Origin of the sequence: Paenibacillus catalpae, from assembly GCF_900112695.1 — a bacterium.
GTDB lineage: Bacteria > Bacillota > Bacilli > Paenibacillales > Paenibacillaceae > Pristimantibacillus > Pristimantibacillus catalpae.
In genome coordinates, this window is sequence record NZ_FOMT01000007.1 from 115,343 (window position 1) to 159,596 (window position 44,254).

Annotated in this window: 43 protein-coding genes, 9 tRNA genes, 1 rRNA gene and 1 other annotated feature (1 of these 54 only partly in view); of the genes, 10 read left to right on the forward strand and 43 right to left on the reverse strand. The window is 49.5% G+C overall.

Annotation, left to right across the window (positions count from 1 at the left end; translation table 11 throughout):
* The 14 genes from BM200_RS27790 to yyaC form a co-directional block, all read right to left on the reverse strand.
* Nucleotides 1-26 carry the start of a 2-isopropylmalate synthase gene (locus BM200_RS27790; protein ID WP_091190359.1) on the reverse strand. It extends 1,516 nt beyond the left edge of the window, so only the first 26 of its 1,542 coding nucleotides appear in the window; its start codon is at nt 24-26; its stop codon lies off the left edge, out of view.
* A 519-nt stretch (nt 27-545) separates the two neighbouring features.
* Nucleotides 546-845 (reverse strand) — a binding site (T-box leader).
* Between the two features lie 80 nt (nt 846-925).
* On the reverse strand, nt 926-1,972 hold the full coding sequence (gene tsaD / locus BM200_RS27800) for a tRNA (adenosine(37)-N6)-threonylcarbamoyltransferase complex transferase subunit TsaD (RefSeq protein WP_091190363.1): 1,047 nt from the start codon (nt 1,970-1,972) through the stop codon (nt 926-928).
* Nucleotides 1,966-2,460, reverse strand: a complete 495-nt coding sequence (gene rimI, locus BM200_RS27805) for a ribosomal protein S18-alanine N-acetyltransferase (protein WP_091190365.1) — start codon at nt 2,458-2,460, stop codon at nt 1,966-1,968. The genes tsaD and rimI overlap by 7 nt, the downstream gene beginning before the upstream one ends.
* Entirely contained in the window at nt 2,460-3,260 is an 801-nt protein-coding gene (tsaB, locus tag BM200_RS27810) for a tRNA (adenosine(37)-N6)-threonylcarbamoyltransferase complex dimerization subunit type 1 TsaB (RefSeq protein ID WP_245773180.1), read from the reverse strand. The genes rimI and tsaB overlap by 1 nt, the downstream gene beginning before the upstream one ends.
* Nucleotides 3,247-3,747 (reverse strand): tRNA (adenosine(37)-N6)-threonylcarbamoyltransferase complex ATPase subunit type 1 TsaE, encoded by a 501-nt coding sequence (gene tsaE / locus BM200_RS27815; protein WP_091190369.1) that lies wholly within the window; start codon nt 3,745-3,747, stop codon nt 3,247-3,249. The genes tsaB and tsaE overlap by 14 nt, the downstream gene beginning before the upstream one ends.
* Before the next feature lie 16 nt (nt 3,748-3,763).
* The gene (gene thiL, locus BM200_RS27820; protein WP_091190372.1) at nt 3,764-4,810 is read right to left on the reverse strand and encodes a thiamine-phosphate kinase; all 1,047 of its coding nucleotides are present in this window, start codon (nt 4,808-4,810) and stop codon (nt 3,764-3,766) included.
* Nucleotides 4,811-4,833: 23 nt separating this feature from the next.
* Nucleotides 4,834-5,706 carry a YitT family protein gene (locus tag BM200_RS27825; RefSeq protein WP_091190373.1) on the reverse strand — a complete coding sequence of 291 codons (873 nt, stop codon included), beginning with the start codon at nt 5,704-5,706 and terminating at the stop codon, nt 4,834-4,836.
* 179 nt (nt 5,707-5,885) lie between these two features.
* Entirely contained in the window at nt 5,886-6,245 is a 360-nt protein-coding gene (locus BM200_RS27830) for a hypothetical protein (protein ID WP_091190376.1), read from the reverse strand.
* A gap of 87 nt (nt 6,246-6,332) precedes the next feature.
* Complete coding sequence (locus BM200_RS27835) at nt 6,333-7,418, reverse strand: HD-GYP domain-containing protein (protein ID WP_091190377.1); 1,086 nt, start codon at nt 7,416-7,418, stop codon at nt 6,333-6,335.
* A gap of 143 nt (nt 7,419-7,561) precedes the next feature.
* Nucleotides 7,562-9,241 carry a histidine kinase N-terminal 7TM domain-containing diguanylate cyclase gene (locus tag BM200_RS27840; RefSeq protein ID WP_245773184.1) on the reverse strand — a complete coding sequence of 560 codons (1,680 nt, stop codon included), beginning with the start codon at nt 9,239-9,241 and terminating at the stop codon, nt 7,562-7,564.
* Nucleotides 9,242-9,341: 100 nt separating this feature from the next.
* Nucleotides 9,342-10,529, reverse strand: a complete 1,188-nt coding sequence (locus BM200_RS27845) for a class I SAM-dependent methyltransferase (protein ID WP_091190382.1) — start codon at nt 10,527-10,529, stop codon at nt 9,342-9,344.
* A 34-nt stretch (nt 10,530-10,563) separates the two neighbouring features.
* The gene (locus BM200_RS27850) at nt 10,564-11,208 is read right to left on the reverse strand and encodes a DUF6483 family protein (protein ID WP_091190384.1); all 645 of its coding nucleotides are present in this window, start codon (nt 11,206-11,208) and stop codon (nt 10,564-10,566) included.
* 20 nt (nt 11,209-11,228) lie between these two features.
* A complete protein-coding gene (locus BM200_RS27855; protein WP_091190386.1) occupies nt 11,229-12,056 on the reverse strand; it encodes an alpha/beta fold hydrolase in 828 nt (275 codons plus the stop codon).
* 67 nt (nt 12,057-12,123) lie between these two features.
* Entirely contained in the window at nt 12,124-12,645 is a 522-nt protein-coding gene (yyaC, locus tag BM200_RS27860; RefSeq protein ID WP_091190389.1) for a spore protease YyaC, read from the reverse strand.
* A gap of 154 nt (nt 12,646-12,799) precedes the next feature.
* Here yyaC and BM200_RS27865 point away from each other — a divergent pair, with 154 nt between their 5' ends.
* Nucleotides 12,800-13,027, forward strand: coding sequence for a DUF1128 domain-containing protein (locus BM200_RS27865; protein WP_091190390.1), 228 nt, complete (start codon nt 12,800-12,802; stop codon nt 13,025-13,027).
* Nucleotides 13,028-13,255: 228 nt separating this feature from the next.
* On the opposite strand, the gene BM200_RS27870 is transcribed toward BM200_RS27865, so the two are convergent.
* The 4 genes from BM200_RS27870 to BM200_RS27885 form a co-directional block, all read right to left on the reverse strand.
* Complete coding sequence (locus tag BM200_RS27870; protein WP_091190393.1) at nt 13,256-13,729, reverse strand: hypothetical protein; 474 nt, start codon at nt 13,727-13,729, stop codon at nt 13,256-13,258.
* A 252-nt stretch (nt 13,730-13,981) separates the two neighbouring features.
* The gene (locus BM200_RS27875) at nt 13,982-15,571 is read right to left on the reverse strand and encodes a UDP-glucose--hexose-1-phosphate uridylyltransferase (RefSeq protein WP_091190394.1); all 1,590 of its coding nucleotides are present in this window, start codon (nt 15,569-15,571) and stop codon (nt 13,982-13,984) included.
* 35 nt (nt 15,572-15,606) lie between these two features.
* Nucleotides 15,607-16,593, reverse strand: coding sequence for a UDP-glucose 4-epimerase GalE (gene galE, locus BM200_RS27880; protein ID WP_091190397.1), 987 nt, complete (start codon nt 16,591-16,593; stop codon nt 15,607-15,609).
* Nucleotides 16,594-16,627: 34 nt separating this feature from the next.
* Complete coding sequence (locus BM200_RS27885; RefSeq protein WP_091190398.1) at nt 16,628-17,800, reverse strand: galactokinase; 1,173 nt, start codon at nt 17,798-17,800, stop codon at nt 16,628-16,630.
* A 189-nt stretch (nt 17,801-17,989) separates the two neighbouring features.
* Between BM200_RS27885 and BM200_RS27890 the strand changes: the two genes are divergently transcribed.
* Nucleotides 17,990-18,853 (forward strand): AraC family transcriptional regulator, encoded by an 864-nt coding sequence (locus BM200_RS27890; RefSeq protein ID WP_091190401.1) that lies wholly within the window; start codon nt 17,990-17,992, stop codon nt 18,851-18,853.
* Between the two features lie 55 nt (nt 18,854-18,908).
* Nucleotides 18,909-20,141 carry an NAD(P)/FAD-dependent oxidoreductase gene (locus BM200_RS27895; protein ID WP_091190403.1) on the forward strand — a complete coding sequence of 411 codons (1,233 nt, stop codon included), beginning with the start codon at nt 18,909-18,911 and terminating at the stop codon, nt 20,139-20,141.
* Nucleotides 20,142-20,190: 49 nt separating this feature from the next.
* Here the strand turns inward: BM200_RS27895 and BM200_RS27900 are convergent, their stop codons facing one another.
* Complete coding sequence (locus tag BM200_RS27900) at nt 20,191-20,760, reverse strand: general stress protein (RefSeq protein ID WP_175533062.1); 570 nt, start codon at nt 20,758-20,760, stop codon at nt 20,191-20,193.
* A gap of 171 nt (nt 20,761-20,931) precedes the next feature.
* On the opposite strand from BM200_RS27900, the gene BM200_RS27905 reads away from it, so the two are divergent.
* Complete coding sequence (locus tag BM200_RS27905) at nt 20,932-22,083, forward strand: magnesium transporter CorA family protein (protein ID WP_175533063.1); 1,152 nt, start codon at nt 20,932-20,934, stop codon at nt 22,081-22,083.
* 31 nt (nt 22,084-22,114) lie between these two features.
* Here the strand turns inward: BM200_RS27905 and thrS are convergent, their stop codons facing one another.
* Nucleotides 22,115-24,028: a threonine--tRNA ligase gene (thrS, locus tag BM200_RS27910; protein WP_091190409.1), complete on the reverse strand. Its 1,914-nt coding sequence runs from the start codon at nt 24,026-24,028 to the stop codon at nt 22,115-22,117.
* Nucleotides 24,029-24,459: 431 nt separating this feature from the next.
* Here thrS and BM200_RS27915 point away from each other — a divergent pair, with 431 nt between their 5' ends.
* Nucleotides 24,460-25,302: a lipase family protein gene (locus BM200_RS27915; RefSeq protein ID WP_245773181.1), complete on the forward strand. Its 843-nt coding sequence runs from the start codon at nt 24,460-24,462 to the stop codon at nt 25,300-25,302.
* A gap of 71 nt (nt 25,303-25,373) precedes the next feature.
* Here BM200_RS27915 and BM200_RS27920 read toward each other — a convergent pair whose 3' ends face one another.
* From BM200_RS27920 to efeO, 6 genes are all read right to left on the reverse strand, one after another.
* Nucleotides 25,374-26,078: a hypothetical protein gene (locus BM200_RS27920; protein WP_091190413.1), complete on the reverse strand. Its 705-nt coding sequence runs from the start codon at nt 26,076-26,078 to the stop codon at nt 25,374-25,376.
* A gap of 69 nt (nt 26,079-26,147) precedes the next feature.
* Nucleotides 26,148-27,620 carry a glycoside hydrolase family 26 protein gene (locus BM200_RS27925; RefSeq protein WP_091190414.1) on the reverse strand — a complete coding sequence of 491 codons (1,473 nt, stop codon included), beginning with the start codon at nt 27,618-27,620 and terminating at the stop codon, nt 26,148-26,150.
* Nucleotides 27,621-27,723: 103 nt separating this feature from the next.
* Nucleotides 27,724-27,930, reverse strand: a complete 207-nt coding sequence (locus BM200_RS27930) for a hypothetical protein (protein ID WP_091190417.1) — start codon at nt 27,928-27,930, stop codon at nt 27,724-27,726.
* 43 nt (nt 27,931-27,973) lie between these two features.
* Nucleotides 27,974-29,794, reverse strand: a complete 1,821-nt coding sequence (locus BM200_RS27935; RefSeq protein WP_091190419.1) for an FTR1 family iron permease — start codon at nt 29,792-29,794, stop codon at nt 27,974-27,976.
* Nucleotides 29,795-29,815: 21 nt separating this feature from the next.
* Nucleotides 29,816-31,162 carry an iron uptake transporter deferrochelatase/peroxidase subunit gene (gene efeB / locus BM200_RS27940; protein WP_425434638.1) on the reverse strand — a complete coding sequence of 449 codons (1,347 nt, stop codon included), beginning with the start codon at nt 31,160-31,162 and terminating at the stop codon, nt 29,816-29,818.
* Nucleotides 31,113-31,967, reverse strand: coding sequence for an iron uptake system protein EfeO (gene efeO, locus BM200_RS27945; RefSeq protein ID WP_091190424.1), 855 nt, complete (start codon nt 31,965-31,967; stop codon nt 31,113-31,115). Before efeO ends, efeB begins: the two co-directional genes overlap by 50 nt.
* Before the next feature lie 243 nt (nt 31,968-32,210).
* Between efeO and BM200_RS27950 the strand changes: the two genes are divergently transcribed.
* The gene (locus BM200_RS27950; RefSeq protein ID WP_091190427.1) at nt 32,211-33,083 is read left to right on the forward strand and encodes an SDR family oxidoreductase; all 873 of its coding nucleotides are present in this window, start codon (nt 32,211-32,213) and stop codon (nt 33,081-33,083) included.
* A gap of 29 nt (nt 33,084-33,112) precedes the next feature.
* Here BM200_RS27950 and BM200_RS27955 read toward each other — a convergent pair whose 3' ends face one another.
* Nucleotides 33,113-33,679, reverse strand: coding sequence for a hypothetical protein (locus BM200_RS27955; protein ID WP_091190429.1), 567 nt, complete (start codon nt 33,677-33,679; stop codon nt 33,113-33,115).
* A gap of 331 nt (nt 33,680-34,010) precedes the next feature.
* Between BM200_RS27955 and BM200_RS27960 the strand changes: the two genes are divergently transcribed.
* From BM200_RS27960 to BM200_RS27970, 3 genes are all read left to right on the forward strand, one after another.
* Entirely contained in the window at nt 34,011-34,625 is a 615-nt protein-coding gene (locus tag BM200_RS27960; protein ID WP_091190432.1) for a hypothetical protein, read from the forward strand.
* Between the two features lie 15 nt (nt 34,626-34,640).
* On the forward strand, nt 34,641-35,576 hold the full coding sequence (locus BM200_RS27965; RefSeq protein ID WP_091190435.1) for a hypothetical protein: 936 nt from the start codon (nt 34,641-34,643) through the stop codon (nt 35,574-35,576).
* A gap of 75 nt (nt 35,577-35,651) precedes the next feature.
* Entirely contained in the window at nt 35,652-35,888 is a 237-nt protein-coding gene (locus BM200_RS27970; RefSeq protein WP_175533064.1) for an NHLP leader peptide family RiPP precursor, read from the forward strand.
* Nucleotides 35,889-35,936: 48 nt separating this feature from the next.
* Here the strand turns inward: BM200_RS27970 and BM200_RS27975 are convergent, their stop codons facing one another.
* The 5 genes from BM200_RS27975 to BM200_RS27995 all read right to left on the reverse strand — a co-directional run bounded on the left by BM200_RS27975 (nt 35,937) and on the right by BM200_RS27995 (nt 41,205).
* Nucleotides 35,937-37,814, reverse strand: coding sequence for an ATP-binding protein (locus tag BM200_RS27975; protein ID WP_091190440.1), 1,878 nt, complete (start codon nt 37,812-37,814; stop codon nt 35,937-35,939).
* Between the two features lie 136 nt (nt 37,815-37,950).
* Entirely contained in the window at nt 37,951-38,688 is a 738-nt protein-coding gene (locus BM200_RS27980) for a metallophosphoesterase (RefSeq protein WP_091190443.1), read from the reverse strand.
* Nucleotides 38,689-38,854: 166 nt separating this feature from the next.
* Nucleotides 38,855-39,478 (reverse strand): ribonuclease H-like YkuK family protein, encoded by a 624-nt coding sequence (locus BM200_RS27985; RefSeq protein WP_091190445.1) that lies wholly within the window; start codon nt 39,476-39,478, stop codon nt 38,855-38,857.
* Nucleotides 39,479-39,658: 180 nt separating this feature from the next.
* Nucleotides 39,659-39,934, reverse strand: coding sequence for a YqkE family protein (locus BM200_RS27990; protein WP_091190448.1), 276 nt, complete (start codon nt 39,932-39,934; stop codon nt 39,659-39,661).
* A gap of 32 nt (nt 39,935-39,966) precedes the next feature.
* Nucleotides 39,967-41,205, reverse strand: coding sequence for an aminopeptidase (locus BM200_RS27995; RefSeq protein ID WP_091190449.1), 1,239 nt, complete (start codon nt 41,203-41,205; stop codon nt 39,967-39,969).
* Nucleotides 41,206-41,391: 186 nt separating this feature from the next.
* Here BM200_RS27995 and BM200_RS28000 point away from each other — a divergent pair, with 186 nt between their 5' ends.
* The gene (locus BM200_RS28000; protein ID WP_175533065.1) at nt 41,392-41,889 is read left to right on the forward strand and encodes an SEC-C metal-binding domain-containing protein; all 498 of its coding nucleotides are present in this window, start codon (nt 41,392-41,394) and stop codon (nt 41,887-41,889) included.
* 55 nt (nt 41,890-41,944) lie between these two features.
* On the opposite strand, the gene BM200_RS28005 is transcribed toward BM200_RS28000, so the two are convergent.
* From BM200_RS28005 to BM200_RS28055, 11 genes are all read right to left on the reverse strand, one after another.
* Nucleotides 41,945-42,934 carry a Gfo/Idh/MocA family protein gene (locus BM200_RS28005; RefSeq protein WP_091190454.1) on the reverse strand — a complete coding sequence of 330 codons (990 nt, stop codon included), beginning with the start codon at nt 42,932-42,934 and terminating at the stop codon, nt 41,945-41,947.
* A 103-nt stretch (nt 42,935-43,037) separates the two neighbouring features.
* Nucleotides 43,038-43,114 (reverse strand) — tRNA-Pro (locus BM200_RS28010).
* A gap of 17 nt (nt 43,115-43,131) precedes the next feature.
* Nucleotides 43,132-43,208 (reverse strand) — tRNA-Arg (locus tag BM200_RS28015).
* Nucleotides 43,209-43,216: 8 nt separating this feature from the next.
* A tRNA-Gly gene (locus BM200_RS28020) sits at nt 43,217-43,291 on the reverse strand.
* Nucleotides 43,292-43,294: 3 nt separating this feature from the next.
* Nucleotides 43,295-43,381 (reverse strand) — tRNA-Leu (locus BM200_RS28025).
* Between the two features lie 20 nt (nt 43,382-43,401).
* Nucleotides 43,402-43,477, reverse strand: a tRNA-Thr gene (locus BM200_RS28030).
* Between the two features lie 17 nt (nt 43,478-43,494).
* A tRNA-Asp gene (locus BM200_RS28035) sits at nt 43,495-43,571 on the reverse strand.
* A 4-nt stretch (nt 43,572-43,575) separates the two neighbouring features.
* Nucleotides 43,576-43,652 (reverse strand) — tRNA-Met (locus BM200_RS28040).
* Nucleotides 43,653-43,669: 17 nt separating this feature from the next.
* Nucleotides 43,670-43,745 (reverse strand) — tRNA-Val (locus tag BM200_RS28045).
* 13 nt (nt 43,746-43,758) lie between these two features.
* Nucleotides 43,759-43,833, reverse strand: a tRNA-Glu gene (locus BM200_RS28050).
* A 97-nt stretch (nt 43,834-43,930) separates the two neighbouring features.
* A 23S ribosomal RNA gene (locus tag BM200_RS28055) occupies nt 43,931-44,254 on the reverse strand; the annotation flags it as partial.

Genomic DNA, 44,254 nt, shown 5'->3' on the forward strand with positions numbered 1-44,254 from the left:
GTATCAAAGATTTGAATTTTTTTCATGGGGAATACCTCCGTTTATTTGTGATTTGAGAAACAAGGGAACAAAAAAAGCCTGCCGTCTCTTTGTAAGAGACGACAGGCTCGCAAGTGAGCTGCCGTGGTACCACTCTAATTGGCCGGAACCTTTCATGAAGCAGCCGCAAGTTACTTCAGCGGTAAGCCGAGGCCTAAGCTTCATGCGGGTCCGACCCGCTTGAACACCCGATGACGGAGGTTTCCGTAACGATGTACACGCCGTAATCTGACTGCCTCAATTTTAGCAGTTAGCCGGCCTCCACCATTCCGCTCCCAGGTGAGTTCAAGCTTAAGCTTCGACTGCGTCGCACCAACCCGCAGCTCTCTGCAGCATCAATCGTTCAGGTTTAACCCTGATGATCTCGCGCTGTGTACCCGCTTTATGCTTTACTAATCCTGTTCCCAGCGTTTTGTATATGAATTTGCATGTGTGTAATCGTATGTGCATCATCTTTTCAAAAAACCTAGTCCAAAGACACCAAAAAGCCTGTCGTCTCTTATAAATCAAGAGACGACAGGCTATCATTAACCTGCGCGGTACCACCCTTGTTGACATCATCTGCTGCTGTTCAAGCAGCTTCGAATGTCCACCTTAGGCACATTGCCAACTCCGGATGTTGACGAATGCGCACCCTGTTACGGGGGTTAACCGTAGCAACGTACTTACGGGCTGTCCATGGTCAGCCTCATATTTCCGCCGCTCCGCTCCCAGGCGAGTTTCAGGTATCCTTCGACTGCGTTGCACCGTCCCGCAGCTCTCTAAACCCGGATATCATCCTTACTACTCCTGTTCATTGCGTTTGCACAGTATGGAGTTTGAACTATTGGTACCCATTATATTCCCCAATAAATATTCTGTCAATTCCAAGAAAAAATATACTTTCTTAAGATACGGTCGACTTGGCCCAGCCCTCCAGCGAGAAATTCGGCTCTGCCTTCATATCCAGCGATGTGAATTCCCCCTGCTGCCACTTCAAAAAGGCTGCGGCGCCAATCATCGCGGCATTGTCTGTACAAAGCTTGTGAGGCGGAACAAGCAGCGGCACGCCTTCCTTGTCACAACGTGCGGCAAGGGCAGTACGCAGACCCTTATTCGCTGCTACACCGCCGCATAGGAGCAGCTGCTTGGCGCCAAAGGCACGGACAGCGCGAAGCGCTTTTTCGACGAGAACCTCAATCACCGACTCCTGGAATCCCCGGGCTAGTGCTCCGGCATCGAGCGTTTCGCCTTTCATATTCGTCTGATTAATTACAGCAAGTACAGCCGATTTCAACCCGCTGAAGCTAAAGTCATAGGAATCCGGCTCCAGCCATGCACGGGGCAGCTCGATGACCGATTCTGCCTCCGAGGCAAGACGGTCGATATGAGGCCCTCCCGGATACGGGAATTTCAAAGCCCGGGCTACTTTGTCATACGCCTCGCCTACGGCGTCGTCACGGGTACGCCCGATCATGCGGAATTGACCTTCACTTTCCAGCCATACAAGCTCCGTATGACCACCGGATACGACAAGCGCCATGCACGGATACTCCAGCTCATGAACCAGCTGGTTCGCATAAATATGGCCGGCAATATGATGCGTCCCGATAAAAGGCACATCCAGCGCCATCGCAAGGCTTTTGGCCGCAACGATGCCGACGAGAAGCGCACCTACAAGCCCCGGCCCCTGCGTGACGGCAACGGCCGAAATGTCTTGCAGCGTAAGGCCGGACTCCTCCACGGCCTGCTCAATCATCAGAGTAATAACTTCGACATGCTTACGTGATGCAATCTCTGGGACTACCCCGCCAAATTGCTTATGAATCTCGATTTGACTCGAGATGACATTAGATAATATATGTTTGCCGCCGCGAACGACGGCGACCGATGTTTCATCACAGCTTGTTTCGATCGCCAGAATAACGGCATCCTGATTTGTTGTACTCACCATTCTTGCTCCTCTGCCGTGGGCTGGTACCGACTTAATTCCGCCCACATAATTAACGCGTCCTCGTTATTATCCGAATAATAAGCCGGCCGGATGCCGGAAGGCTTGAAGCCAAGCTTCCGGTACAGGCGCTGCGCCACCTCATTGGAGACACGCACCTCAAGCGTCATTTTGTTCGCGCCAAAAAAAGCCGCCGTCTGCTGCAGCTCGGTCAGCAAACGCTCGCCAAGCCCTTGGCCTCTATGATCAGCTTGTATCGCAATGTTGGTAACATGGGCTTCATCTACAATGACCCACATGCCGCCGTAACCGATGATTTGATCATCCTGCTCCATCACCATATAACGCGCGAACATATTGCTCGTCAGCTCATTCTTGAACGCTTCAGAAGTCCAAGGGGTTGCAAATGCTTCCTGCTCAATTGCCACAATCGAGCTGATATCCTCCATGGTCATCGAACGAAAGACGAGGTTAACCTGGTTGTTTATCATCAGGACTTCGCCTCCCCCTGCTGCCTCGCTCGAAGATTCACTTCCGCTTCTGCCAGCTGGGTATAGTTAGGCGTCAAGCCATGCGTATCCGCAATCTTGCCTTCAAGCAGGCGGTGCCGTCCAAGCCAGGCAACCGCACGGCCTTCCAGCTCATAAGACAGCAGATGCACTTCTACTTTCTCCTCGCATAAGGCTTTGAGCCGCTCCGCTTCAGCAGCATGAAGCGAGAGATCCCCAACTACCCAGATCCGCTTCAATTGCCCTTGCTGCGTTGCAGCCTCTCCGGCAATCCGCTCCACCCAGTCATGCATCAGCCGTACGCCGTCAGCAGCAAAACAGCTCCATTCGCCACTTAACGACATTGCATATCCGCCTGTATAGACTTGTCCGCGCCGGGCATCCATAATCGGGAGAATCCAGTCCCCGCCTGCCGACGACGTAGCTCCAAGCTCTACGCCTGCCGCATGATGCCAGCCTCCATAAGCAATGGCTTCGAGGCTGGATACGCTGACAAGAGGCTTTCGCCATACCCACGCGAGTGTCTTGGCTGCCGCAACTGCAATTCTCATCCCGGTATAAGACCCGGGGCCGCTGCCTACCGCGATCGCACCTACGTCATTTGCCGTTACGCCGCACTGCTCCATCAGCTGTTTCACATGGGTAATAATGTGCACGGAATGATTTCTTTCCGCCATCGACTGCATTTCACCCAGAATGCTGCCCTTGTCCAATATCGCTGCTGTAAAAGCAGCTGTTGAAGTATCAAAAGCCAATAATGGTCCTTCATTAAGCTCTGTCATCGTTATTCCCTGCTCCCATCTCATTCAAAGCCTCGCACCACGAGACAAACGGCTCGCCGACTCCGGTAATCCGGAACACCCGCTCCTCCGTGCCTTCATGAGCAATATACATCTCCAGTCTCTCCGGCGGCAGAAGCTCCTCAATCAAGCTTGCCCATTCCACAATCGTAACCCCGCTGCCGAAGAAATAATCATCTAGCCCCAGCTCATCCGCTTCTTCGAGAGACAGGCGGTACACATCCATATGATAAAAGGGCATGGAAGCCCCCTCGTATTCTTTAATAATCGTAAACGTCGGGCTGTTCACCACATCGGTTACGCCAATGGCTTTTGCAAATTTTTGCGAGAAGGTCGTCTTGCCGGCCCCCAGATCTCCGTCCAGCGCAAGAACCGCACCGGGCTTAACAAGCTCTGCGATACGTTGTGCAAGCAAGGCTGTTTCCTGTTCACTCTGAACGGTTAGGACAACTTGTCCTCTTATCGTCATCTTCTTCACCTGCTTATTACTCAAAATGATTATAGCCCCGCTTCGCCAGCGGCTGCCTTAAATCGCCTCTGTCGGTTGAACGGAGTAATTCTACAGCCGGGTCGCCGGCTGACGTTTCCCCAATGATGTAAAAGGGCAGCCCTTCCTTATGGAAGGCCGCCTGTGCCGCTTCTGCATCGTTTTGCTCTATCGTTCCAAGCAGCACGTAATCCTCGCCCCCGTACAGCATCCATTCGAGGGGATCAATCCCTGCCGCTCCGGCATAAGCCGCCATGCTGCCGCTGCGGGGAAGCTGCTGCTCCTTTAACGTTACGACTAGCCCTGAAGCCTCGGCGATTTCCCAGGCTTCACTGGCAAGGCCATCGCTTACATCATTAAGCGAATGGCAGGTTCCGCGGGCAAGCAGCAAGCGCCCAGCCCGCACCGAAGGCGACGGGCGGCGGTGCGCCTGCACAAGCTGTCCCACCCGCTCCCCTGCGAGCGCATCCGCGCCGCGTTCCCGCTGCGCGAGCAGGAAGTGCAGACCGGCCGCCGACATGCCAACGGGGCCGGTCAATACAACCGCGTCGCCGGGCCGGGCACCCGACCGGCGCAGCGCCTGTCCCGCTTCGACGGCACCCGTCACCGTCACCGCGACAACAAGATGCTGCGGCGATGAAGTTGTGTCGCCGCCAATAATCGCCACGCCATATTGCTCGGCGCAGGCGTACAGCCCGTCATAGAGCCGTCTCATCGGCTCCGGCCCTAACTGCCGCGGCACGCTCACCGAGATGAGCGCCTGCAGCGGCACACCGCCCATCGCGGCGATATCGCTGACATTCGCCGCCAAAGCTTTATATCCGATATCCTCATAGGACATCGTCACTTCATTGAAATGCACCGTCTCTACCATCGTATCCATCGCCATGATGTATTCATACGGTGATCCCACTCCGGCGATCGGAGCGGCAGGGTCAATAAGTGCTGCATCATCCCCTATGCCAAGGCGAACTCCGCGTTCCCGCTGCCAACTTTCGCTTTGCCGCCCCGAAGTCCAATGGCGGATGCTTGCAAATTCGTCCACTGCCTGATCTCCTTACTATGCTTTTAGTGAATATCCCGTTTCTTGAATCTGCCGCCCTTAACATCATGGATATTGCCAACAGCGAGGAAAGCAACCGGATCCAGCTCCTGCACAATCGACTTCATCTTCGCTTCTTCAAGACGCGTAATGACACAGAAGATAATACGCTTCTGGTCGCCCGAGAAGCCGCCTTCGCCATGCAAATACGTCACGCCCCGCCCGAGACGGTCCATGATGGCAGAGCCAATCTCTTTGGCTTCATCACTAATGATCCAGACTGCCTTCGATTCCTCGAAGCCTTCCATCGTAATATCAATCATCTTATAAGCAATGTAGTAGGCCACAAGAGAATACATGGCACGATCCCAGCCGAACACAAAGCCTGCACTGCCAAGAATAAATAAATTAAAGAACATGACAATCTCGCCAACCGAAAAAGGAAGACGTTTATTAAATAAAATCGCAATAATCTCTGTCCCGTCCAAAGATCCGCCGAAGCGAATAACGATTCCTACCCCAATGCCAAGAATAACTCCCCCGAAAATCGATGCGAGGAAATATTCCTCCGTCAAAGGCGGGACGGGATGCAGCAGAAAAGTACCAATTGACATAACACTGACCCCATACAGGGTCGACATTGCAAAGGTTTTGCCAATCTGCTTGTAGCCAAGCACAAGAAATGGCAGGTTTAAAAGGAATAAGAAAATACCGAGCGGCAATCCAATCAGATGAGATGCCATAATCGAAATCCCGACGATACCGCCGTCAATAATATGATTAGGAACCAAAAAAATCTCCAGTCCCACTGAAACGAGTGCCGCACCAAGAGTAATGAATAATACCCGGCGAAGCAACTCAAGCTTAGGCAGCTTTAAATGCTGTGAGTGGCTTGGCATATGTAAGCTTGTTCCTCCCCCCGAACACGCTAATTACAATTATTTTACCTTAATAAACAAGATATTCAAAGACCAGCCTATGCAGAATATATCATTCTGCCGCGAAACTTGTCCGATACAGCCAAAAAAAGTCCGGCACCATCCGTTCATAGAAAACGAAGGCGCCGGACAACGGCCAGTTAGCCGATTACAGCAAATGTCTCTACACCCGATGGAATCGTTCTTGTGCGGAATAAAGCTCCGTCTGCACTGCGGAAGATCCGGATTGTAAAAACAGCTGTCGTCAACGTTGTAATATTATTAAAACGAACGACGCCAAAACGGTCGAAGCTTGCGGTCGACACGATGGTATTCCCTCTGTATAGTCTGGCAAAAAATCCTGTCGTATTAAACGGGATGCCTTCATCCGTTACCCAAACTACCGTCAATCGGCTAAAGATCGGGCCTGATTGCTGCGGAGCTAATTGAGCAGCTCTTTTTACCACTTTCCCTTTACCTTTGGAAGGACTTTTTAAAGTCGGTTTTATTCTAGCAGCCATATCGTCACTCTCCCTCCTAACTCTTTATTAGGATATTCAGAGAGTGATAGCTTGGTATGGATAGACTCCTAAGGCAGAAGTACAAAGTTACAACTCTTTCACAATTGTCAGATGCAGCTCATCCTTTAATTCCAGATCATAGGGGGATGCAGGCTCCCTGCCGTCTGCCTCCCGGATAATCCGGATCCGCGGCCGGTGCAAAGCCAGTTCGCTGTTAAGGGATACAACACCAACCTGACCGGAGCTAAGCAATACGGTCGTCGACACCGGATAGATCGAGATATGCTTGCAGAACAGCTTGATCAGATCAAAATCAAAATACGTGTTGCCGGCAGCAAACAAGAACTCTATCGCCTCCGATGGCGAATACCGCTTGCGGTGCGGTCTTGGCGAAGTCAGCGCATCATAAACATCGGCAATCCCTACGATTTGGGCGTACATATGAATCTCATCCCGCTTCAGCCGGCGGGGGTAGCCCGAGCCGTCATAACGTTCGTGATGCTGGAGCGCGCAATGCGCCGATACGACAGAGATATCATGATATTTCCGTAAAATATCAAAGCCTTCCTTCGTATGGCTCTCCATAATGACCCGTTCATCGGCTGTGAGAGGACCTTCCTTCTCAATCAGCTTCTGCGGAATTTTAGTCATTCCGATATCAAACAAGAGAGCCCCGATGCCAAGCTCCTCCAGCTGATTACGATTGTAACCTTTTGCAATTCCCATCACTCCGGCAAGCATGGCCACATTCACGGAATGATGAAACAAGTAGGCGTCGGCAACATGAATATTCGTCAAATTAACCATCATGTTTGGTCTTGTCGTCAGATCCGTCATGATCTGACCAAATACATTGCGGAAGGTCCGCCCTAAATCCGGAGCAATCGCGCGGCCTTTCATGATAACCGACTGATCCTTAAAGGAATTCATCGTCTTGTAAATGACTTCTACCGCTTGCCTGCGAGTCTCATCCCGAAGCGTATCCTCCGGGATAAGATCCTCTGTCATGCCGTCTTCAATATAAACAATATCAACACCTAAATTTTGAAGACGATGTATATAACGTTCACTCAGCTCTACACCTTCACCAAGCAGAACCCGTCCATTATCTTGAAATATCGGTTTAGCAAGCTTGTCCCCAGGTTTGACCGATCCAATTTGCACTTTTCTCATCGCCCATACCTCTTTCAATCATACTAGTACGAAGCTATTTTATCAGATATATGGTGGACTGACTATCATGGGAGGATATCTATCATACTGGACAAAAAAACTCGGCATATCAGGTTAATTATCCCAAGATGCCGAGTCTATCATCATGCCAGCTTCCGCTTAACGATTCGGTTGCGCCCGCCAAATTTGGCCTCATACAATGCCGCATCCGCCTGGGCCAGCAGCTCTCTCAAAAAGGCTTTCGAATCATCCAGCGCCCGCTGTTCAAACTGCTCTACCGAAACAACTCCCATACTGATCGTCACGGTTACCGATTGATTGCCGTGACCCGTCTTGACTACATTCTGCTCAACCGATTCCTTGACCATATCGGCGATAATATCCGCCTGTTCACGATTCGTATGCGGCAGGTAGACCGTAAATTCCTCACCGCCATACCGGGCGAGGATATCGGCTGCACGCAATGTCCCTTTAACCGCCTCAACCGTCGCGCAAATCACCTCATCGCCTACGAGATGGCCGTATGTATCGTTAATCGCTTTGAATAGATCAATATCAAAAAGAAAGATCGAGAAAGGAATGCCGTATTGCACATTCACCGCAATCTCATGCTCCAGCTGCTGCAGCAAATAACGCCGGTTATAGCAGCCGGTTAATCCGTCCGTAATCGCCATATGCTCGAGCTTCTTGTTTGCCTGGAACAGTTCATCCTGCATAATAAGCAGCTCGCGGTTGCGGTCCTGCAGCAGCTCGTTTTGCGAATTCGTCTCATCCACCAGCAAACGCAGCTCGGTTACATCATGGAAAGTCAAAAGCCGCCCAAGCAGCTCCTTCCTCTTCTGGCTCAGAATAGGGGCGGACTGCACAATGATATAACGGTAATGACCGTCACTCTGCAGCGCAATCTCCAGCTCCTGCCGTTCCATCGGCTGCTCCTTCTGCAAATCCATAAATTCATTAAACTCTTGCCTGATCGGATCAGGAAGATGAACGGCAAGCGCGGCCGGAGTAAATACCTCTCCGATTCTAAGTTTTAAGATAGGCTTCATGGCTTTGTTGAACTCAAGTACGATCCCGCTTTCATCCAGCACAATAATGCCGGTTGAGATCGTGTTCATGACGTCACGCTGTACAATTTGAATGATGTCGAATACGCGGTGTCTGGTAATTGCGTGTACGAGGTAAACGGCAGATAAGGTAACGCCTACTGAGAAGATAGAGAAATAAGAGGGAAAATAATCGATAAAAATAATATTGACGAGAAAATCACCCAGTCCAAATAATACAAGAACGAATACTCCGTTTATCGCCGTCCTGACGAGCATTTGATGCCTGACTGATACCCCTCGGCGAATCGTATATCCCATTACAATAAGCGATACGAGAATATACGAGAACAGCTGGACGATCATATACCAGAACAAAGGCCCGCTTTGAAGCTGCTTGACTCCCAGTTGTTCATTAATGGAGAGAAACAAATGGTTCGGATTTGCTATAACAAAGGCAACAGAGAGGAGCGCCGGGACCGCCAGCATGACGATTCGCCGCGTGCGGATCACCTTGGCTTGTCCTGTCATAAATACGACAAAAATAAACCAGCTTACACCAACCAGTGACAATCCGACATAGGAGCCTGAAAGATAAAAAAGCCTGTATGAGGAACCAGGCATCGTCTGAGCTATAAATTGAGTAAGCGGCCAGACCATCAGCACAAGATGCAGGGCAAGATAAATCTTGTGCAGCACCGTAATGGACCCGACAGCAAACACGTAAAAAAATAAACCGAGCAATACGAGGAACATGCTAAAATCCAGCCACATCATCGATTCCAATACGGTTCACCCATCCATTGACATTCCATCTATTACCATTGTAACAAATGTTATTTCAATCGACAATTACTTCCATAGGACTTCTTGATTATTATTTTTTGATGGAGGTAGGCCAAAGGTCTGATAGCATCTGTTCCAAAGAAGGCGAAATATGCAGGAAGCTGCGGAACTGCTCATATTGCTCCCATTTCTCCTTCGATCCTCCCTGTCCGCTGCGAACAGCACGGATAAGCAGGTTTTTCGGCGTATGCTCCGGATCAACAAACTCCAGCATTTGGACTTTATAACCAAGCACCTCAAGCAAGGTACCGCGTGCAGCATCCGTAGCGAGCGCGGAGAAACGCTCTTTCAGAAGTCCCTGCGACAGAATCGGCGATAACACCTCGCTGTCCACCTGGCGGAACAATTCATGCTGGCAGCAAGGAACCGACATAATGACCGAAGCACCCCATTTGACGGCTTTGGCAAGGGCGGCATCCGTCGCTGTATCGCAGGCATGGAGCGTCACTACCATATCGGCTTCATTCAGCTCTTCGTAATCGGCAATATCCCCAACGAGAAATTTCAATTTGTCATAACCAAGCTTATCGGCAAGCTCCTGGCAAAAAGCGATCACATCCGCCTTCAAATCCAGTCCGATAATGGAGATCTCCCGCTTCTGTTCAACGGCAAGCAGATGATACAAGGCAAACGTCAAATACGATTTGCCGCAGCCGAAATCAACGATCGTAAGCGGCTTGTCCGCCGGAAGGCTTGGAAGCACGTCCGTTACCATCTCGAGGAAACGGTTGATCTGCCTGTACTTGTCCTGCTTCTTCGCGTGTACGGCGCCATCCTTGGTCATAATACCAAGCTCCACCAGGAAAGGGGCGGCCGTTCCTTCTGCCAGAATGCGGTTTTTCTGGCGGTTATGCTGCAAATCCGCTGCAGCCTTGGCGCTGCCGGTTGGCTGCTTGCTCAGAAGAGTAGCCTTCCCTTTCTTATTAAACAGCAGCTGAATATCTGCGTTTGTCGTTTTAAACAAAGCTTGCTTGTAGTCGCCTTCCAGCAGCTCGATCATTCTGGCGCCCGCCAATTCAGGCTTTACATTATCATGGGTTACTTTATTGCTGTAATGGTACTCAAACTGCAGATGAAGCCCGTTCTTCAGTTGAACAGGACGCACCACTGTCTTCGAAGCAGCCGCGCTGTCCTTGCGCCGCAGCTGGCTAAGCGTGCCCTGCAGCAGTTCTCCCGCTTCCACTATTTTTTGTATTTGGTCCTGCCATTCTTCTGTCATTTTGTTTTGTCACTCCTATAAATCTTGGCTTTTCTCATTTTGAAATCAGCGAGTCCAGTCCGTATTGGACTTCCTCACGAGGCAATCCGCCTGCTTCCAGCCTGTCATCCTCAAAGAACAATAAACGGCGGTAAAAGGCTTCCACTTCCTCATTCGTCACTGCCTCGTCCTCTAACAGCTCATAGAGAACATCCTCTGCCCGGGCAAATTGTCCTTCGTCCTCCAGCCATTCCGCCTGAAGCTGCTTGGCATGGGGCGGGAGTTCATAAGCCTTTAACTGCTCGAGAAGCTGCTCCGCTTCTTTGGACGGATTTGCAATCGTAGGCTCCGCTCCGACTAACGACAGCCTCATAAAGAGCTGCAGCGCCTTCAGACCCGACACAAAGCTTGCATCTTCATTGCCAAGCTCGGCGTGCAGTTCTGACTCCTGCTTAAGGGTAACCGCTATAGCCTGCAATTTGTCCGTTTCAATAACGCCATTCGTGGTCAGAACTGCCATCAAATCTTTGTCCGACAAGGAACGGATCAGGTTGCCGCTGATTCCAAACCGCTTATCCAGGAGCTCATCTATTACCAATAGGGCATCCTGATGCTTAAGCTCCTTTTTCAGCTGCAAAATTTGCCCGACGGCTTCCGTCATTTGCTCAATCATATTCATTAAATAATCGCGACGAAACATCCGGTTCCCCACCCCTCATATTAGACAAGCTTTGTAATAAAACGCAGTACCGCTTCGGCAAAAGGCTCCGGACGCTCCACCATTCCCATATGGCCGGCATCTGCGAGCTTCTCCCGAGATACATTTGGTCCCTCAATAACAAAGGTGCGTTCCACGGGAATTATCTGATCCTGCTCTCCTGCAAGGAGAAGCACAGGGAGATTCGCATTCTTCAGCACCTCCGAGCGGTCCGGGCGGATCTTCATGCCCTTGGCAGCGCCAATGGCACCGGCGGCACTTGTTCCTTTGCCAATGTCGATTGAACGCTCTACCTGATCCGGCATGGCGGATTTATTGTCCGGGGAATAAAGCTTGGGAACAAGGCCCTCCACAAAGGCAGCTACGCCATCCTTCCTAATCGCGGCCACCGCATTGTCCCTATTCTCCTTCGCGGCATCGCTGTCCGGCAATGGCGTTGAATGAACGAGACCAAAGGCGGACAACTTCTCTCCGTAACGCTGGGCAAAAGCTAGCGTAATGTAACCGCCGAGAGAATGGCCAAGGACGCATGCCTTGTTTATTTTCAACTGATCCAGCATGGCAGCCAGATCGTCTGCATACAATTCCATAGCGTTCGTCTCATCCGGTCCGGTCTCCCCGGAGGATAAGCCATGTCCACGCAAATCCAGTGCAAGAATGCGGGCCTTGGCGGATAGCGGCTCTACCACCTGTTCCCAATAAGCGGAGCTGCCGCAATAGCCGTGCAGAAGCACAACAACCGGCGTTGTATCCGCACCGGAATCGTAATAAGCAATGGATTGACCGCTTGGCAAAGTTACGGTTTGATTGGCAATGGAAAGTTTAGTCATTGTGTAGCCCTCCTAAAAAGAATTGTGAAGCAATTCTTGCTTCGTAAGCATTATCTTAAAATAATTGTCATGTTACTTGCTTCCAGGCTTGATCCACCAGCTCCGCAACCGTTTCAGCCATTTGCATCACGGCGTACAGAGAAGTGGTCTGAAGCGTCATGTACGGCTTATGGCTGCTTGCATTGACGACACCGGCGATGCTGTAATGACCAACAGCCGATAATCTTGCTCCCGTTGCCTGACCGGGTATAAGTGGTCCTTCTGCCGTAATATATCCTCCCACGGATTGCGGTTTACCAAGGCAGGCATCTACGGCAATAACAACCGCATGCTCCGCTGACTGCTCTAAGGCTTCTGCAAAACGTTCGGCATCACAAGGCCGCTTCAGTGTTCCGAAGACATGCGGCCAGCCTCGCTCCTCCAGTTTGGAGCCTACCAACGGGCCAAAGCTGTCCCCGGTAGACCGGTCCGTGCCGATACATACGAAGACAATCTGGCTGCGGTCAGGATGCCTCGATGCCACTTCTGTCAAAAAGGTCTGCAGGCTTTCCGTTCTGCTATTTGTTAATTCTCCTGACTTCCCCGACATGTAAACACCTGCTTTAAGTTGTTCGTACGAATGAATTTTCTTTCATTGTACCCGAATTAAGCCTTGCGGTTCAATTTACGGGCATGGGATGAGCGAAATATGTTACAATGGCGAGAATGAGGAAGACTAACTGAGTACGGAGAGGGGACTAATCATGGTCAATCTGGAAGAACCAACCCAGCAAAACGTGGAATTTATGATCGAAACCATTAAAACAAAGCTAAGAATGGCGACAGCAGCAGCGATGCAGGCTTCTCACTTCAACGTTGATCAATACGAGGATATCCGCGACTTGTACGAAGTTGTTGCTGCCAAGGATAAATTCAGCATCAGCGAAGTCGAAGCACTTGTGTCGGAGCTCGGCAAGCTGCGCGGCAAATAAGAAGGATGAAGAAGCACCGGCAGGCTCGCAGAGCTTGCCGGTGTTCGTTTGTGCTTATCAGACTTCAGGACGACGTCTACAGTCCTAGCATTATGCAAATCCTACACATAAAGCAACAGCCGTTATGACAATGTTTACCACTAAAAGACATTAACTAACATTTTTAGACAGCTGTTCATTAAACAAAAAAAGAGCTCCTATCCCAATCGGAGCTCCCCTTGTTTGTCTTTATTCGTTTGTTTCCCCAGATTCAGGCGAAGAACCCGCCTCTGCCGATTCGATGGTCAAGCTGATTTGCACCTGCTTCTGCTCGCCCTTCAGGAAGAACGCCAGACGCTCGAGCTTTTCCGCCAGTTCCGAGCCTGTAAGCGTCGTATTCAACTGATAGTTGAAACGGTCTGCCGGCTGTTCCTCTTGCGGCGCATACGTTGTACGGCCGCCTCTCCATGCACGTTCCTTGGATCCGCCCTGCTGTACCAGCAGCTGATCCTGCATCGGGTAAAACTTGTCCGATTTATTGACAACGCGCTCATAAATACGCAACTTCTTCAGCAGCATATAATATTGCGCCGAATGCTTGAAATTCCAAGCTTCCCGGATATCCTTCAGCGTATAATCCATCTTCCAACGCTTCAGCTTCTCGATCTGCTCTTCTGCATTCAACTGCAAGAAATCATCTAAAGGCATAATTGCTTCCGGCATCTTGACCCCTCCGTTAACCTGAAATAAATTGTTCCAGATAAGCGTTAACTTTCTCCTTTATCAAAAAGAACACATATCTTTCATTAAAAATATAACAATGCGAATAGTTTATATTTTCATATAAAAAATACCATAATTTTTTTCGATTTACAAATTAATTTCTTTACAGATTTCTATAATTGCACAATTCTCACATTCAAAAAGCCGTCGTATATGTCCAATGGGCAATACGACGGCTTTATACTTGAATTATTAAGCTGGTTTCAGGCCAAAAGCAGCCAGGAAACGCTGGAATGCGGCATGGCCTTCTTCCGTTTGTTTGAATACGCCGGCGTCCTTCAGCACGTCGGAGAACTTGGCGCCTGTCTCGCCTTCAACAATGGCTTGCGCCTGTTCGTCCGAGCAGGATGTGCCATAGCGGGCAACCAGCGATTCAATCCACTCGGCATGAAGACGAAGCGGATGATCCGGACTGTAAAGCTCGCCATGCAGGGCTGCAGTCTTGCCGGTCAAGTAATCGGCAATCTGCTCAAGCTCGGCTTTCAGTCGGCCCGGCAATACGGCCAGACCCATAACCTCAATCAGGCCGATATTTTCCTTCTTGATATGATGCAAGTGCTGATGCGGATGGAAGATCCCCATCGGATGCTCCTCGCTTGTCCGGTTGTTGCGGAGTACGAGATCAATCTCATAAGCCCCGTCGTCAAGCAGTCTCGCGATTGGAGTAATGGTATTATGCGGGGTAAGCGAACCGTCGCTGTTCGTTGTAAAAGCATGTACATCGACAGTCTCGTCGCTATATGCGCGCCAAGCGTCCAGCATCCGGCATGCTGCCTGCAATACATCGGCTTTGGAAGCGCCGTTCACCCGTACAACCGACATCGGCCAGTTCACAATGCTGAACCTTACTCCCGGCAGCGAAGAATCCGTGAACGAAGCAATCGCTTTAGCCTTCTCCATCGGGAAGGTATGGCGCCCGGCCTGGAAATGATCATGGCTTAAGATAGAGCCGCCCACGATTGGCAGATCGGCATTGGAGCCGATGAAATAATGCGGGAACTGCTCAACGAAGTCCAGCAGCCGCTTGAAGGTGCCATGCGAGATAACCATCGGCTCATGGGCGCCTTTGAACACGATGCTGTGTTCGTTATAGTACACATACGGCGAGTATTGGAAATACCATTGCTGGCCATCCAGCGTCAGCGGCAGTACGCGCAGGTTCTGGCGTGCCGGATGATCCGCGCGGCCGGCATAGCCCACGTTCTGCTCACATAGCAGACATTTCGGATAATGCGCCTGCGGCAAGGTTTTGAGCAGCGCAATTTCCTTCGGATCCTTCTCCGGCTTGGACAGATTGATTGTAATCTCCAGCTCGCCGTGTTCGGTTTCGTGAAGCCAGTATTTATTTTTGCGGATGCGGTCCATCCGGATATAGTTGGAGTCGATGCTCAGCTTGTAGAAAGCATCCGTAGCCGCTTTGATGCCAGCTTCAGCCGTTGTACGGCGGAAAGCCGCCGCTGCCTCGGAAGGGCGCGGCATGAGCAGACCCATAATGCGGGCGTCCAGCAAATCACGGTAAGTAAGAATATTGTCCTCAATCAGGCCAATCGAATAGCCGTAATCGAGCAGCGGTTCAAGCAGCGATACCGGGCTGTCCAGCTCTTCATCCGGAATCTCGCCTTCATTCGGCTCTGTGAACTTGAACAGATCCAGCAAGGCATTGCGGGAATAGTTCGCATCCAGAGGTTCAATCATCCCTTGACGAAGGGCAAACTGGACAAGCCTGTCGATCAGAACGAGTGCTTCTGCTGCGGTAACCGTAGTATTTTCTTTGACTGTCATGATGTAAAAACTCCTTTCCGCTCCTAATCGGCAGCTTAGCCGTTATAGCCGTTAGGATGATTGACATGCCAGTTCCATGCGCTGCGGATAATATCCTCAAGGTTGGCACGCGACGGATTCCAGCCAAGCTCTTTGCGGGCACGCGCCGAAGATGCGACCAAAGTAGCCGGGTCGCCTGCACGGCGGGGCTCGATAACCGCTTTAATCTCGCGCTCTGTCACCTTGCGGGCAATCTCGATCACTTCTTTGACGGAGAAGCCTTGACCGTTGCCGAGGTTGTAGATCGCGCTGTCTGCGCCTTCACGCAGCTTATCAACCGCAAGAACATGGGCATCTGCCAGATCGCTGACATGGATGTAATCGCGGATGCAAGTGCCGTCCGGTGTTGCATAATCATCGCCAAATACCGAGATATGCGGACGTTGGCCCAGTGCTGCCTGAAGCACGATTGGAATCAGATGAGTCTCCGGACTATGGTCTTCGCCGATTTTGCCGCCTGCATGAGCGCCCGCGGCGTTGAAGTAACGAAGCGATACGTATTTGAGGCCATGGGCCACATCGAACCACTTCATCATTTTTTCCATCGCCAGCTTCGTTTCGCCATAAGTGTTCGTTGGAAGCGTACGGTCGAATTCGTCAATCGGCACGTTCTCCGGCTCGCCGTAAGTTGCTGCCGTAGAAGAGAAGACGATCTTCTTCACATCATGCTCGATCATTTTCTCCAGCAGGCACAGCGTGCCGTAAACATTATTATGATAATATTTGGACGGGTTTGTCATACTCTCGCCAACCAGCGAGTTTGCAGCGAAGTGGATAACCGCATCGATGCTGTTTTCTTTAAATACCGTATCCATAAACGCTGCATCGCGAAGGTCGCCAACGTACAGCTTGCCTCCAACAACCGCTTCACGGTGACCTTGCTGCAGGTTATCGACTACAACGATTTCTTCTCCGCGCTCTGCAAGAGCAGCTACGGCATGCGAACCGATATAGCCAGCTCCTCCGGTTACTAATACTGCCATACTCCTCATCCCACTTTCTCTATTTTATTTATAATTATTGAAGCTGTTCTACGCCGTTGCCGATGCTGCACACGTAGAAGTCAGGAGTAAGCCCTGTTGCTTCTGTATATTGACGCCCTACTTCTTCCTTGAAGCGCTCGATGCTGTCCTCGTGAACAAGCGATACGGTACAGCCGCCAAAGCCTGCGCCCGTCATCCGCGAACCGAGTACGCCCGGAACCTGGCGTGCGGCCGCAACCATTGCGTCAAGCTCAGGACCCGTTACTTCATACAGATCACGGAGCGAATCATGCGAGCCGTTCATGTATTGACCAAATGTCGCCAGGTCGTTAGCCTTCAGGGCATCCATCGAACGAAGCACGCGGTCGATCTCTTCCACAACATGCTGTGCGCGGTTGCGGACAACTTCGTCTTTGATCAGATGTTTATTCGCGTTGAACTGCTCCAGGTTGATTTGACCCAGAAGCTTCAGCTCAGGGAATGCGGCTTGCAGATCTACAACAGCCTGCTCGCATTGCTGGCGGCGTTCGTTATATGCGGAATCGACAAGGCCGCGGCGTTTGTTCGTATTGCCGATTACCAGCTTGTAAGCGCCGGATTGGAAGGGAACAAGCTCATATTCAAGCGTATCGCACATCAGCAGAATCGCATGATCCTTCTTGCCGTTTGCAACAGCGAACTGGTCCATGATGCCGCATTGTACGCCGTTGAATTCATTCTCCGATTTCTGGGATAGAAGAGCGATTTCGACCGTATCCGTAGGTTTGCCTTCCATTGTAAGCAAAGCGTAAGCTGTTACAACCTCGATCGATGCCGAAGAGGACAAGCCTGCGCCGTTCGGAATTTCGCCGTGGAAGAGCAGGTCATAGCCGCTGCTGAATGTAATACCCTTTTGCTGCAGCTCGTAAACGATTCCTTTCGGATAGTTCATCCAGTCATCCGCTTCATCGTAAACAATCGTGTCGATTGCCAGCGACTTGGAGGAAGGGAAATTTGTTGTCGCGAGGCCAAGCTGGCGGTCATCGCGCTTGCGGATAAGCAATGTAGTACCAAAAGTAAGTGCTGCCGGGAATACATAACCGCCATTGTAGTCGGTGTGCTCGCCAATCAGGTTGACGCGTCCAGGTGCGTGAAAAGCTTTGATCTCAGCGGCTTCTCCGCCGAATTGTTGTATAAATTGTTGTGTAAGCTGTTGGATAGATGCCATATGCTTGCAACAGTCCTTTTTTGTATAATTTTTGAAGCCCTTTGTTCTATCTCAGTATAACGCAAGCGATCCATCCGGCAAAATGGCGCAAAGTGCTTTTCACATGGATTTATGTGACTTTTAGCAAAGCGGCTTAGCGTGATATGATGGGATTAACCAATCCAACACCTTAAGGCAGGTGCCGTCAGAATGAGGCAAGATACGTATAAAGTGGCTTCCAATCCCGTCATTACGTATAACGAGCACATGAATGTATTGTTTGCAGGCGAGAGCCAAACCAAACCATCTCATCAGCGGGGACCTAAAGTATATGATTTTTATCTCATGCATACGGTGCTTGAAGGCAAAGGAGAATTCTCCTGCGGCGGTTCGAGTTATCCGCTGCGTGCGGGACACACCTTCCTGATCGAGCCGGAGCAACTGGTCAGCTATATCTCGGATGCGGATGAACCCTGGCTGTACCGCTGGGTCGCCTTTAATGGTCCGCATGCCGCCGAACTTGTGCAGTCCGCAGGCTTCTCGGTAGCCAGCCCCGTCTCCGAAACATCTCAGATCAGACGAGTAGGTGTCCTGTATAACCAGATCTTCAGCGTTTTCCGGAAAGGCGATCCTGCAGCCCATTTGAAGGCATCCGGTTATTTGCAGCTGCTGCTCGCTGAGTTTTGCAGCGTTCATCAGCTGTCGGGGGATAACACTGCTCTGACGACTATGGATGAGACGGAAAAGCTGATGCAGCAAATGATCCATTATTTGTCCACCCAATACGCTCAGCCGGTCTCCATCGAGCAGATGGCCGAATCGTTTGGTTACAACCGTGCTTATCTTTCGCGTGTTTTCAAACGTTATACAGGTGAGTCTCCTATTACATTCCTGCTCAAGCTGCGAATAGACAAAGCCCGCCAAATGATCCGGGAACGCGAAGGACTTACAATTGAACAAATTGCCGCATCTGTCGGTCTGCAGGATTCCTTATATTTCTCCAAGCAATTCCGCCGTTTCTACGGCTTATCTCCATCCGCCTACCGTGAATCGATGCGTCAAATGAAGACTTAACGGGTATTCAAGGGTTAGTCCAAATTTGGGCATATTATCGGGTGAGGTGATCTTCATGAAGGAGCTGCACAGCGGCCATCTCTTCTGGCCAACAACATTGGAGCAGCAGAATACCTATCCTCCTCTCTCGGAGGAGTTACACGTTCAAGTTGCCATTATTGGCGGCGGGATGTCCGGCTCCATGTGCGCTTATGAATTTGCAAGAAAAGGAATGTCAGCCGCTGTATTCGAAAGGGACACCCTTGCCGGCGGAAGCACCTCCGCCAATACGGGACTGCTGCAGTTCTCCAATGATGTTATGCTATGCGATCTGATTGATCAGATCGGCCGTCAGGCCGCCGTTCAGTTCTACTCCGCTTGCGTGGATGCCGTCAGGCAAATCGGCATCATAGCCGGTGATCTGGCCACTAATCCCCATTACGTACCGCGGAGCAGTCTTTATTACGCCAGCTCGGAGCAAGACCTTCCCAAGCTCAGGAAAGAATATGAGACGCTGCGCCAGAACGGCTTCGATGTCAGCTTCTGGGAGCCGGATACGATTTTGAAGCATTTTCCTTTCCGCCGCTCCGGCGCCATTATAACAAATGGTGATGCTGAGGTGAACCCGCTCCGGTTTGTGCAAGGGGTAGCCCATGCTGCTGCTGCATACGGTGCCCGTCTTTATGAGCATACAGACGTGATATCCTATGAACGTGCAGCAAACGGGAAGCATCTATTAACGACCGCAGATAATCATGTCATTACAGCAGATCATGTTATTTACGCGATTGGCTATGAACCCGAGGAGCTTCGCGGACAATTAATCAAGCCGGTCATGAACCGTTCCTTCGCCGCCGTAACGGCCGTACAGGATAAGGACAAGCTCCTGCACTGGTATAATCAGATGTTTATTTGGGAAACCGCCCGACCTTATTTATATATGAGGACCACCTTGGATGGACGTATCGTTGTTGGAGGCCTCGACGAACCAAACGAGCATCCGATTGAAGGCGAACAGGAACGAAGTAAACGGATAAGCAAGCTGCATGACAAGCTGACTGCTCATTTTCCTATGCTGGATGCCCCCTTCGAATTCGAGTGGAGTGCTACATTTGGAGAGTCCGTTGATAATCTGCCTTTTGTCGGAGAGGATCCTGCCCAGCCTGGTGTCTATTATTGTCTCGGCTATGGCGGAAACGGCACCGTATACAGCATGATTGCCACTAATATCTTGTATGATCTTATCAAGGAAGGTCATCATCCGCTGGCGGACATAGTCGGGCTTAAGCGGCCAACCCTTCAATCATAGACAAAAGGGATTCAGCCTTAGGCCGAATCCCTTCTTTTATTATTAATAATCAGGAACCCGTGAAGATTCGCGCGGCCCCGTTTTGTCTATAGATTCCTTCCGCAATACCGAGACGGGACAAATCGGGACCTCCGTCTTTATCGAGTAGTGATTTGCTCTCATCGGACTCAATAACGACCAGGGTTGCGCCTTCCCGGATTGAATCCCGGCAGGATGCCGCTTCCTGCTCATCGAGTCCCAGCGCCATCATGGCCCCTTGGATGTGATCCTCGTCTCCAAAAATATAATCGCCCGTTATCGTGCTGCCCGAAGCAATGAGACCCGCAGCTGCAAATCCCGGATTCCATGATCCGCCGCCCGTCAAACCGATGGCCGGTATAAAGGCAGCACTTGTCCAGGCCCTTCCGTGTCTCTCATCGCCCTCGACTTCATTTGTTGTCTGCGCCAGCTCCGATAATTCATCGACATGAATATCGCTTTCGGATTCAATTCGCCGGGAATGCTCGCTGTCCTTTGCGATAATCTTCATCTCCCCTTGGACGAAACCTGCCTGTTCAAGGGCATTAATTGTATCAATAACCTGCTGTTGTGTAGCAAATGCTCCAATTAACTTAGCCATCGCTCTCATCCTCCCTCTTCTTCCTTCTAGGTAGTTATACCCTGAATCGGCAGCAATCAATCTCCGTTGCAGGAAGGTTGTGTAAGTAAGCCGTTCAGGGTATGATGAAGAGTAAGCGACATGGAATTCGGATTTTAGACAATATAGATCTTTATGAACAGGAGGCAAAGGATGATTCATCGGATGCTTCGCTATCCCGAGAAATGGGAATGGCATGTGCTGCAGCTGGAACGGCCCCCAATGGAGACGGCTGAAGAACTGCCCAAGCGCAAAGACAATCGAAAAAAGGACGAAACGTCAAAGGCATCTATGACATTTACTACACCTCCTGTATCTGACGAAAACGTCGAAGAGCAAATGGCCTGCAAACGGCTCCTTCCGGAATGCGCGAACTGGCTGGACGACTGCTGGGGCAAAGAGGAAAATCAGATTTCGGTTGTCCATTCCGCACATCAAGGCACCGTCGTATCCGGCACCTTGATGCTGCAGGCATCCGAGCAAATGACCGATGTACAGCCGTTTCACTTCTGGCTGAGCGAAGAAAAGCTTGTTACTCTCCATACGGATCTGCGCCTCATGATCCGTTTGCAGGATAATACGGTAACTTCCCGGCTAACAGAATGCGCCTCGGCACCGGAGGCACTGTTCATTATGCTTGGCCAATTGCTAGGGCCTTTTCATGAAGGACTCGACGGCTTCGAGAAACGTCTCGGTGAGCTCGAGCAATCGATGCGAATTTCGAACAGGACCGGCCTGCTCGACGTTATCTTTGAACGACGTTACGATTTATTGCATTGGAGTCATCTTTTTATCCCGATCAGAGAACTGTATGGAGCTGCCCAGGAAGCTTTCATGGACAAGCTTACCGATACGGACGTATTCAAACGCACCACCTATAAGCTGGACCGAATCGAATCATTGCTGAAGCATTATGCGCTGGAGATCGATACTTTGATCTCCATGGATGATGCGCTGTCCAACTTCCGCGGCAATGATATTATGAAGACGCTGACGATCTTTACCGTCATCTTTACGCCTGCCACCGTTATCGGTGCCCTATGGGGAACAAACTTTAACCCGCTTCCCTGGGATGATCACCAATTGGGCTTCATAGGCATGTGTGCCGCTATTTTATTTATTACGATACTCATCTATTTATGGTTGTGGCAGAAGGGCTGGACCGGTGACTTGCTCACAGGGCGGGATTCAAATAAGAAGAAGCAGCCGCGTATTCTGATGCTCGAAGAACAGGCGACCGCCAGCAGTGAACCAGCACCAGAGCTGTCAAGACAATCCCGCAAAAGGCGCTCCAAGACGATTTAATATCGTCCTGAAGCGCCTTTTTTGCGTCTCTTTAACTCCGTTGCCGCAGATCCTCAAGTATACTTCCGGCAAGCTCGGCCACCTGCTTCGCCGCCGTATCCGCTTCACCGCGTTTCCGGACGGAGACGCTGCCGCTTAACCTTTCATTTTTCCCGACAACAAGCATATAAGGAACTTTCTCAAGCTGGGCTTTCCGTATTTTGTTGCCCAGCTTTTCGCTGCGCACATCTACCTCAACGCGGATTCCTGCCTGTGTCAGTTCGGCTTTGACCTGCAGCGCATAATCCAGTTCATGCTCCGAGACCGGGAGCAGCTTCGCTTGAACCGGAGCCAGCCAGATCGGGAAAGCACCGCTGTAATGCTCGATCAGAATTCCGATGAATCGGTCCAAAGAGCCGTATACCGCGCGGTGAATAACGACCGGCCGCTGCTTCTTGTTATCCTCTGCGATATAGGACAAATCAAACTTCTCCGGCATTTGGAAATCAAGCTGGATCGTTCCGCACTGCCAGCTTCTCCTCAAGGCATCTACGATATGGAAGTCGATCTTTGGCCCATAAAAGGCACCGTCGCCTTCGTTAACGCGGTAGCTCATCCCCCGCGCATCCAGAACATTCTTAAGAGATTGCTCCGCTTCATCCCATAACGCATCCGAACCCATGTAATCCTCAGGCCTTGTAGACAGCTCTACGGAATAGTCGAAGCCAAACACTTTATACACATCGTCGATCAAGGCCATCACTTTGCCGATTTCCTCTTCGATCTGGTCGGGGCGAACAAAGAGATGGGCATCATCCTGGCAAAAGGTCCTCACCCGCATCATGCCCCCAAGTGCTCCGGACAGTTCATGCCGGTGTACCTGCCCGAATTCCGCCAGCCGGATTGGCAGCTCCCGATAAGACCGCAGGCTGTTCTTGAAGATCAGCATATGTCCCGGGCAGTTCATCGGCTTCAGAGCGAACTCAGCCTCGTCCACCATGCTGAAATACATATTGTCCTTGTAGTGATCCCAATGTCCGGACTGCTCCCACATCCGCTTGTTCATCATAAACGGCGTGCGGACCTCTTCATAATCGTTTTGATTAAGCAGCTCCCGGGAGAAATTCTCCAATGCTGTCCGAATGGCCATGCCTTTTGGTAAATAAAACGGCATCCCCGGCGCCTCCTCCGAGAACATGAACAGCTCCAGTTCCTTGCCCAGCCTGCGGTGATCCCGCTTCTTCGCTTCCTCCAGCTGGTACAAGTATTCGGCAAGCTCCGACTTGCCAAAAAAGGCTGTGCCGTAAATGCGCTGAAGCATCGGATTATTCAAATCGCCCCGCCAATAAGCACCGGCTACATGCAGGAGCTTAAAAGCTTTGATCCAGCCAGTCGAAGGCAGATGCGGCCCCCGGCACAGATCCACGAACTCCCCTTGCTCGTAGATGCTGATTGTCTCGCCGATTGGCAGGTCACGGATCAGTTCCAGCTTAAGCGGCTCCTCGCGTTCCGTAAAGAGAGATACCGCCGCCTCCCGCGAAACGACCCTCCGCTTAATCGGCCAATTCTCCCGGATAATGCTGCGCATTTCCTGCTCAATTGCTTCCAGATCCTTAGTCGAAAGGGGATGCTCCAGATCTACATCGTAATAAAATCCGTCGTCAATAACCGGACCAATTCCCAGCTTTACAGCCTGGTCTCCGTATAAGCGCTTGATCGCTTGCGCAAGCACATGAGCAGTAGTATGCCGACAAATATGAAGCCCCTGCGGGCTGTCGAGAGCAATCATGTCGATTCGGCTGCCATTGCCGATCGGCTCATCAAGATCGGTCATCGTACCGTCGATTGCCCCCGCTATTATTGTTTTCTTCCAATTGGCATCCATCAATTCCGCTGCTTGTGCAATCGTCGTGCCTTGCAATACCCTCCTTGTGCTTCCGTCCGGCCATACAGCTTGAATCTCCATTTTTGCTCCTCCATTCTTCGGAATTTGAACGCAAAAAAACGCAGCTCTCCCTGCAAGGGACGAGTGCGTTCTGCTCGTGGTTCCACCCTAATTCCATCCTGTGCTTGTTCGGCGCAAAGATGCTTCGTTGGAATCCGTTAACGGGGATTAATCGGTTACCTATACGGCCATCATCGAAAGCAATTGCGGGTTCCAGGTCACGGCTGCAAAGGGGTAATCTCCAACTTTCACCGAAGAAGCTTTCAGCTGTCGCTTCTCTCTCTGGGCGGCTATTGGGAAGGAGATCATGTCTTTGGTCATTGCCTTCGTATGAAATTGGTATTATGATACATTGTTTTATTTCAAAAAGTCAATAGGAATCAGTTACCCATACAAGCGCCCAAACATAATATATATAATCAGCCCATGGAAAAGAGCGGAGGGATCCGTATATGGCAAAAACAACGAGAAGGACCACTACAACGGCATTTCCACGGCCTATGAGACAAGGCCAGCCGCAGCAATTTGATCTCCGCATCGCCCTATTTCTTGCCGGTATTGCTGGACAGACTTACTCGCAATTTGAGAATAAGGACGGCCTTTTTCTTGTCCCGCGTGATTATCATTTGACCGGGGCCTTCTCTGCCAAAGCTTATGACAACACCGAAGAACGCTTTGGCTTTGTTTTGCAATCGGACCGTTCTTCCGTTCTGGCCTTCCGCGGCTCAGGTTCGGCTGTGGATTGGGTATCCGACTTTATTGCCCAGCAGACGACTTACCGTCCCGTCAAAAATGCCGGCCAAACCCATAAAGGTTTTACCGATATCTATACATCGACGCGGGGACAGGTGCTTGATCTGATCGGACAGCTGCCGGTCGATAAGCCTTTGTTCATTACCGGACACAGTCTCGGTGGAGCGCTAGCCACCCTTGCAGCACTCGACATTGCCGTCAATACTCCCTTCACAGCACCAATCGTCTATACCTTTGGCACCCCGCGTGTCGGCGACCCCCGATTTGTCCGGCTGTACAACAATACCGTCGAGACCCATTGGCGTCTCCAGAATGAATACGATATCGTTCCCCATCTGCCGCCGCTGGTATACCAGTCTCCGGATACGAAAAAGACATATTTCTACATGCATGTCAAAGGCGAGGTCAAACGTGACTTCCGGATGGGTTCCGTCTCCGGCAACCATATCTTAAGCAGTTACTTTGCCGATCTATGCAGAGAGGAACCGCAGTTCGCCGAAGCGGTCTGCTCAGAACCTCCGGGCTGGTGCCCGTTTGTCTGATTGCGCAACAAAACTCCGCAGCTTTGCGGAGTTTTTGGCGCGAGCGGGTTCGATAACCGTCCGGGTAAAGATCAGACCCAGGACTCGAGAAGCCAGTTCCGTACCCGATTAATGGTTTTATCCAGATTACATACCGAATCTTGATCAACATAAGGCGTTTGATGACAGAAATAATGAGCATGTCCGCCGATTAACGGAATCCCTTCTACAATCGACGGGGAATATTTGTAGCGGTTCCAGCGGGGAACCGGCGAGCCTTCCGCTGTCCATCCTCCCCAGGTGCCAATCCGGCTGATGGGATCGCTTAGCTTCCCTTCATGGTCCACAGAATGGAGAAAGCATACTTTATCCCGCAGCTCCGGATGAATCGGAATACGCGGAGAGCCCACCTGTACAATACGGAAGTTTCGGTTCAGGCGCTGCTGGTGCAGCATTTTTCCCGCTTGATAAGCCGCTGCTCCTCCTCCGCTATGCCCGATAAATAGCATTGGTTCATTCTCGCCCCGCATCGTTTCCTTAACTTGATTAAATGCGGCACGGCCGCCAATCCGTCCGATTGACATGCGGTTTGTTAAATCCGTTCCAACCTCGACAATCTGCCGGTACAGATTGCGGCTTACATCCCCATACGGGTGTAAGATATGAATAATTGGCTCACGCCCGTCCGCCCGAAATAACCGGTCGAGCTGGTTCCGGCATTCATCAAAGTAGCTTTTGGTTGTAGCAACGCCAGCAAGCAGGTAAATCCGTATAGTTGAGCCGCTGATCGCTGTCATGATTCATCCCTCCGTTCATGCTGTGTTAATGGAATTGTGTACTTTCATTATGCGGGGGGACAAGCGGTTTCATTCCTGAATATAGATGTCCATTCCATTCCAGTTGATCTGATAGCCAAGCTCATCGGCAACCATAACAAGGGGCAGCGCATTAATGTCCCGCCATAATGGGAATAGGCCGTTCACTTTGTATCCGGTCCATATTTTATGTGGAATAAACGGCACCTGCACCACTCTTGGTATTGTCCCGTCCCACCTGGTTAACCGAACCGTTCCATCTGTCATCGTCTGAGCGTCCACCTGGAGAATCCGGCTGAAAAAATCTTCATCCACGTACAACACGCCGTCATGCTCGAATATATGCCCACGGTATGTGAAAGGCTGATTAACGATGGCAGGGTTCCCGCTTCCGGATGCATGGCTCAAATAATAAGGGTTTGCCGTTGCCTGCTTGTAAGCCTCTGTAAGCTGCTTCTCATTTGTAATGGAGTAATCATTAATACGGCGTACCTCGTTATATTCGGTAAGATTGTTTACGTCGAAATAAAATACGGCTTTTACTCTAGGGTAAAGCTCCGGAAGGCTGTCATACAGACGGTTGATCTTCGAAATGGCAAATTCGTGATCCCGCACCTCGTCGGTCACCGTGTAATGAGTCGCGCCGTATTCTGACAGCTGAATCGGCTTCCTCCTGCTGAACCGGTTATAAACATAATCAATCATCTGAAGAGGATCTTCGAAATCGGACGGCTGCTTCAAATCCCCGTTATGATATCTTACGTTATAGACGTTAATTCCTACCCAATCCACATAATCGTCACCTGGATAATAATCTTCGATCGGGCGTTCCGGTACATTAAGCACCGTCCAGACCATTGCCGTCTTGGGGGCTGCTTCTTCGAAAATATCGTGGACCATTCGCCAAGTATGAATATAGAGCGCGGGATCACCGCTGTAATTCGTCCATGTTCCGTTCATTTCGGAAGCAAAACGCAGGAAGATCGGCACATCGGCCTTCCGGGCCGCATTGGCGAAGCCTCGCAGATAAGCATCGTCCTTCACCTCTGCCAGCCCTTTGTTTGGTTCCCAGGCGATATGGGGAAAGGCACCTTCGGCCTTTACTTCACGGACCCATTCAGTCGGGAACGGCTCTCCGTAGCCGACATACTTGAAAAAGCTGGCATGTTGTTTCCCTGCTAATTTGTTGAATTCCGCCATGCTGTAATCGATAGTTGGATTTTGGAGCACATAAGCACCCAAATACGCGCCTGTCACCGGCTCTGCCTTGGCCAGCTTGTAATTCGGACGCGTGGAAGAGACATGAATCGTCCACTCCGCATAACGGACTTCTTCTCCATCAACCGCAGCGGCATAGGCGCTTGCATCGGCAGGCGGACTATGTTTTCTAGCAGCGCTCTCTGCCCCTTCCAGCATGACGATGAGCGCACAAACAAGCATAAGACCGGGCAGCTTGCGGCGATGCGTAATCCAATAGGTCAGCAGGGAAACCTCCTCCTCTTCTCTATTCCAAGGATGAGGCAAAAAAGGAGCATTTATACGTATAAGGCGGAGATCAAGCTATGAAAAAAGCTGCCCCTATCTAGTCCTGAACAGACTAGTTAAAGACAGCCCCTGCATGTTTTCATTAAACGCCCATTTTTTTACGCTGGTTGTTTACTTTCTTCGTGTTTTGGCTCTTCATAGCCTGCGTAGAAGTCGATTGATGCTTCTGACCGGCTACCCCATTTTGCCCTTGCTTCTTCTGAGCAAGAAGCTGCTTCGCGCGCTCAGCTTGTGTAAGCGGCTTTGCTGGCTCTGACACCTGAGCCTCATTATGTTCATTGGCGGACATATGATCACCTCACTTTAATGTACTCAGCATATCAAGTGCAGCGTCAATCGGCAAGCCCCCTGGCAGGGACTTTGCGAAGTTGTACAAATCCGATTCTCGTCAGGATAACGGCCAGCACCAAAAACTGTGGAATAGTCGTTTCCCAAGTCGGGTACACGCCAATGAAACCAAGGGTTGCGAGCGATTCTGACGAATGCGCAGGAAGCCACGAGGCTATCTGGAGCGAATGAATGCTTTCGCCGAGGAAACGGACAACCAAATAATAGATTAAGGCTGATGCGACAAGGAAAAACGGCCGGATCGGCAGCTTCGCGCTGAAGCGGATAATAGCGAATCCGATAATCAGAAGAAGCAGGAATGTCACCACAATGCCGAGGATCATCTGAACCGGTTCAATAGAGCCTGCCATCCCAATATAGAAGATGGCCGTCTCTGCCCCTTCCCGCAAGATCGCCAGACCCGATACAATAAATAGGGACCACAAGCTCCCCTTCGCAAGCGCATTACCCATACGGTCATCAATATATTTATTCCAAGCCTGCAGGTTCGATTTCTTGTGCAGCCAATTGCCGACCGAAAGCATCAGCAGCACGGACACTAGTCCCGTAATGCCTTCCATCGCTTCACGGGTACTCCCCGCCGTCGCTTCAGCAATGGCTGTCGTTAATAGCAGCGCTAGGGCAATACTTAAGAGCAGGCCGGTCCACACACCCGACCATACCCAAATATTCTTGGATTGATTATTCGTGCGCTTCAGGTAAGCAAGCAGCGCTGCAAGGACGAGAATAGCTTCAAGCCCTTCGCGCAGCAAAATCATTCCCGCATCCCAAGCCGTGTACTTCGCCTTTGATGTCATTGGCTCAAGCCGGCTGCGAATCTGCTCAATAACCGCTTCCGCTTTATCCGGTGATGGCGAGGCCGCCAGCAAATATTTGGATACATCCGTCATCTTGATCTCAATGTCCTGGTATGCCGCCGCTGATCGGATTTGCACCTGACCTTCAACGGAGGGCCAGCTGCTGATGAACGACTGCATCTGGCCATCCGCTTCTTCATAATGGCCCGCTATAATATCCTTGGAAGCCTGATTCAGCATAACAATTAAGTCCGCAATCGTTAGTTCATCTGAAGCCGTGTTTGCGGCAGCCGTTATTTTCCCGTCTTTATAGTCGTTAATCAGTGTAATCAAGGCCGTTATGTTTGCCTCTGCATCCTCTGCCCGAGGCGGCTCAGCCTGGAGTGCTATCCGGATCATGCTCATACTTGTTTCCAGCTTGCCATAGACGGTAAAATTCTCGCTGCGGATCGATTGCTCAATCGGCGGCCAGCTGTCATTGATCTGCTTGTAGACGGCATTCGCCTGCTCCCACTGCCCTGCTTGAATGCCGCTTAGTAATTTCTCCGCTAGCGGAAGCAGACTGCCTGCCGCATCTTTCCCGGATCGCGCAGGTTCTTCCGCGGCTTTCTCGCTCTTCACAAACGCATTAATCGCTTTGGCCAATACGGATAAAGCCGACTTCGCCTCCTCCGGCTTATCTGCGGCTTGATCAAGTGCTTCTGTCGCATGAGCAAGCGCAGACGAGACGTCGGCGGAATCAGCCTTCGCCTGAGTCTTCAACTGCTCCCAGCTCTCATTAGCCTGCTTGATATGTTCCCTCGCATCCTGCCAATCTCCCTCGCCAGCTGCCGCCAGAGCCCCGCCAACCAGTGGGAGAAGCTTATTGAGCTGCTCCGATTCTTGCGCTTCTGCGGCAGCATATGCCGCCTGGTTGAAGCCTAGCGTAGAAGAGGCAATGGTTCCTGCCCATATAGCGATTAGAAGCAGCAAGATTCGGGAGATTGTATGTTGATTTTGTCCGGCCATCTAAGTTCGTCTCCCTTCTGCCTATAACAGCGTATCGCCAATATAGCCGCCTTCGCGCACACCTGGGAAACAAGCAAATACGGCGCTGCCGTTATGGACGATATACTCATTTAAAACATCATTTTGCCCAAGCTTTTGCTGCATCGGAATAAACTGCTTTCTTGCATCGCGGTTATAACAAATAAATAAAAGACCAGCATCAAATTGTCCGGTGCGGTTATCCATTCCGCTAGAATAGGAATACGATCTGCGCAAAATTTTGATCGAGCCATCTCCGCGTGCCAACGCAACATGAGAATGGACAGGAATAAGCGGCTTGCCTTTTTCGTCCTTCTTGCTGAGGTCAACCGGATCAAATTCATTGCTGGATCCAATCGGCGCACCGCTTTGACGATGACGTCCAAACGTTGCTTCCTGATCCCCCAAGGTTGAACGGTCCCATACTTCTACTCGAATCCGGATCCGGCGTACAACCATATAGCTGCCGCCTGCCATCCACGGGGTGCCGTCTCCGCTCTGCGCCCATACGACATCGTTCATTAGCGCATCGTTCTTCGTATCCGGATTGCCGGTGCCATCCTTAAAGCCCATCAAATTGCGGGGAGTAGCCCCCGTTGGATCAGCTCCGCCGGTACGCTGGAAGCCTTCCTGCGTCCAGCGCAGCACTGCCTTGCCTCTAGCTATGCGGGCCAGATTGCGAATCGCGTGGAAGGCAATCTGCATGTCGTTGGCGTTCACCTGCACGCCAATATCGCCGCCGCTCCATTCCTCCCGCAGCTCGTCGCCGCCGAAGGGAGGCAAATCTACAAGTGCAGCAGGCCGCTTGGAGGAGAGTCCAAATCTCGAATCAAAGAAGGTGGGTCCAACCCCAAACGTTATGGTTGTTCTCGAGGGATGAAGTCCCGCTGCCTCACCGGTATCCGAAGGAGGCAAATTCAGATTCTCGTTGTTCTCGCCTATCATGTCGCCCTTCGCCATGGCAGCCGAGGCTTCTGTCCATGCTTTAAACAGCTTCCGCACCTCATCAACGGAACCTGTGGTCAGATCAAATGCCGCAAACATCAGAAAATCCTGCGCAGGAGTCGTAATGCCAGCCTGATGCTTGCCAAAAAATTCAACCCGGTCTGCCTTGTCACTTGACTTGGCCGCACCCGATACGGTCGTGCCCTTTGCGCCAAATATTGCTCCAACGCCTGAAGCGCCAAGCAATAGCCCGGCACCCCCAACACCCGCCAGCCGCAAAATATCTCTGCGGCTGATTGGTTTTTCCAATATGCTGTCTCCTGCATTCTTATTATGGTTGTCTGTCGTCATTTCACTACGCTCCCAGGATTGTTCCCATCTGCGACAATGGCTCTGCCAATGCATCAAGCAGCTGGCTCAGCTTTTTCGTATCTTCCTCTTTCAGATCAAGGTAGGACACATAACCGTCCCCGCTTTTATAATCTGCGAGCGCTTGCTCCAGATTGCTGAAGCCGGTACCGATTTGCGCTTCCAGATCAGCGTCCTGTTTCTTTAGCTCCGCTTGAAGCAGCTCGTAGATTTTTTTCGCGCCTTCCACGTTTGCGGCGAAATCATATAAATCCGTATGAGAGTAACGTTCTTCCTCACCCGTTACCTTGGAGGAGGATACTTCATTCAGCAGTTCTACAGCTCCTGTTACAAGAAGGCTTGGTTCTACCTCAACCGTTTCAATTAATGCACGGAGTGTCTTCGTATCATCCAGAAGCTGAGAAGCATAATCCTCTGCTCCTGCTGTCGTGTTACTCACCCATAAGGCTTGCTCGATACGGTGGAACCCGCGCCAGTCTTTCTCTTCCACGTCATTCTCGCGCGCATCGATGTTTGGATCCAGATCGCCGAGTGCTTCCGCGATTGGTTCAATTCTTTCATAATACATACGAGTTGGGGCGTACAATTTTTTCGCCGTTTCTACATCGCCTGAATTAACCGCCTGAACAAATTTATCGGTCTCTGCCACAAGCTTATCGGTCTGATCCAGAGCAAAATCGCGGTACTGTCCCGTAATTTCATCCCAGTTTTCTACTTTCGAGGCTGATTGCTCCGGGTTCGTTGAAGCTTCTTTCACATTATCTGGTTCGTTGTTATTTGAGCCGCATCCAGCAAATACGACTGCGCTTGCCAATGCAATGGCTGCTAACTTGATCTTCATGAATCCTTAACCCCTTATCCAATTAATATGTAATTAGGCAATGAACTACCAATGAGTATATTCATAATGATAATCATTGTCAATTAAAGTTTTTTTACTCCTAAAGCTTCTATAAAGTTACTCCCGCCTAAAGACAGGCTTTCGCCTAATCCTCCACATCCGCGCCTGCATAGTGTATAGCAGACCTCCCAACATCCCACACTATAGATAAGAACGGATATCCAAAAAAGGAGGCTTTACCCAGTGTCACAATCATCAAGCAACAAAAGCGTGGTTTTCCCGCCTCAGCACCAGAACAAGCAGCCAGGTATAGAATCCGAGATGAACCCGCTTCCTGTCTATAAGACAGATCAATATAAAGCGGCTAATAAGCTACCGGATAAAGCAGCTATTGTTACCGGGGGAGACAGCGGAATTGGCCGGGCGGTAGCTGTTGCTTTTGCCCGCGAAGGCTGTGACGTCAGCGTTGTGTACTACAATGAGCATGAGGATGCGAAGCTGGTCCAGCAGGAGATCGAGCAAGCCGGAAGACGTTGCCTGCTAATTCCCGGAGATATCGGGGACGAAGCTTTTTGCCGCAATGCCGTTGAGCAGACCGTTATGACCTTTGGTAAGCTAGATATTATCGTCAATAACGCCGCAGAGCAGCATGTGCAGCAGCGGCTTGAAGATATTACCGCCAAGCAGCTTGAGAAGACATTCCGGACTAATGTATTTGGCATGTTCCATTTGACAAGAGCCGCTCTGCCCCATCTGAAGCAAGGCTCCACTGTAATTAATACGGCATCTATAACGGCTTACAAAGGCAATCCGACCTTGATTGATTATTCCGCTACCAAAGGCGCCATCGTCTCTTTCACTAGAGCGCTTGCAACCAATCTGGCGGAACGCGGCATCCGGGTAAACGGAGTTGCTCCAGGACCGATCTGGACGCCGCTTATACCGTCCACCTTCGACGAGCAGTCCGTCTCCACCTTTGGATCGGATACACCGATGAAACGGGCCGGCCAGCCGTTTGAGCTTGCGCCGGCTTACGTATACCTGGCATCCGAGGATTCCAGCTATGTAACCGGTCAATTCCTCCACATTAACGGCGGAGAGGTTGTAAACGGTTAACGGTCTACAAACAACAAGCGCCTTGCGTGTTACGCAAGGCGCTTGCCTATTTCTTCGTCTATCCGATTATTTAATAATTTCTGCAGCGAGCCCTCATAGACGAGCTCCAGCTTTTGCGTATTCTCCAGATCACCGGGAGTCACAAGAAAAGATGACTTATTTACTAGATGGACACCACTCTTCTCAAATACCGATGCCACGAATTCCGAACAGAAATAAGCGTAATCCCTCTTAATGAGTTGAATGTTAAACAGCAGTCCAATGACCCCAAGCAAGTTGTAACGATACTGCTCCCTGTTCTGATCCATCTCGGCGATGACGTTTCGTATCTTGGCATAAGCAGCAGGATGAACACGGCAGCGGTATAAAGCACAACTCGCCTCGGCAAACAGCTGCCCGCGCATATTCTCCCTTACGAAACCTGCGAAAAAGGGATTTTGCGGATTTTTCCGGCCAAAGCTGTAGACCTCGTTTAATCCGCTGTCAAACGCAATCGACGCATGATTAAGCGGAGCCTTCGTGAACCACTTAATCGTTCTCGTAAATAACGTTCCCGTATCTGTTAATACAACATAAACCTCCAACTCGCTTGTCATGACTGATAACCTCCACATTAAAGAAGTAACGCTACTCATCTTAACTTTAATGCAGGAGCCATGGCTTCAAAAACCTGCTGAGGTACAGTCCTATCCACGACCTTGGTCCTGTTCTGAAAATTAAATTGATCTTCCTCTTATTTTAATGGAATTATTAGGATCTCTCAACCAAAAACTTAACAAAATGATGGAGAACTGTAAATTACCCTGTATTAGTCCTTTCGGGTGATCAAGCTAAGCAATTGGAACTAGTGTGATTTCTAGTATTCTACTGGTATATGGTATAATAAGCCACATTACAGCCAGGCCACAAAAGGAGATTTCGATACAAATGGAATACAAAAGGACCTCAAGAAAGCCAGAGAGAAAGAAAAGTACGATAATATGGACAAGACTGCTGACGATTATCGTGATCCTTGGGGTGATCGGTTTCGCTGGGTACAAGATCGGATTCCACTATCTATCCAATAAAATGATGAACGAGATGGCTGATCAAATCCTGTCCAGCGAAGAAGTAGAAGCTCTTAAGAAGGATCCTGCCGTTCAGCAGATCATTGCCGATAACTCCAAATATTTCGATAAAAAGGCAGTCGAAGCCCTTCAAGAGTCCGTCTCTACTGATACTGGAGACAAACCGGACAAATCCGGATCAACGACGGATGAGAGCGGGCATACGGAAGGAATATCAAAGCCGGCGACGGACAAGCCAGCCGCGGGCGGTCAGCTGGTTGTTAAGAATAAAGATGAAGCCTCAGACATGCTGCTAAGCAAGTTCTCCATGAAGGAATTAACGGGATTAGCCGATAAAGCGAAGGACGGTTTGACGCCTGAAGAGAAACAATCCATTAAAGATACCCTTCTCTCCCGGCTGTCGACTGAAGAATTCAATTCCGTTAAGATTATTGCCTTAATGGAGATTATGAAGAATGAAGAATCCAACTCATAAACGGGGAAAAAACAAATGAATTATTTCGAACCTTATGCCTCCGAGCTGCGTATCGTCTTCGCTGAAGCAAAGCAGCGCATAGCCACTTTCCCTGAACCGTTTAATCAAGCCGGATTAGCTTATCTCCATAAATTTAATGTCTTTGAGCGGGATAGCTCCAAGAACTATATCTGTTACCTGCTGCCTTATTGGATTAATGAAGCCGTCTCCATCCCGATCTGGCATTGCCGTGCACTCTCTCTAGCAAATGTCTTCAACATGCTCTATTATTTCCTGCAGGATGATGTAATGGATGAGTCTCCTGCCGCCTGGAAAGAGCAGCTTGCTCTAGCCCATTTATGCCATTCGGAGCTTGAGACCATTCTTAGGGATTTATTTGCAGCTGACTCGTCTTTCTGGAGCTATCGTCAATTATATGTCAACGAATGGGCGACGGCCGTTGTCCATGAGGACAAGCATGATTATTTCAAGACTGATATGGTCATGGTTGCGAAAAAAGCCTCTCCTCTCAAACTAGCAAGCACCGGCGTTCTATTGCTGGCTGACCGTCCAGAGCTTATTTCACAAGTTGAGAGGCTGGTCGATTATAGTCTTGTTCTTCTCCAGATGGCTGATGATCTGATAGATTGGGAGGATGATCTTCAGGAAAGAAATTATAACTGCCTGTTGTCCATGATTCATGCCAAACGGCCATCTGCCCACCTTTCGCTTTATAAGCACGAGGTAGAATCCTATATCTATGACCGTGGTCTTATGAATGATTATTCTAAGCGCAGCAAGGATATTCTGGACATCCAAAATAATAGCCCTGTCCACATAGAGTCCCTCCTTTCTTTCAGCCATTCGATATACGGGGGAATATCCTCCTTTACCGATCAAATTGAACAAACGAAGAGGTCTTTATTATCAGGCGGATTCGATTATATATTGTCGAATAATCAGAAAAATTAGTATAATTTACCCAATAATCATGCTATAATCCTAGTGCTCAAGGTTTAATTCATTAGCATAATTGGAGGGGTTATTTTGTCGAATCAAATTACTCGGGATCAAATTATTCAGAAAGCTTGGGAAGACGATGTATTCAAGCAGCAGCTCCTGGCTGATCCCAAAGCAGCAATTAAAGATGCATTTGGCGTAGATATTCCGGATAATATCGAGGTTACTGCCGTTGAAGAAACACCAGAGCACGCTTACCTGGTTATTCCGCCAAAACCCTCCGCATTGAGAACTGCTTCAGCAGTTGAAATACCAGCCTGGTAATGATATGAATTCAAAAAACCACTCCTGAATTCGGAGTGGTTTTTCTATCTAGGCCACCGGGAATGTAACAATAACCTCGGTTCCTACCCCTTTAATGCTTTTAAATACAATATCCCCCTGCATCACTTCAATAATGCTAAAAGTAACCATGAGTCCAAGGCCCGTGCCTTTGGTCTTATTGGAGTAATAAGGCTCTCCCAGCTTTGCGAGCTCTGCTTCCGTCATACCCTCGCCATTATCCTTTATGCAAATCATAACCTTGTTATCTTCCAAGTGACCGCTAATTTCTATCCTGCCCTCGTTTTTTAAAGCCTCAATGCTATTTTTAATCATATTTATAAAAGCCTGCTTGAATTTCGAGGAATTACCATGAATTTGTAAATGATCAGGTATGTTCAATCTTATTTGCCCACCTTGCAAATTGGCTAGCGGGATAAGAATACTGCCAATATGCTTAAACTCATTGGCTATATTTAATACCGATACATGTTCTAGCTGCGGCTTGGCAAAGGTCAAGAAATCCGTAATAATTTCGGAAGCCCGGTCTAACTCATTTATAGCAAGAAGCATGTAATTTTTCTCTTTATTGCTGGCACTTTTCTCTTCAAGTAGCTGCAGGAATCCACGAGTAACCTGTAATGGATTGCGCACTTCATGTGCAACCGAAGCAGCCAGCTGACTAATCATGTCCATTTTCTCAGAGCGCTGCAATTCATTGTTATAGATCTCAAGCTGACGAGAGTAGGCTACAACCTTTTCATAATTGAGCACAATTTGTCTGCCCAGTATCACGACCAAGGAGAATACGAAGCATACGATTCCCCATTTCCAATACATAAACTCATAATTTCTTGATTGAGAATAATATTGAATAATATCTGCGACCGTAAACATGATAAAAAAGCTGATTCCTGCAGATAAGATAATGGCATCCTTCTGCCTCTTGAAACTGTGCACGGCTAGAATGCCAATTATGATGAGACACCCGACAATAACTCCCAAAGCAAACATCGCAGTTGAGATAAAGTAGTAAACATTGTAGAAAGCATTGTTAGTCAGTATGTTTAGAAATAAACATATAGTTGATACAATCATCAAGGATAAAGCATAAAATTTAAATATACGGATGATTGAGAACTTTCCTCTGCCAAAGTATGTTTCCAAGAAGAAAAATAGAGCAGGCAGAAATAGATTAGATGTCAGGTCAAAGCTGGTTGCATAAATCGATCCATATTCCTCATTAAGCGTGTATAGAAACGGCGAATAGAATATGAGCATGCAGCCGATTGAAAAAATGATTAGGCTAAGAGACTTCCAGCCTGATACATGAACCTTTTTTAAGAAAATCATGCAAATAAACATCAAGGCAGCTATGAAAATAAAAGCTGCTCCAAGGATAATATTATCGATATCACTCATAAGCATCGATTTGTAGAGCTGAGAAAAGTCCCCAAGAATGATGCCCGTAATCCCAATATTCCCCGTTTCATTAACCAGATGAATGTAAAGAGTTTCATTTGCTGTACGTCCCAGCGGAATTACAAATCGATTCACATCGTAGGAATGATTCCTTTTCGTTTCAAAAACACGGTCCCCATCAAGATAAGCAGAGACATTCTGAGCATATGCTTTATTAACCAGCAGGCCTGTACGTAAATCCGAGTTTACAGGCAGCTCTACCTTCACCCATAAGGAGCTGGTCCCTTCCGGCAATGCCAGTTCTGTTTCATTTTCCTTAACCGTGATCCAGCCGTCGGCTGGCGGTGTCTGACTATCCTTATCAGTCCCCGGATGGATCTGCCATTCTGTAATCCGAATCTCCTCGGTTGCCTCTTCTGTATTCGCAAAGGTGATTGTTGGGCGTAATGAAGTGATTATGGCTATAAATAGGAGAAGGAATAAAACATACTTCAATACTGCCTTCATCTTTACACCTCAATACTGGAAAATAGTTCTTATTGCTCACTAGTTCGACATATTTCGATCAAATCCTTCAATTCTAACCTTCCGAAATTAAAATTCTTAAAAATAAAAAGAGCGGAATATCCGCTCCTGTTTCTTCTTATGAAATGGCGGCTCTTCTTGCCGGTACCGAGACAGCTCGTACCTCTTTGCCGCCAATAATCTCAAGCGCATTCAACTGCAGCCCGCTGGCACAGCCGCCATCTATGCCAATCTTGCCTTTTCCGTACCAGACATCCGCTTTGCCATGCAGATCCACGGTCTTGGTATGGCCAAAAATAACAATTTTATCAACCACCGTATCCGTCTTATGAAAGGAATCCTTAATATATAAGAAATCGCGTTTCGGCTGCTCCTTCCAATTCGGATATTTGGGGTTCAGTCCCGCATGAACATAGATAAAATGCTTATCCTCAAAGTAGTAAGGAAGCTGCTCCAGAAAATCGGCATGATAGGGATACTTCTCCAGCACCGTCTCTCTAAGCCTTGTCAGCAGATCCTCCTCGCTTCCTGTCATGTCGCTTCCCTTCAGATAGCTGTATACGGTCTGTCGTCCGCCATGGCGGAAGAACTTATCTCTGGCCTCTTTGGTCTTGTTGCGCACTATATCAACGAAGCGCTCATCGTGATTGCCTTGAATGGCGATGGCCCCATCCTTCCTGACCAGACTGACGGCTTGCTCCACCACAAGTCTGCTCTCCGGTCCCTTACTGACGAAGTCTCCGAGCAAGATCAACTGATCTTTAACCGGCTCGTAGTTGACCCGCTCGAGCAGCCGGTTAAAAGCATCATAGCATCCATGAATATCACTAATGACAAGCGTTCTTTCCTTCCCCATAACATCCCATCCTTCCCCTATAATTATTTGATTCTACAGCTATAGGGAAAAACCCTCCCGAACGCAAAAAACCACAGGACATAAGGCCTGTGGCTCTATTGTGCATGAACTTGTCCGGCTGCTCTTTAGTCAAACCCGGTTACTTTCCGTGTGCAAAAAAAGCGAATCACACAAGCTCTTGGCGCTTTTTGAAACGGACAGGCTTTTTCGTATGGCGGTTGGCATAGGCCGATGCCGCATACGAATCCGGCTTCACCCTTGCCGCATACGTCCCCATCCCCTTCACACGGTCAATCATCTCTTCTACATAAAGCGATGTCTTATTAATCGTTGGCTCTGTACCTGCATCGATATCGATAAACAAATCAAGCGAAGCTCCCTGGTATACATAAGGCAGCAACAGCTCTTCCATCCGCTGAATCGCACCTTCCACGAAGTAATAGGCTACTTCCTGGGACAAAGCCGTCTCCATCGTCAGCTTCTCCTTCAGCGACGTCAACTCACGCGGGACAATAACCTGCCTATAGCAGGCCCAAGCGCCCTTGCCCATCCGCCGAATAATAATGCCTGTAACGAACTTCGTATATCCGTTAAACCCTTGGCTGTCTGTTCCAATGACAAAATGATAAGCCGCCCTTGGATCACTCGCCATAAAATTCAAAATGCGGTCATACACCTCTTGAATCGTAAGCCTGCTCTCCGTCACGTTCTGGAACCTCAGCTCTTCCGGTAGAAGGAGCCGTTTATTCGATTGATTTTTTCTCATCATCGTCACCTGTACACTGTACATTTCAGCCCTTTCTTATCAGCAATCGCCTAAATCCAGCTCTTCTATACCCATGCCTATGCGAAGGGAGTTGTATATTATTATTAATGTTATATGTTGACAAGCACGATTCTGCGTTACCCAAATAAAAAAAAGCCCCTTCCCTGCATAAATTGCTGCAGTTCAGAGGCTCTTCCCGTAACCTTATTTATATTTCCGCCAATCCAGTTTGCTGTTCTCGAGCAAGTAGCTCATGTCGCTCTCGAGCCGCTTCTGTTCCTTCTTGCGGGTTTCCTCAGCCTCAGCCCTTGCTTGCTGCTTCCGCTGCTCCTCAGCGGCCTTCATCTCGTCAGCCTGTGCTTTAAGCTTCTGGACGATGTCCGCGCCAAGCATATCCTTTAGCGTTGGCCCTTGGTCCTGCTGGGGGCTTACGCCCGCTCTGTGGCCTGAAGCCGCTGCTGATCTTTTCTTTTTAGCCATGTCTGTCATCACCTCAAAATCCGTTCAAATAATTAGAATGCCCAGTTGCCTTTGCGGAAGATTGGCACAACCGTTCCGTCGGACTTGATCCCGTCAATATCCATGACTTCCGAACCGATCATAAAATCGACATGCGTGATGCTGGCGTTCACACCATTCTCGGCCAGCTCCTCCGGGGACATCTTCTTGCCGCCTTCAACATTGAAGGCATAACCGCTGCCGATAGCCAAATGGTTCGAAGCGTTCTCGTCAAACAATGTGTTATAGAACAAAATATTCGATTGCGAAATCGGCGATTCATGCGGTACAAGCGCTACCTCGCCCAGGTAATGCGAGCCTTCGTCTGTATCGACAAGCTTTTGAAGAGTTTCCTGACCCTGCTCTGCTTCTACCTTAACGATGCGGCCTGCTTCGAACGTAAGCTTGAAGTTATCGATAATATTGCCGCCGTAGCTAAGCGGCTTCGTGCTGGATACATAACCGTTAACGCCCGTCTTGAGAGGCACCGTAAATACTTCCTCTGTAGGCATATTCGCCATAAAGGAAACATGGTTTTGATTCTCGCTGCCTGCGGCTACCCAGATATGCTTATCCGCCAGCTCGATCGTCAGGTCCGTGCCAGGAGCCGTGTAATGCAGCTTCGTAAAATGATTCTCATTCAACGCCTGTGCTTTGGAATGGAGTGTAGCATTATGCTCTTCCCACGCTTTTACCGGATCTGCTGCATGCAGACGAACCGCCTTGAAGATCGCTTCCCATAGCTGGCTGACTGCTTCTTCCTCAGAAACATTAGCGAATACTTTAGAAGCCCATGCTTTGCCGGCTGCGGCTACAACGGTCCAGCTCACTTTATCGGACTGAGTCGCTCTGCGGAATGCTTGCAGACCTTGGCCTGCAGCCTTTTGGAAGTTGGCAATTCGCTGCGAGTCAATGCCGGACAACAGATCCGGGCTGGAGGATACGATAGAGATAAATACGGCATTGCGTTCAACGAAGGAATTCCGTTTGGCTGTCTCCCATTCCGGGTATCGGGTGAACACCTCATCTGCCGCTTTCTCATATTTCAGGCGGGACAATCTGTCATCGGTCCAATCTACGTGTACATTGCTTGCACCAGCCAAATAAGCCTGTTCAGCAACGAGACGAACGAGCGCGGCCTGCTCAATTGCTCCTGTAATAAATACCTCTTGATCTTGTTGAACATTAACACCTACTCTAACGATCAGTTCAGCATACTTGCTCAGATTGCTCTCGAATGCAACGTTTGTCATCGCTCATTCACACCTTTCTAAATATGTATAATAACTATTGTTTACTTCCTGTCCCAGGCGTATGAAAATTTAAACCTGAAACGAAAAGAATGGAAAATGAAGGTTTTTCGTTTTTCCATCCCTCTTTTTATGTTATTATATAGGAATGTACTCTTGCATAAAAGATTTTCGCACGAAGGAGCTTATATGTCTAAACTAGGTAGAAATGAACAATGTCACTGCGGCAGCGGCTTGAAATACAAAAAGTGCTGCATGTCCAAGGACGAACAATCCGCTAGAACAAGTAAAGCCTCCAATACAATTCGTCATTTTACAGAAGCTGATCTGGGTCACTTGGTTGACCACGAATCCACGTGGGCTAATCCGCAATATGCAGAACTGGCGCATGAACTTATTGCTTCCATGAAACAGGATTACAAACCTAACCATGTCGCAATGGCGATCATGATCTGGCATGATTTCACGAATATGACGAAACCAACGTATCGCAAATCAGGCGCATTCTGTGCCGCGTTGGAATATATGGTATGTGAGGTTACCGAATCCGGTAAGAGCAAAAATGATCTTGCCGAAAAATATGAAGTATCGGCTTCTACCATCACAAAGCGCTATCAAGAGCTTTCCGCATTCCTTATGCAGCAATTGGAGCAGAACGAGCCAGCCCCTCAAGCTGTTGCTCAATAATGGGACAGGCTGTTCCGGAGTTTTATCTCCGCGAACAGCCTGCTTTTTTATGGGCTTAATTCTTGTCAGCCGGGTATGCGAGTCCGATTTGGCGGCGTGCCTCGTCCATAATCTCCATGACAGCAAGAGAGCTCGCATAAGAGTTAACCGGCGATTCAAGCTCGCGCCGCTCGATAAGCTCAGCAAAGGCCTCAATCTCATAAACCATCGAATTGTCTGCCTGCGGTCTGCTGACATCTTCCTCTGGACGGCCGTCACGATATTGAATTCGAACGCTGGAAGGCTGACTGATTCGCTCAATAATCATATTGCCCTCTTCGCCTTGAATTTCAGTAGGCATATTCGAGTTCGAAATCTTCGAGTGAAGCAGGACTGCTTCCATATCCCCGTAGTTCAGAATCAGGCTGCCTTTGCCATCTACACCAGAGTCCAGCATAACCGCGCTTGCCTTAACGCTGTCCGGCCTGCCAAACAACACAACTAGCGGATAAATGCAGTACGTACCGATATCCATAAGAGATCCATTCGACAATTCAGGCAGGAAAGCATTCATTACTTCCCCGGCTTTGTATTTGTCATACCGGGAGGAGTACTGACAGAACGACGCAAAAAAGGTCCGGACTTTACCAAGCTTGTGCAGATTCTCTCGAATCGCATCAAAGTTCGGCATTACCGTTGATTTCATCGCTTCCATAAGCAAGACTTTATTCGCTTGAGCCGCATCAATCATCTCTTGTACTTCCGTAGCATTGGAAGCAAGAGGCTTCTCACACAGTACATGCTTCCCGTGATTCATGAAAGTAATCGCATATTTCGCATGCATGGAGTTAGGGCTTGCTATGTAAATTGCGTCGATCACATCGCTTTGTGCCATCTCTTCAAGATTGGTGAAGGTATTGGGAATCCCTTGAGCAGCCGCATATGCCTTTGCTCGTTCCTCTGAGCGGGAGTACAATGCCGTTACCTCAACCTTTTCGACCTGGCCCGCTGCATTCATAAACGTTTCCGTGATGAAGTTAGAGCCAATAATTCCAATCCGCAGCAATTGAATTCACCTCTTCTTTCTTAGGTTATCCTAAAATGTCCATAAACTAAAAAAAGCCCGCCCTACGTATCAAGTACGTCTGCTGACTTCTAAGGAATTGAAATGGTCGGGATGACACGATTTGAACATGCGACCCCCTGGTCCCAAACCAGGTGCTCTACCAAGCTGAGCTACATCCCGTTATTCAATATTAAAAATGGCGCGGCCTAAGAGATTCGAACTCCTGACCTTTTGATTCGTAGTCAAACGCTCTATCCAGCTGAGCTAAGGCCGCAAAAAATATGGAGCGGAAGACGGGAATCGAACCCGCGACCCTCGCCTTGGCAAGGCGATGCTCTACCGCTGAGCCACTTCCGCATATGGTGCGGTCGAGAGGACTCGAACCTCCACGGCTGTTACACCACTAGAACCTGAATCTAGCGCGTCTGCCAATTCCGCCACGACCGCATGCATATTGTAAATAAAGATGGTGCCGGCGATAGGAGTCGAACCCACGACCTACTGATTACAAGTCAGTTGCTCTACCAACTGAGCTACACCGGCGTAAAACTTGGTAAAAATGGCGGAGCTGACGGGATTCGAACCCGCGGTCTCCTGCGTGACAGGCAGGCATGTTAGGCCTCTACACCACAGCTCCAAATTGGTTGCGAAGACAGGATTTGAACCTGTGACCTTCGGGTTATGAGCCCGACGAGCTACCGGACTGCTCCACCTCGCGGCATTACAAAACTTCTATGGTGGAGGCTGAGGGGATCGAACCCCCGACCCTCTGCTTGTAAGGCAGATGCTCTCCCAGCTGAGCTAAGCCTCCATATAAGTAAACTTGGTGACCCGTAGGGGATTCGAACCCCTGTTACCTCCGTGAAAGGGAGGTGTCTTAACCCCTTGACCAACGGGCCTTGCTTTCAAGATTTGCGCCTTGAAAACTGGATGCGAAAGTTTGAATTCCTTAAGTTCAAAGCCTATGCTTTCGAAGTAAAAATACTTCGTATTAATTAGGATAAGCCCTCGACCGATTAGTATTCGTCAGCTCCACACATTGCTGTGCTTCCACCCCGAACCTATCAACCTCGTCGTCTTCAAGGGGTCTTACTAATTGGGAAATCTCATCTTGAGGGGGGCTTCACGCTTAGATGCTTTCAGCGCTTATCCCGTCCGTACTTGGCTACCCAGCGGTGCTCCTGGCGGAACAACTGGTACACCAGCGGTACGTCCATCCCGGTCCTCTCGTACTAAGGACAGCTCCTCTCAAATTTCCTGCGCCCGCGACAGATAGGGACCGAACTGTCTCACGACGTTCTGAACCCAGCTCGCGTACCG

Coding starts and splice junctions, on each gene's coding strand:
- tsaD (WP_091190363.1), bottom strand. CDS start 1,972: ATGGTGAGTACAACAAATCAGGATGCCGTTATTCTGGCGATCGAAACA.
- rimI (WP_091190365.1), bottom strand. CDS start 2,460: ATGATAAACAACCAGGTTAACCTCGTCTTTCGTTCGATGACCATGGAG.
- tsaB (WP_245773180.1), bottom strand. CDS start 3,260: ATGACAGAGCTTAATGAAGGACCATTATTGGCTTTTGATACTTCAACA.
- tsaE (WP_091190369.1), bottom strand. CDS start 3,747: ATGACGATAAGAGGACAAGTTGTCCTAACCGTTCAGAGTGAACAGGAA.
- BM200_RS27825 (WP_091190373.1), bottom strand. CDS start 5,706: ATGCCAAGCCACTCACAGCATTTAAAGCTGCCTAAGCTTGAGTTGCTT.
- BM200_RS27830 (WP_091190376.1), bottom strand. CDS start 6,245: ATGGCTGCTAGAATAAAACCGACTTTAAAAAGTCCTTCCAAAGGTAAA.
- BM200_RS27835 (WP_091190377.1), bottom strand. CDS start 7,418: ATGAGAAAAGTGCAAATTGGATCGGTCAAACCTGGGGACAAGCTTGCT.
- BM200_RS27840 (WP_245773184.1), bottom strand. CDS start 9,241: ATGATGTGGCTGGATTTTAGCATGTTCCTCGTATTGCTCGGTTTATTT.
- BM200_RS27845 (WP_091190382.1), bottom strand. CDS start 10,529: ATGACAGAAGAATGGCAGGACCAAATACAAAAAATAGTGGAAGCGGGA.
- BM200_RS27850 (WP_091190384.1), bottom strand. CDS start 11,208: ATGTTTCGTCGCGATTATTTAATGAATATGATTGAGCAAATGACGGAA.
- BM200_RS27855 (WP_091190386.1), bottom strand. CDS start 12,056: ATGACTAAACTTTCCATTGCCAATCAAACCGTAACTTTGCCAAGCGGT.
- yyaC (WP_091190389.1), bottom strand. CDS start 12,645: ATGTCGGGGAAGTCAGGAGAATTAACAAATAGCAGAACGGAAAGCCTG.
- BM200_RS27865 (WP_091190390.1), top strand. CDS start 12,800: ATGGTCAATCTGGAAGAACCAACCCAGCAAAACGTGGAATTTATGATC.
- BM200_RS27870 (WP_091190393.1), bottom strand. CDS start 13,729: ATGCCGGAAGCAATTATGCCTTTAGATGATTTCTTGCAGTTGAATGCA.
- BM200_RS27875 (WP_091190394.1), bottom strand. CDS start 15,571: ATGACAGTCAAAGAAAATACTACGGTTACCGCAGCAGAAGCACTCGTT.
- galE (WP_091190397.1), bottom strand. CDS start 16,593: ATGGCAGTATTAGTAACCGGAGGAGCTGGCTATATCGGTTCGCATGCC.
- BM200_RS27885 (WP_091190398.1), bottom strand. CDS start 17,800: ATGGCATCTATCCAACAGCTTACACAACAATTTATACAACAATTCGGC.
- BM200_RS27890 (WP_091190401.1), top strand. CDS start 17,990: ATGAGGCAAGATACGTATAAAGTGGCTTCCAATCCCGTCATTACGTAT.
- BM200_RS27895 (WP_091190403.1), top strand. CDS start 18,909: ATGAAGGAGCTGCACAGCGGCCATCTCTTCTGGCCAACAACATTGGAG.
- BM200_RS27900 (WP_175533062.1), bottom strand. CDS start 20,760: ATGGCTAAGTTAATTGGAGCATTTGCTACACAACAGCAGGTTATTGAT.
- BM200_RS27905 (WP_175533063.1), top strand. CDS start 20,932: ATGATTCATCGGATGCTTCGCTATCCCGAGAAATGGGAATGGCATGTG.
- thrS (WP_091190409.1), bottom strand. CDS start 24,028: ATGGAGATTCAAGCTGTATGGCCGGACGGAAGCACAAGGAGGGTATTG.
- BM200_RS27915 (WP_245773181.1), top strand. CDS start 24,460: ATGGCAAAAACAACGAGAAGGACCACTACAACGGCATTTCCACGGCCT.
- BM200_RS27920 (WP_091190413.1), bottom strand. CDS start 26,078: ATGACAGCGATCAGCGGCTCAACTATACGGATTTACCTGCTTGCTGGC.
- BM200_RS27930 (WP_091190417.1), bottom strand. CDS start 27,930: ATGTCCGCCAATGAACATAATGAGGCTCAGGTGTCAGAGCCAGCAAAG.
- BM200_RS27935 (WP_091190419.1), bottom strand. CDS start 29,794: ATGGCCGGACAAAATCAACATACAATCTCCCGAATCTTGCTGCTTCTA.
- efeB (WP_425434638.1), bottom strand. CDS start 31,162: ATGCATTGGCAGAGCCATTGTCGCAGATGGGAACAATCCTGGGAGCGT.
- efeO (WP_091190424.1), bottom strand. CDS start 31,967: ATGAAGATCAAGTTAGCAGCCATTGCATTGGCAAGCGCAGTCGTATTT.
- BM200_RS27955 (WP_091190429.1), bottom strand. CDS start 33,679: ATGACAAGCGAGTTGGAGGTTTATGTTGTATTAACAGATACGGGAACG.
- BM200_RS27960 (WP_091190432.1), top strand. CDS start 34,011: ATGGAATACAAAAGGACCTCAAGAAAGCCAGAGAGAAAGAAAAGTACG.
- BM200_RS27965 (WP_091190435.1), top strand. CDS start 34,641: ATGAATTATTTCGAACCTTATGCCTCCGAGCTGCGTATCGTCTTCGCT.
- BM200_RS27975 (WP_091190440.1), bottom strand. CDS start 37,814: ATGAAGGCAGTATTGAAGTATGTTTTATTCCTTCTCCTATTTATAGCC.
- BM200_RS27980 (WP_091190443.1), bottom strand. CDS start 38,688: ATGGGGAAGGAAAGAACGCTTGTCATTAGTGATATTCATGGATGCTAT.
- BM200_RS27985 (WP_091190445.1), bottom strand. CDS start 39,478: ATGTACAGTGTACAGGTGACGATGATGAGAAAAAATCAATCGAATAAA.
- BM200_RS27990 (WP_091190448.1), bottom strand. CDS start 39,934: ATGGCTAAAAAGAAAAGATCAGCAGCGGCTTCAGGCCACAGAGCGGGC.
- BM200_RS27995 (WP_091190449.1), bottom strand. CDS start 41,205: ATGACAAACGTTGCATTCGAGAGCAATCTGAGCAAGTATGCTGAACTG.
- BM200_RS28000 (WP_175533065.1), top strand. CDS start 41,392: ATGTCTAAACTAGGTAGAAATGAACAATGTCACTGCGGCAGCGGCTTG.